Annotated in this window: 54 protein-coding genes (1 of these 54 running past the window's edge); 18 read left to right on the forward strand and 36 right to left on the reverse strand. The window is 62.4% G+C overall.

Going from position 1 to position 57113, the window contains the following annotated elements; genetic code table 11:
* Positions 1-861 (forward strand): YncE family protein (locus VGM61_RS19200; RefSeq protein WP_331524542.1); only part of this gene is annotated, 861 nt, incomplete at its 5' end.
* A 32-nt stretch (positions 862-893) separates the two neighbouring features.
* On the opposite strand, the gene VGM61_RS19205 is transcribed toward VGM61_RS19200, so the two are convergent.
* The 3 genes from VGM61_RS19205 to VGM61_RS19215 form a co-directional block, all read right to left on the reverse strand.
* On the reverse strand, positions 894-1553 hold the full coding sequence (locus VGM61_RS19205) for a phosphatase PAP2 family protein (RefSeq protein ID WP_331524543.1): 660 nt from the start codon (positions 1551-1553) through the stop codon (positions 894-896).
* Positions 1554-1614: 61 nt separating this feature from the next.
* Positions 1615-1980, reverse strand: coding sequence for a DoxX family protein (locus VGM61_RS19210; RefSeq protein WP_331524544.1), 366 nt, complete (start codon positions 1978-1980; stop codon positions 1615-1617).
* Complete coding sequence (locus tag VGM61_RS19215; RefSeq protein WP_331524546.1) at positions 1973-2845, reverse strand: NmrA family NAD(P)-binding protein; 873 nt, start codon at positions 2843-2845, stop codon at positions 1973-1975. Before VGM61_RS19215 ends, VGM61_RS19210 begins: the two co-directional genes overlap by 8 nt.
* 130 nt (positions 2846-2975) lie before the next feature.
* Between VGM61_RS19215 and VGM61_RS19220 the strand changes: the two genes are divergently transcribed.
* The 3 genes from VGM61_RS19220 (at position 2976) to VGM61_RS19230 (ending at position 7560) form a co-directional block, all read left to right on the forward strand.
* The gene (locus VGM61_RS19220; protein WP_331524548.1) at positions 2976-3908 is read left to right on the forward strand and encodes a LysR family transcriptional regulator; all 933 of its coding nucleotides are present in this window, start codon (positions 2976-2978) and stop codon (positions 3906-3908) included.
* 145 nt (positions 3909-4053) lie between these two features.
* The gene (locus VGM61_RS19225; protein ID WP_331524549.1) at positions 4054-5841 is read left to right on the forward strand and encodes an ABC transporter ATP-binding protein/permease; all 1788 of its coding nucleotides are present in this window, start codon (positions 4054-4056) and stop codon (positions 5839-5841) included.
* Positions 5842-6021: 180 nt separating this feature from the next.
* Positions 6022-7560 (forward strand): alpha-N-arabinofuranosidase, encoded by a 1539-nt coding sequence (locus VGM61_RS19230; protein ID WP_331524550.1) that lies wholly within the window; start codon positions 6022-6024, stop codon positions 7558-7560.
* Positions 7561-7614: 54 nt separating this feature from the next.
* Here VGM61_RS19230 and VGM61_RS19235 read toward each other — a convergent pair whose 3' ends face one another.
* The 6 genes from VGM61_RS19235 to VGM61_RS19260 form a co-directional block, all read right to left on the reverse strand.
* Positions 7615-8730: an endo-1,4-beta-xylanase gene (locus VGM61_RS19235; RefSeq protein ID WP_331524551.1), complete on the reverse strand. Its 1116-nt coding sequence runs from the start codon at positions 8728-8730 to the stop codon at positions 7615-7617.
* 954 nt (positions 8731-9684) lie between these two features.
* Complete coding sequence (locus tag VGM61_RS19240; RefSeq protein WP_331524552.1) at positions 9685-11046, reverse strand: aminotransferase class V-fold PLP-dependent enzyme; 1362 nt, start codon at positions 11044-11046, stop codon at positions 9685-9687.
* An 8-nt stretch (positions 11047-11054) separates the two neighbouring features.
* On the reverse strand, positions 11055-11639 hold the full coding sequence (locus VGM61_RS19245; RefSeq protein ID WP_331524553.1) for a rhodanese-like domain-containing protein: 585 nt from the start codon (positions 11637-11639) through the stop codon (positions 11055-11057).
* Positions 11636-12175: a YeeE/YedE thiosulfate transporter family protein gene (locus tag VGM61_RS19250; protein WP_331524554.1), complete on the reverse strand. Its 540-nt coding sequence runs from the start codon at positions 12173-12175 to the stop codon at positions 11636-11638. Before VGM61_RS19250 ends, VGM61_RS19245 begins: the two co-directional genes overlap by 4 nt.
* The gene (locus VGM61_RS19255; protein WP_331524555.1) at positions 12172-12681 is read right to left on the reverse strand and encodes a YeeE/YedE thiosulfate transporter family protein; all 510 of its coding nucleotides are present in this window, start codon (positions 12679-12681) and stop codon (positions 12172-12174) included. Before VGM61_RS19255 ends, VGM61_RS19250 begins: the two co-directional genes overlap by 4 nt.
* Before the next feature lie 2 nt (positions 12682-12683).
* Positions 12684-13607 (reverse strand): sulfurtransferase, encoded by a 924-nt coding sequence (locus tag VGM61_RS19260; protein ID WP_331524557.1) that lies wholly within the window; start codon positions 13605-13607, stop codon positions 12684-12686.
* A 153-nt stretch (positions 13608-13760) separates the two neighbouring features.
* Between VGM61_RS19260 and VGM61_RS19265 the strand changes: the two genes are divergently transcribed.
* From VGM61_RS19265 to VGM61_RS19275, 3 genes are all read left to right on the forward strand, one after another.
* Complete coding sequence (locus VGM61_RS19265) at positions 13761-14960, forward strand: sensor histidine kinase (protein WP_331524558.1); 1200 nt, start codon at positions 13761-13763, stop codon at positions 14958-14960.
* Positions 14957-15709: a LytTR family DNA-binding domain-containing protein gene (locus VGM61_RS19270; protein WP_331524559.1), complete on the forward strand. Its 753-nt coding sequence runs from the start codon at positions 14957-14959 to the stop codon at positions 15707-15709. The genes VGM61_RS19265 and VGM61_RS19270 overlap by 4 nt, the downstream gene beginning before the upstream one ends.
* 582 nt (positions 15710-16291) lie before the next feature.
* Positions 16292-16585, forward strand: a complete 294-nt coding sequence (locus VGM61_RS19275) for a hypothetical protein (protein ID WP_331524560.1) — start codon at positions 16292-16294, stop codon at positions 16583-16585.
* Between the two features lie 622 nt (positions 16586-17207).
* Here VGM61_RS19275 and VGM61_RS19280 read toward each other — a convergent pair.
* Together VGM61_RS19280 and VGM61_RS19285 are read right to left on the reverse strand one after the other, a co-directional pair.
* Positions 17208-17897, reverse strand: coding sequence for a carboxymuconolactone decarboxylase family protein (locus VGM61_RS19280; protein WP_331524561.1), 690 nt, complete (start codon positions 17895-17897; stop codon positions 17208-17210).
* A gap of 30 nt (positions 17898-17927) precedes the next feature.
* A complete protein-coding gene (locus VGM61_RS19285) occupies positions 17928-18338 on the reverse strand; it encodes a (R)-mandelonitrile lyase (protein WP_331524562.1) in 411 nt (136 codons plus the stop codon).
* Positions 18339-18592: 254 nt separating this feature from the next.
* On the opposite strand from VGM61_RS19285, the gene VGM61_RS19290 reads away from it, so the two are divergent.
* Positions 18593-19486, forward strand: a complete 894-nt coding sequence (locus VGM61_RS19290; RefSeq protein WP_331524563.1) for a LysR family transcriptional regulator — start codon at positions 18593-18595, stop codon at positions 19484-19486.
* Between the two features lie 219 nt (positions 19487-19705).
* On the opposite strand, the gene VGM61_RS19295 is transcribed toward VGM61_RS19290, so the two are convergent.
* On the reverse strand, positions 19706-20260 hold the full coding sequence (locus tag VGM61_RS19295) for a helix-turn-helix domain-containing protein (protein ID WP_331524564.1): 555 nt from the start codon (positions 20258-20260) through the stop codon (positions 19706-19708).
* A 156-nt stretch (positions 20261-20416) separates the two neighbouring features.
* Here VGM61_RS19295 and VGM61_RS19300 point away from each other — a divergent pair, with 156 nt between their 5' ends.
* From VGM61_RS19300 to VGM61_RS19315, 4 genes are all read left to right on the forward strand, one after another.
* Positions 20417-21169 carry a glucose 1-dehydrogenase gene (locus VGM61_RS19300; protein ID WP_331524565.1) on the forward strand — a complete coding sequence of 251 codons (753 nt, stop codon included), beginning with the start codon at positions 20417-20419 and terminating at the stop codon, positions 21167-21169.
* A gap of 97 nt (positions 21170-21266) precedes the next feature.
* Positions 21267-21683: a nuclear transport factor 2 family protein gene (locus tag VGM61_RS19305; RefSeq protein WP_331524566.1), complete on the forward strand. Its 417-nt coding sequence runs from the start codon at positions 21267-21269 to the stop codon at positions 21681-21683.
* Positions 21684-22012: 329 nt separating this feature from the next.
* Positions 22013-22408 carry a RidA family protein gene (locus VGM61_RS19310; protein ID WP_331524567.1) on the forward strand — a complete coding sequence of 132 codons (396 nt, stop codon included), beginning with the start codon at positions 22013-22015 and terminating at the stop codon, positions 22406-22408.
* A 128-nt stretch (positions 22409-22536) separates the two neighbouring features.
* Complete coding sequence (locus tag VGM61_RS19315) at positions 22537-23601, forward strand: alpha/beta hydrolase (RefSeq protein WP_331524568.1); 1065 nt, start codon at positions 22537-22539, stop codon at positions 23599-23601.
* On the opposite strand, the gene VGM61_RS19320 is transcribed toward VGM61_RS19315, so the two are convergent.
* The 18 genes from VGM61_RS19320 to VGM61_RS19405 all read right to left on the reverse strand — a co-directional run bounded on the left by VGM61_RS19320 (position 23598) and on the right by VGM61_RS19405 (position 43543).
* Positions 23598-24374, reverse strand: a complete 777-nt coding sequence (locus VGM61_RS19320) for an aspartyl protease family protein (protein WP_331524569.1) — start codon at positions 24372-24374, stop codon at positions 23598-23600. The two genes, VGM61_RS19315 and VGM61_RS19320, sit on opposite strands and share 4 nt — an antisense overlap.
* A gap of 192 nt (positions 24375-24566) precedes the next feature.
* Positions 24567-24890 (reverse strand): DUF5056 domain-containing protein, encoded by a 324-nt coding sequence (locus tag VGM61_RS19325; protein WP_331524570.1) that lies wholly within the window; start codon positions 24888-24890, stop codon positions 24567-24569.
* The gene (locus VGM61_RS19330) at positions 24887-25456 is read right to left on the reverse strand and encodes an RNA polymerase sigma factor (RefSeq protein ID WP_331524571.1); all 570 of its coding nucleotides are present in this window, start codon (positions 25454-25456) and stop codon (positions 24887-24889) included. The genes VGM61_RS19325 and VGM61_RS19330 overlap by 4 nt, the downstream gene beginning before the upstream one ends.
* A complete protein-coding gene (locus VGM61_RS19335) occupies positions 25449-25817 on the reverse strand; it encodes a DUF6249 domain-containing protein (RefSeq protein ID WP_331524572.1) in 369 nt (122 codons plus the stop codon). Before VGM61_RS19335 ends, VGM61_RS19330 begins: the two co-directional genes overlap by 8 nt.
* A gap of 73 nt (positions 25818-25890) precedes the next feature.
* Positions 25891-27414, reverse strand: a complete 1524-nt coding sequence (locus VGM61_RS19340) for a serine hydrolase domain-containing protein (RefSeq protein ID WP_331524573.1) — start codon at positions 27412-27414, stop codon at positions 25891-25893.
* A 215-nt stretch (positions 27415-27629) separates the two neighbouring features.
* A complete protein-coding gene (locus VGM61_RS19345) occupies positions 27630-28331 on the reverse strand; it encodes a response regulator (protein WP_331524574.1) in 702 nt (233 codons plus the stop codon).
* Complete coding sequence (locus VGM61_RS19350) at positions 28328-30985, reverse strand: sensor histidine kinase KdpD (RefSeq protein WP_331524601.1); 2658 nt, start codon at positions 30983-30985, stop codon at positions 28328-28330. The genes VGM61_RS19345 and VGM61_RS19350 overlap by 4 nt, the downstream gene beginning before the upstream one ends.
* 42 nt (positions 30986-31027) lie before the next feature.
* Positions 31028-31600: a potassium-transporting ATPase subunit KdpC gene (gene kdpC, locus VGM61_RS19355; protein WP_331524575.1), complete on the reverse strand. Its 573-nt coding sequence runs from the start codon at positions 31598-31600 to the stop codon at positions 31028-31030.
* Positions 31601-31663: 63 nt separating this feature from the next.
* Entirely contained in the window at positions 31664-33757 is a 2094-nt protein-coding gene (gene kdpB, locus VGM61_RS19360) for a potassium-transporting ATPase subunit KdpB (protein ID WP_331524576.1), read from the reverse strand.
* An 8-nt stretch (positions 33758-33765) separates the two neighbouring features.
* Positions 33766-35568 (reverse strand): potassium-transporting ATPase subunit KdpA, encoded by a 1803-nt coding sequence (kdpA, locus tag VGM61_RS19365; RefSeq protein WP_331524577.1) that lies wholly within the window; start codon positions 35566-35568, stop codon positions 33766-33768.
* Positions 35565-35657, reverse strand: a complete 93-nt coding sequence (gene kdpF / locus VGM61_RS19370) for a K(+)-transporting ATPase subunit F (RefSeq protein WP_331524578.1) — start codon at positions 35655-35657, stop codon at positions 35565-35567. The genes kdpA and kdpF overlap by 4 nt, the downstream gene beginning before the upstream one ends.
* 205 nt (positions 35658-35862) lie before the next feature.
* Positions 35863-36663 carry a transporter gene (locus VGM61_RS19375; RefSeq protein ID WP_331524579.1) on the reverse strand — a complete coding sequence of 267 codons (801 nt, stop codon included), beginning with the start codon at positions 36661-36663 and terminating at the stop codon, positions 35863-35865.
* Between the two features lie 45 nt (positions 36664-36708).
* Entirely contained in the window at positions 36709-37263 is a 555-nt protein-coding gene (locus VGM61_RS19380; protein WP_331524580.1) for a hypothetical protein, read from the reverse strand.
* A 169-nt stretch (positions 37264-37432) separates the two neighbouring features.
* Positions 37433-38188, reverse strand: a complete 756-nt coding sequence (gene mddA / locus VGM61_RS19385; RefSeq protein ID WP_331524581.1) for a methanethiol S-methyltransferase — start codon at positions 38186-38188, stop codon at positions 37433-37435.
* A gap of 102 nt (positions 38189-38290) precedes the next feature.
* Positions 38291-41290 (reverse strand): TonB-dependent receptor, encoded by a 3000-nt coding sequence (locus VGM61_RS19390; RefSeq protein WP_331524582.1) that lies wholly within the window; start codon positions 41288-41290, stop codon positions 38291-38293.
* Between the two features lie 232 nt (positions 41291-41522).
* A complete protein-coding gene (locus tag VGM61_RS19580) occupies positions 41523-41873 on the reverse strand; it encodes a hypothetical protein (RefSeq protein WP_414694920.1) in 351 nt (116 codons plus the stop codon).
* 26 nt (positions 41874-41899) lie between these two features.
* The gene (locus VGM61_RS19400) at positions 41900-42817 is read right to left on the reverse strand and encodes a hypothetical protein (protein ID WP_331524584.1); all 918 of its coding nucleotides are present in this window, start codon (positions 42815-42817) and stop codon (positions 41900-41902) included.
* A 267-nt stretch (positions 42818-43084) separates the two neighbouring features.
* A complete protein-coding gene (locus tag VGM61_RS19405) occupies positions 43085-43543 on the reverse strand; it encodes a helix-turn-helix domain-containing protein (protein WP_331524585.1) in 459 nt (152 codons plus the stop codon).
* 137 nt (positions 43544-43680) lie between these two features.
* On the opposite strand from VGM61_RS19405, the gene VGM61_RS19410 reads away from it, so the two are divergent.
* Positions 43681-44313 carry an FMN-dependent NADH-azoreductase gene (locus VGM61_RS19410; RefSeq protein WP_331524586.1) on the forward strand — a complete coding sequence of 211 codons (633 nt, stop codon included), beginning with the start codon at positions 43681-43683 and terminating at the stop codon, positions 44311-44313.
* A 121-nt stretch (positions 44314-44434) separates the two neighbouring features.
* On the opposite strand, the gene VGM61_RS19415 is transcribed toward VGM61_RS19410, so the two are convergent.
* Complete coding sequence (locus VGM61_RS19415) at positions 44435-46510, reverse strand: S46 family peptidase (RefSeq protein ID WP_331524587.1); 2076 nt, start codon at positions 46508-46510, stop codon at positions 44435-44437.
* A gap of 78 nt (positions 46511-46588) precedes the next feature.
* Here VGM61_RS19415 and VGM61_RS19420 point away from each other — a divergent pair, with 78 nt between their 5' ends.
* From VGM61_RS19420 to VGM61_RS19440, 5 genes are read left to right on the forward strand one after another with little or no spacing between them, the layout of a single operon-like run.
* Complete coding sequence (locus VGM61_RS19420; RefSeq protein WP_331524588.1) at positions 46589-47137, forward strand: DUF2796 domain-containing protein; 549 nt, start codon at positions 46589-46591, stop codon at positions 47135-47137.
* On the forward strand, positions 47134-47811 hold the full coding sequence (locus tag VGM61_RS19425) for an ATP-binding cassette domain-containing protein (protein ID WP_331524589.1): 678 nt from the start codon (positions 47134-47136) through the stop codon (positions 47809-47811). The genes VGM61_RS19420 and VGM61_RS19425 overlap by 4 nt, the downstream gene beginning before the upstream one ends.
* A complete protein-coding gene (locus tag VGM61_RS19430) occupies positions 47808-49076 on the forward strand; it encodes an ABC transporter permease (protein WP_331524590.1) in 1269 nt (422 codons plus the stop codon). Before VGM61_RS19425 ends, VGM61_RS19430 begins: the two co-directional genes overlap by 4 nt.
* Positions 49073-49705: a DUF3299 domain-containing protein gene (locus VGM61_RS19435; protein WP_331524591.1), complete on the forward strand. Its 633-nt coding sequence runs from the start codon at positions 49073-49075 to the stop codon at positions 49703-49705. Before VGM61_RS19430 ends, VGM61_RS19435 begins: the two co-directional genes overlap by 4 nt.
* Positions 49706-49724: 19 nt before the next feature.
* Positions 49725-50468: a hypothetical protein gene (locus tag VGM61_RS19440; protein ID WP_331524592.1), complete on the forward strand. Its 744-nt coding sequence runs from the start codon at positions 49725-49727 to the stop codon at positions 50466-50468.
* A gap of 144 nt (positions 50469-50612) precedes the next feature.
* On the opposite strand, the gene VGM61_RS19445 is transcribed toward VGM61_RS19440, so the two are convergent.
* The 5 genes in view from VGM61_RS19445 to VGM61_RS19465 are tightly spaced (each overlapping or abutting the next) and all read right to left on the reverse strand, a layout consistent with a single transcriptional unit that may run on beyond the window.
* Positions 50613-52514, reverse strand: coding sequence for a cation-translocating P-type ATPase (locus VGM61_RS19445; RefSeq protein WP_331524593.1), 1902 nt, complete (start codon positions 52512-52514; stop codon positions 50613-50615).
* Complete coding sequence (locus VGM61_RS19450; protein WP_331524594.1) at positions 52511-53548, reverse strand: SPFH domain-containing protein; 1038 nt, start codon at positions 53546-53548, stop codon at positions 52511-52513. Before VGM61_RS19450 ends, VGM61_RS19445 begins: the two co-directional genes overlap by 4 nt.
* Positions 53545-54549, reverse strand: a complete 1005-nt coding sequence (locus tag VGM61_RS19455; protein WP_331524595.1) for an SPFH domain-containing protein — start codon at positions 54547-54549, stop codon at positions 53545-53547. Before VGM61_RS19455 ends, VGM61_RS19450 begins: the two co-directional genes overlap by 4 nt.
* On the reverse strand, positions 54546-56423 hold the full coding sequence (locus tag VGM61_RS19460; protein ID WP_331524596.1) for an SPFH domain-containing protein: 1878 nt from the start codon (positions 56421-56423) through the stop codon (positions 54546-54548). The genes VGM61_RS19455 and VGM61_RS19460 overlap by 4 nt, the downstream gene beginning before the upstream one ends.
* Positions 56420-57113: the 3' portion of a ZIP family metal transporter gene (locus VGM61_RS19465; protein ID WP_331524597.1), read on the reverse strand. Its footprint extends 41 nt past the window's final position; the window shows 694 of its 735 coding nt (coding positions 42-735); its start codon lies beyond the right edge, outside the window; the stop codon is at positions 56420-56422. Before VGM61_RS19465 ends, VGM61_RS19460 begins: the two co-directional genes overlap by 4 nt.

Here is a 57113-nt window from a genome sequence, read left to right on the forward strand (position 1 = left end):
ACGGCTCACTGGGATTACCTGACCTTCGACGATGTCAGCCGGCGACTTTATGTGACCTCGGGCGATCACGTAGCCGTGATTGACGTCGACGGTGGTAAGCAGGTGGGCACCGTGCCGAACACGGCCGGCGTGCACGGTGTGGCACTTGTGCCCTCATTGCGTCGGGGATTCGTCTCGGATGGAAAATCCGACAGCGTTACGGTTTTTGATACCGCTTCGCTAGTCACGATCGGGACTATCCATCTGACTGGCAAGAAGCCCGACGCGATTCTATTCGATCCGGCCAGTAAGCACGTTATGACGTTCAATGGCGGAAGCAACACTATTAGCGTCATCGATCCGGCCACCAGCACGGAGGTATCCACCATCGATCTTCCCGGCTCACCGGAATTCGCCGCCACCGATGGCGATGGCCATGTTTTCGTCAACCTCGAAGATCGCAACGCGCTGGCGCGCATCGATACGCGTAGTAACCGCGTGGACGCCACCTTTCCGCTCGATGGCTGCGAGGCGCCCGGCGGACTGGCCATGGATACCCAGCGGCACCGGGTGTTCTCTGCCTGTCAGAACAATGTGATGGCGATCACCGATGCCGTCAGTGGCAAGCAGGTGGCGCGCGTGCCGATCGGCGATGGGCCCGATGCCGCCGGCTTTGATCCTGCCACGGCGCGGATTTATAGCTCAAACGGCAAGAGCGGCACAGTGACCGTGATCGAGCGCGGCAAAGAAGATGAGTACCATGTCGTGCGCACGGTGCCGACGATAAAAAGCGCCCGCACCATGGCGATTGACCACGCGCACGCCACCGTGATGGTCGGCGGCAGCGACAACGGCGTGTTCCGGATTCTCGCTGTGCAGTAGTGCCCTGCCCGCCTGATCGTTTTGTGCCGCTTTCAATCGAAGTGATGTACGAAGCCCACTTTAAAACCACCGGGCAAAAGGGAAATGATCCACGGTGAGTCGCGGTGCGCCGCCCACAGACCCACGCCGGCGCCAATGGCTGCACCGACCAGGACATCGCTTTGCCAGTGTGCATGGGTCTTGACTCGAGCCACTGCATCGTAAGCAGGCAACAGTGCAAGCAGATAGACCGCGGGATGATCACTGCCATAGGTGGCGATGAATGGGGTAACGGCAGCGGACATGGCGGCTACCTCGCCGCTTGGAAAGCTCTGTGCGTGACGGCCCTGGAACCACTTGTTGGGATTGTCCGTTTGTGTGGGGCGCTCACGCTGAAACGTCCATTTTAGCGCCTGCGTGCTGACGGCCGTGATGGCCATCGAGTCCACAGAGCGCCAAAAGGTATCGCCCAGTTGGCTGTCATCGCCCAACCATAAAGCACCCGCTCCAACCGTGAGGATGGATCCGTAGATCAGCGTTGTCTGGTTGCTACGTTTCCAGATGCCGCTGTTGTTGTAGGGGACTCTATGGTCAAGGCCTAACAGGCCGCTACCTGCCCAGGCGGGGCAACAGGCAAGAAGAAGTATCAGAGCTAGTGTTGACTTCGCTTGTGCGCGCATATCCACTTCGTGACCGGCGATGGGCTCGATCACGACGCGAAAATAACTACGCGCTCCTGCTTACGGTTAGCTTAAGGTCGTCGCTGGCTACCGGTCAGGTCCGCTCGGCTGACGCCACTTGCTTTCGCGAGCTTATCCAGCCGACCATAATTGACAACGTCGCCACGACCAGTGGTGGCACAGCGTGCCCGTATTCGCCATGGATGATGACGGTCGCGAGGGCGGCAAACATAACACTGCAGCCTAGCGCCGCGCCCAACAGACGACTCTTCGCGCGGCAAAGCAGAATGGCAGTAGTGAGTTCCAGCGAGCCGGTCACGAAATGGAACCAGCGCGGGTATCCCCATTTCAAATATTCCTCGTAGATAGGTCCCGGGGCGAAGATGTTGCTGAGTGAACCTACGACGAAGAAAGCGGCAAGGGCCAAGGGTAGGATTTGGCGCCAGGAGATTTTAGACATTTGTCTGACCATAGGCCGCCGCGAAGACATCGCGAGCGGACGTCGCGCCCGGGACGTGCTCGGTACCGGCGACCCCGAGGTCCATCCCTCCAGCGTTGACGGCCTCATACATGGCTTCAGCCGGGCCAGACTGGCCCTTTGGAATGCCGAACTGCTCGAATGTACCCGGCCAATCGGCGCGCGGAACGGCAAAGGCTTTAACGTCGAGCTTCATCGCCTCACCTAATTGCGCCGCCACTTCATCTGCGCTCACCATGGAACCGAGTTCGATGAACCGATGCGCCGACCAGGCCGCTCCGCTCAAAAGCGTCGCGATCTCGGCGCCGACGTCGTTGGCCGCGACCATGGTCGATTTCCGATTTGTCGGGTTGTAGAAGACGGGCAGCGTACCGCCCCCGGCGATATGCAAGCCGTAAAGGAAATTCTCAAAGAATCCACCCGCTCGCACGTAGGCAATGGGCAATGTCAGGTCGCGAAAACCCTGCTCCAGAAGCGACAGGGCCGTGATCAGCCCCATCCCGCTGGTTCTGTTCGCGCCCATCGACGAAAGTGCAACGACTCGCGGCACCGGCACGTTGGTGAGCGCCTGGACATAGTTCGCGATGACGCCCCTGGCTTCCTTGAAGTCCGCCGAGGGGGTCCAGATGGCAGGCAACATGACAAACGCGCCCTCGACGTCCTCGAGCGCTCGCTCGATGGAAGCCGCATCGTTCCAGTCGCCCGCAATCAGTTCAACCCCCTGGTCAACCCAGCTTGCCGCCTTGTCGAGGTCGCGGACCAGCGCGCGCACCTTCTTGCCCTGCTCCAGCAAGTGGGTTGCCGTCGCGCCGCCAACTCTTCCCGTTATTCCCATGACCAAGAACATGAGCATTCGCCTTCGTTAGTTCGAGGGCGCCAAAGTACTCCGTGAGGTATTATTCGAATACGGGGCACATTCGGAACGGGCTGTGTAGATGAACTTAACAATAAATCGAACCCATCTGGATGGACTCGTCATGTTTTTGACCGTGGCGGAGTACCGGGGTTTCCGTGCTGCGGCGCGGCACCTCGGAATCACACCATCTGCAGTCAGCCAATCCATACGCAACCTGGAGGAACGGGTTGGCGCGCCCCTTTTTTCGCGTACAACACGAAGCGTCAGGCTGACTGAAGCGGGCGAACGCCTGCTTGCCCACGCACGCCCGGCCGTGGACATGCTTACGGCAGGGTTGGACGCGGCGAGTGGTTTGGGCGGCGAGATTACGGGTCGACTGCGCATTAATGTGCCCAGGCCAACTTTGCCGCTGCTGGTGAATCGCCTACTGCCCGACTTCCTGGACGCTCACCCAAACGTCGAACTTGAACTGGTGGGCGAGAATCGTCCGATCGACATCGTCGAAGAAGGGTTCGATGCAGGGATACGTCTGGGAAACTTCGTGCAGATCGACATGGTGGCGGTGTGGCTGACGCCCCCCGAGCGCTTCGTTGTCGTTGGCGCCCCGGCCTTGTTTCAGAAGCATGGCCGACCGTCGTCTCCGTATGATCTGCAGAACTTCCCTTGCATCCTGCTCCGTCAGTCCGTGCGAGCCATCGATCATTGGCAGTTTGTCGTCGATGGGGAGCGCATCACCGTGGGGGTCGCCGGGCCTCTTGTGATCAACGACGTCGAGGCTTGCATTCGCTCCGCACTGAGAGGCGTTGGGCTCTTCCAATTGCCGCATTCGCTCGTGATGTCGCATCTCGAAAGGGGAGATCTGCAAACTGTCCTCGAACCTTATTGTGAAGAGGTTCCCGGTCTTTCCCTTTACTATCCAAGCCGAAGTCAGTCATTGCCGAAGCTTCGCGCCTTTGTCGATTTCGCCACCCAGCGAATGCGAAGGGAGTTCAAGCCGGACGACTACCTGCCGAAGCCCGCTTTTTTAGTCACCCCGTTCAGCGCACGTAGTTGATGGCAATAGCCGGGCGTCACCCAGCAGCGTTGTGTACGGCGCCTCGTGATCCCTTTGAGCGGTTTAATGCAACTTTATAGGCTCGTTGCAGTCATCCACTGGGTCCAAAGTACCCCCAGTCAACTCAACCACTGAAGATCAGCCCATGAGCCGTTTCGCCGCGAAGAAAGGCGCGAACATCAAGAATTTTTTGCTGAACGTCTATCGGCTGGCAAAGCCCTTCTTCGCCGACAAGGACGAACGGACGGTCGCGTGGGCGATGCTCGTGGCCATCCTGGGAATTAACGTGCTTACCGTCGGGATCGCGGTTCTCGTTTCCTACAGTTACAACCTGATTTTCACCGCGCTTAGCAATCATAACGGGCCTGCATTTTTTAGCGCGGTATTCCTGTATGGCCGGACCGCGTCGGGTCGACTGGTGCCGGGTTATTGCGAGCTTGTGGGACTGTTCGTGCCGGCGGCCATGTATGGGATATACCTCAAGGGGATGCTCGAGCTGCGGTGGCGCCGCTGGTTGACGCGCGACACCACGGCACGTTGGTTGGCGCATCGCAATTATCTGCGCCTGGTGCAATCACCCGACGGGAGCGCCAGCGACAATCCGGACCAGCGCATCCAGGAAGACATCCCAGCCGTCACGCACCATGCCGTGATCCTGACGGCAGGCTTCTTCTCCAACCTGCTTAGCCTTGTGAGCTTCGTTGGGGTGTTGTGGAGCCTTTCTGGCTCCATGGCCTTGTTCGGTATCGCGATACCCGGCTCCCTGGTCTGGATCGCGCTGGCTTACGCCATCACTGGCACATGGGTTACCCATCTTGTCGGACGGCCTCTGTCGCCGCTCAACTTCGAGCAACAGCGACGCGAGGCCGATTTCCGCTTTTCACTGGTGCGGGTTCGCGAACATGCAGAGGGCATCGCCTTTCATCAGGGCGAGTCGCAGGAGGCGCGCATCATCGACGATCGCTTTCACCTGGCCTTCCGCAACTATGAGCGGATCGTCAACCGGAAGAAGATCCTGACCGGCGTCACCGCCGGCTATTCTCAAATATCCGTTGTATTCGGCATGCTGATCGCGGCGCCCGCTTACTTTGCTGGCTCCATCACTCTCGGGGCATTCCAGCAAATCGGGGGCGCCTTTGGCGAAGTGCAGAGCGCGTTCTCGTGGCTGGTCACCAACTATGCCGACCTTGCGCAGTGGCATGCTGAGGTCGAGCGTCTGGTCCTGTTCCGCGACACCCTCAACGCGCCTCCCCAAAATTCGAGTCTCATTCTCCACACGGGTGGCGAGGATCGACTGATCGTCGACGCACTTCGATTGCGCCGTCCAGACGGCCAATCTCTCGCCGGCCCCATCTCTTTCGGCGCTGCACGCGGCGATCGGATCGACATCGTCGGACGCTCGGGCGCAGGCAAATCGACGATGCTCCGCGCCCTCGCCGGCCTCTGGCCCCAGGCATCAGGGGAGCTCACCGTTCCAAACGAACGCGTCGCCTTCCTGCCGCAGCGTCCCTATCTACCGCTTGGTTCGCTGCGCATGGTGCTGGCTTATCCGGCCGACGCAGATACCTACAGTAGCGATCAACTGGATGCCGTACTTCGCGATGTCGATCTCAGCACGCTGGTCGGGGCGCTTGACGATGCCTCGGACTGGTCCAAGCGCCTGTCCCCAGGCGAGCAACAACGCCTTGCAATCGCACGCGTATTGCTGGCGCGGCCTGATTGGCTATTTCTTGACGAAGCGACGGCCAGTCTTGATCGCAACGGCGAGGCGCTAGTCGACCGGCTTCTTAGCACGCACCTGGTAAATGCAGGCATTGTTTCCGTGAGCCATCGCGATTTCTTCGCAGCGCCGGCTTCGCAAACGATTGATATCGGTGAGGCCGGCCAGCCGCCCGATGAACGAACGCGGCTATCCGAAGGCACAAGGGTCTAGGCCGCTCCTAGAAAGTATTGCCGAACCCGACGGCCTGCCCCTGGCAACCGAATTGCGGCATGATGTTCGCGCTCGTCATTAGGGCGGAGCCGGGAGGAACGCGTGATCCGACGACAGCACGATGCAGGGCCCTTTTGGAAAAACACCATAAAACCAGGGTTCCAGCATCTCGTTGCCTGCATGACCCTGGCCCTCACCATTGCGGGCGGCCTGCCGACCGCCCTTGCTGCCGAATCACCGGTACACGTCTCGGGCAACCTGCAGGCGAACGCGCCCGGGCCGACCGTCAATGCGGACGTCTTCGGCCAGTTCGCCGAAGACCTCGGTCACAGCATCTACGGGGGCGTCTGGGTTGGCCCGACGTCGCCCATCCCCAATACCGATGGCTACCGGACCGACGTGCTCAATGCCCTGCGTGCATTGAAGGTGCCCGTGGTGCGCTGGCCCGGTGGCTGTTTTGCCGACCGCTACGACTGGCGCGACGGCGTCGGCCCGGCCAGCCAACGACCGATCACCGAGAACGTGTCCTGGGGCGGCGTGGATGACGACAACAGTTTCGGCACCCCCGAATACATGAAGTTCATGGACATGATCGGGGCCCGCACGTTCGTCGCCGGCAACCTCGGCAGCGAGCCGCCGAGCGAGCTGGCGCACTGGGTCGACTACATGACCTCGACCTCGCATTCGAAGTGGGCGCAGATGCGCCGGCGCGACGGACGCGAACAGCCCTGGCGCCTGAACTACCTCGGCGTGGGCAACGAGCTGTGGGGTTGCGGCGGCAACATGACGGCCGACTACGCGGCCGACCTGCTGCGCCGCTACGTGACCTTCGTGCATGTCGACGGCCCCCAGCACACCGACATCATCGGACCGGGTGCCAACGGCGACGATTCCGAGTGGATCGACACCCTGATGAAGAAGGCCGGACGTTTCATGGACGGCATCGGTCTTCACTACTACACCATCCCCGGTGGCTGGAAAGACATGCAGTCGGCCACCGACTTCGACGAGTCGGGCTGGATCCAGACCCTGTCCGAGTCGCTCTTCATGGACACCCTGGTCAGCAAGGACAGCGCGATCATGGACAAGTACGACCCGGACAAGCGCGTCTCGCTGGTGGTGGATGAGTGGGGCACCTGGTTCAAGCCCGAACCGGGCTCCAACCCGTCCTTCCTGTACCAGCAGAACACACTGCGTGATGGCATGGTGGCCGCGCTCACGCTGAATATCTTCGTCCACCACGCCGACCGCGTACGCATGGCCAACATCGCGCAGATGGTCAACGTGCTGCAGGCGATGATCCTGACCGAAGGCGACAAGATGGTGCTGACGCCCACCTACTACGTGTTCAAGATGTTCATCCCCTACCAGGGTGCGAAGGCCCTGCCCCTCAAGCTGGAGACGCCCCAGTACACGCTGGGCAAGTACAACGTGCCGTCAGTGCAAGGTTCCGCGGTGCGCGGCAAGGACGGCCACGTGCACATGGTGCTGGTCAACCTGGACCCGAATCGCCCCGCTCAGGTCTTGATGCACGTGGAAGGCCTCTCCGCCCATCAGGTGAGCGGAGAGGTCCTCACCGCACCGCACATGAATGCCCGCAACACCTTCGCGAACCCGGATGCGATCAAGCCCGCCGCGTTCGGTGGCGCCCAGGTGGACGGAAGTTCGCTGAAGGCGACGCTGCCCTCGAAGTCGATCGTGATTCTGAACGTGGATTGAGACAACGCGACCGGGGGTTCTTACAGGTGGCCAGCTCATGGTTCAAGAGAACCGCTATGTGCGAACCGGCGATTCTTTCAACGCCTGAGCAATCGATTTGCGAAGAAGCTTCGGACGGTATGTGTCGTCATATGGGTTCGGTCGAACCAGCGTTCCATCCGCGCGGGCTCTTGAATCGCGCAGGTAGCTGTATTTATCGCATAGCCCCCAAAGCATCAACGTTTTGACCGCTTTAAACGATAAAACCTGGTCAAGATACCGTTTGGCTGTTTGCGCAGCCAGACGGTCTCGCTGCTCCAGCGTACCAGGTGCTAGCTGGTCGTTTAAATCAAACTCCGTCACAGCCATGGACAAACCCGTAGCCGCCGCGCCTTCCAGGAACACCTGCCATCGATCTGGATCGAAAGGTGTCTGTGGCGTCTTGATATGACTTTCGATGCCAAGCGTATCGATGGGCACCCGCTGCTCCAGCAGCCACCTCAATAGCGCCAGGACCCCCTGCCTGTGTGCCTCTCGATCAGAACGCCAATCCATGTAGTCGTTGTAGACCAGGTGTGCATGGGGAGCGCCCTCACGTGCAGCTTCGAAGGCTATGCGCACCGCGTCCCGCCCCAGTATCCGAGTAAAGACGCAGCTTCGAAGCCCTCCCGTTCCGACGTCGATGGCCTCGTTGACGACATCCCACGACGTTACGGCAGGACCGAAATGACTGGTAACCTTATGAATATAATCGCGAATGAACGCTTCGGCGGTAACACGGGGATGAGCTCCGAAGTCCTTGTTCAATAGCCACGGAGGTGCGACCTCGTCGTTCATCCAGAGCAAGTTATGCCCGCGCAGAAGTTTGCCGTGCACCCTGGCAAACCGAGCGATCTGGTCACCCCCGGTGAAACTGAACTGCTTCTCGCCTTCCCCCAAGATCGAATAAAGTTTGAACTCGTTCCCGGCCACGAGGACGGCGCACTCGTGGTCGATCAAGCGCGTATTTCGCGGATCGTTTATTGCCTCCAATCCTATTTCCGAGCCAAATGAAATTCCCTTGGCGGCCGCTAGCTTGTGCAGCGACTCAGCGTCTGAGGAGGCTGAGATCAGACTTGAAGTAGGTAGTAGCGCAGCTCCAAGAAGGCCTCGAAGAACTGCACGCCTGGTAGGGTCAATGGACGATTGCATACTTTTTCATCATTGGCTGTCCCGATGTCATCTGCGTCATGTCCGCCTTGGGTCGGAATTGGTTCCCTAAGGGCCGCTTGTTTGCCGGGTCTCTGACTTCAGCGTCCTTAGCCTGTGCGCCGGAAAATCTGATACTCCGATTCCTTCCATAGAAATCCGTCTCTACTTTTACGACCGTTACTATGGAATCAAATCGCGCTGTCAGCCATCATCTCTCCGTTGTCGGCGAAACACCGGCAACCGGGTGTGACAACCCAGTAGTGTTCGGCCCCCGCAGGGCAATCCTGCGGGAGCTGGGTTCCCGCCTTATGGCGGGCAGCCAGGAGGGCGCAAGCCCGACCGTGAACACTACGGATTGTCACCCTGGCTCGCCCGCCACCCACGTCTCGAAAAGGTGGATGGCAGGCACTATCCCCCGGGCCAGGCCGGGCGGATGGACGCATGGAACGCGTGGAAGTGTTCACAGCTGGCTACCGGTCGCTCCCCTCCCCCACGTGCGACCGGGGTCCTCGGGCTTGAAGTGCCCGCATCGTTCATCCGCCCGATTCGTTACGCGACGAACTCCCAGTCCTCGATCGGATCGCACGGCACCGGTGGCAACTTCTCTCTTGTCATCGCAACGCTCCGCACGGTAGAAGTGCGGCGAGCCTGGATGGGCATGGGGAGGGGAAAAATGGAGAAACGGGACGAAACGGGTAATCCACCCCTTTTGGCCGTGGAGGCGTTCGCGCGCTGGCTGCAGGAAGAGCAGACCAACGTCAAACCCAGGAACGTGCTGGCGGTCCTGGCGAGGAAGGCTCCTGGTAGCGTTTCTCGGCACGGCCGTTCTTGGCACCGTTGTACCTATGTGGCTCCTCGTCATGACCATGGCTGTGGGCCACCCATTAGGCCGTGGCGGATTCCGCTCGTTGGCGCCGCTCTGGAAACTTCCCTGGCAGCGGCTCACCGTAGAACCTATTCGCCGCAAGCAACGATGAGTGCCATGGCACGCTCGATGTCGGTGTGCGTCGTGGGGGCACCAACGGACAAACGCAGCGCACCCACGGTGGCGGCACGCCCCGCGCAACTCCGAAACGCCTCGATGCTGAAGCTGCCTTCGAGTTTGTCAAAGCAACGCTCCACTCCAATGGCGTTGAATCCGAATGCCTTTTCGGCCGCCCCAGGATTGCAGAAGCAACCACCCCGAATGGCGACGCCATGCTCGCGCGCCAGCCGCTCGACCCGCTCGTAGGGCAGGACACAACCGTCGTTCTGCAGCACGTTGAAAGTGACGACACCGCCCCGCTGCTCCATATCCCGGGGGCCATACAGACGCACCAGTGGCGCTCCACTACGGTGTCGCAGCGTCGCTGCCAGTGTCAGAAAATGCTGCATATGGGACTGGATATGGACACGCAGGCTTGGGCGCGGCATGCGCGCGAGAAAGTCGAATCCGGATTCGATGGCGGCGAGGTCGAGAAAGTTGGGAGTCCCGTCCTCGAATCCCTCGTGGCCTGTCCTGAGGGCGTGCCGCCCATGCGCGACGGACACGAACTCCACGGTTCCGCCCGAAAACCACGGCCTCCGAAGGCGGGCCAAGGCCGACTTTTTCGCTATCAATGCTCCGACCCCGGTCGGCAAGCCGAATAGCTTGTAGAACGAACACACGACAAAGTCTGCGGAATGCTCCCTCAGGCTGAGCGCGCCGCATGGGCCGGCGGCTGCCGCATCGACCAGGACATCGCATCCGAGCGCCCGGGCCTCTTCGATGAGTGACAGGTCGTGACGCACTCCGGAAAAGTTGGACTGCTCTGGGAATGCGAACAAGCTCCCGCCCTGTCGCTCGACGCTCGCTCGCAGGTTCGCAGGTCCGCGATCGAGCCGGAGTTCCGTATCCAGCGGCAGCACGCTGACGGGCGCCTGCACGCGCCGGGCAAACTCCCGAATGCCGTTGACGGAATTGTGGTTGTCGGCCGAGAGAATGAGTCCGCGGCGCAACGAAAACGGGTAGCTCTCGGCGACGAGCTTGATGGCTGCCGTCGCGTTGGCGGTGAAGCAGACATCGTGGATGTCTGGATCGGCATCGAAGAAGGCGAGTGTCGCGGCACGGGCGGCCGCCTGCGCGGCAGCGCTATGACGCGCCCCCAGATGCTCCGAATGGGGATTGCCGAAAATCCCTTGCGCCAGCCGGTCACCATGCGCTCGTGCCTGCGAGGCGCCGTACAGCGCCGCCGCCGCGTAATCGAGATAAGCGATGCCGGCGGTATCCAGACGTGCGAATTCGCTGGCGCGAAGGGCAGCGAAGTCGAATGCATCGGTCGCATCGGTGGACTCCATTATACGCGCTAGCATCCGCGCCTCCGCAAACTGCGCCCGGTCTGCACCACACCCGCAACCTCCCCTTCCGGCTCTCCCCCGATCCGGGGGGAGCCGCCGAAGTAGTGGCTCAATTCCGCGATCCGTGTTCGTTCCGCGGGAGAACCGTTCACCGGTAGCAGCGGACTCAGGACCTCCTCGTGCCAGTCGGCAAGGCCGCCCGGTACGAACAATGCCTGGGTCACGCCGAGCGAGCGCAGCATGACCCAGGCCTGCCCGGCATGTGCTCCTTCCTGCGAATAAAGGACGATAGTCTGGTCAGGGGCAAAGCGTGACCTCGCCAACTGGTCGACCGGCACGTTCTCCGCTGTCGGGATGGCGTCATCGTGAAACTCGGCGGCCGATCGCACGTCGATGACGCGAAGTCCCGGTCGGCGATCGCGTATCCACTCTGCAAGCTGGCGTGCGCTGACATGGTCGGAGCCCTCGTCGATCGCACGAGCGATCGAATCCAGATCAAGCCCTCGCTGCTGCGTGCGAGAGGGGCTACCTGCGAAAGGCGCCACCAGGCCCAATGTGAGCGCACCGATGCCCAATCCTCGCACAAGTCTCATCGTGCTGCCTCCCGCTTCGCGATCCACGTCAACATCGAAACGGCGACTACCGTGACCAGCGCGACCACGACCCCGTAGGGCAGGCCCGTGAAGCGTTGGAGTGTCAGCGGGCCGTGTGGCGTCGAGCGGTAGAAAGGTTCGATCACGGGGAAGGCCAAGCCGACAAGCAGCACGCCGACAAACAGCCCGGACATCGTCGCGGCGCCTTCGATGCGGCCGCTGGCCAGCGCCACGCAGGACGTGCCGGGGCACAAGCCACTGAGCACGAAGCCGAGTCCGAAGACCAGGCCGCCGACGAGCTGCGGAAGCAGATACGTTTCGGGCACGTAGAACGCACCGGGATCAAGCAGGCCCAGTCGCCCGCCCCAGAAGACCCCGAGCATCGCGGTCAGCATGGCGCTCAGCATCACCTTGAGGACGGTGAAATCCCGCAGGTAGAACTGCCCCGCGAGCTTCGGTGGATCACCCAGGCCAGCGCACTCGAGTGCCCAGCCGAACGCTACGCCGATGCCTGCTGCGATCAGAAGGTCGTTCATGGCCAGAGCCTGCGAACCAGCGGCGCAGTGAGGAAGCCGGCGAGGAACAGCGCCACCATGAAGATCCAGGCTCCGACACTGAGCATCGCGCCGCCACTTAATGCGAGGCCACTGGTGCAGCCTCGCGCCAACGCCGCACCGACACCCATCAACACGCCGCCGCCGACGCCAGCGGACAGCCTGGCACCGGACGGACGGACGGCACGGACGAATGTGATGCGGATTCGTCCTGCCAGAGCAGCCGATGTGGCGGCACCGACCATCACGCCGATGATTTCCACGACAAGCCACGCCGTCCATGGCGAACCGTCCTGCAGATAACTCCGGAAGTAATCGCTGTGTACAGCAGTTTCCGGCGAGACTGCCACGACGACACCGCTCGCCACGCTTGCGAAAGCGCCAGACGCACCCAGCCCCTGACCGGTCAGCGCGAAGCAGGCGAGCAGCACCAGGCCCAGGCATACGCCGGTCGCATGGGGGTCGGCATAAGCACGGAGCGCGCGCATCCTCACAGCTCAACCGGCAGATCGCGCATCGTCCAGTCTTCGAAAGAGCCGTCGTACAGGACAGCATCAATCCCGATGGCGCGCGCCGCGAGCGCCACCACCGTCGCCTGCTGGCCGATGTGGCAATAGGCGATGACCCGATCGCCCGGCTTGACGCCAGCCTTGCGAAACAAGGCCAGCAGCTCGGCGGGGGTCTTGAGGGTTAGATCGTCATTGGTGATGCTGGTGAAAGGCACGTTGTGTGCACCGGGAATGTGGCCGCGCCTATGGTGGTCATCCGCGCCGCTCTCTTCGAGGCCGTCGTAATACATCGCGGCACGCGCGTCGATGAGCACGTAGCCCGGTTGCCGGGCGTGCGCGTGCACGAACGCAGCATCGACGATGGTTGGCTGAAGGTTGAAGGGCGCCAGCGTTCCGGGTCGTGCGGCCGCGGCAGACTGGTCGGTCAGAGTGCGGCCCTCGCTGCGCCACTTCGGCATGCCGCCATCGAGCAGGTCGGCATGCGCTCCCAGTCCGGCCGATCGCAGCGTGAACAATATCCGCGTCGACGCGGAGACCTGATTGTTTTCGAAGTACACCACGACGTGGGAGCCGTCGGAGATGCCCAGGCCCCGCAGTCGCTGGCGCAATTCCGGCGCCGGCGGCATTTCCAGCGAAAGCTCGCCCGACGTGGCAGCGAAGTCATCTAGCCGAACGAAGCGCGCACCGGGAATGTGCGCGGACTTGTACTGCGACTCTTCGCCGACCTGCAACAGCACGAGGTTAGGGTCGTGCAGGTGACTTTCCAGCCACGCTGTGGATACCCATGGCTCGGTTTGCGCGGTGGCCGGCGCAGGGGTTTGCGCGTACGCACGGTACGGCAGGGTCGCGGACCCGACGAGGATCACAAACGCAACGGCTGCCTTCGCCAGAATCTTGATCTGCATGGTTTTTCCCGATGTCGTGTGTGCGACAGATATACGGCACGCAGGAGTGCGACGGGATGGGCATGCGATGGAACCGGTCGGATATGCGATGAAACGGTCCATTCGCGGATGGTTCGTGTGCGCGATCGCGCACGCTTTGCTAACGTGTCACGCATGGACCTGCCCGACAACGACTTGCATGCCCGACTGCCGCGAAGCGTGCTGTCGGATCTCGGAAGCTGGACGCTCTACCAGAACTTCCGCACCTTCACCTGGCCCTGGTTGCTGCGCCGGGGAATCGTGTTGTGGCCGCTGGCCGTCCTCGCCGGTTGCACGTACGCCACCTGGCATGCGTCGGGCATGAGTGCATGGGGCGACTGGCCGGGGCTCGCGCTCCGGGCTTGCATCGCATCGCTGATCGCGGTCTCGGCCGGCCCATTGTTCGCCACGTTGATTCGGCATTGGCGTCTGCCGCTCGTCGTGGAGCGCGCGCTGGTGCTGCTGACGATCCTGTTCGGGCTCTGGATCGGGGTCATCGCCCTGGATTGGGCGGGCGCCTATCACGCCCATCTCATGCGGGCCTATTCCGGGCGCCCCATGGGACCCAACCTGCTCGGCCAAGCCCTTTCCAACTTTCTCGCCGCCACCATCAACGCATCCGTCTTTGTACTGATCATCGCGGGTGGAGGCTTCGCAGCAATCTACTATCTCGGCGAACAGCGGCGCATTGCCCAGTACGCAGCCGGCCGCCAGATTGAAGACCTGCGCGCGGAACGGAACGCGGCCGACATGCGACTGGCCATCCTACAGGCGCAGGTCGAACCGCATTTCCTCTTCAATACGCTTGCGTCGGTGCGGTCGCTGATCGCCAGCGAACCCGAACGCGCGGCGAGAACCATCGACACGCTCGCGGCGTATCTTCGCGTCGCATTGCCGCGTATCCGCACAACAGGCATCGAGGAAGCCACGCTCGGTCGCCAGATCGATCTCTGCCTGGGCTATCTTGAGATCATGAATGTCCGTACAGCCGACCGCATCGATGTTCACGTCGATGCAAGCGACGAGGTCCGGGCTCTGCCATTCCCCCCATTGATCCTGCTGACGCTGGTGGAGAACGCGATGACCCATGGCATCGAACCGAAACCTGGTCCTGGCATGATCGCGATCATCGCCGACACCGCGGATGGATTGCTGAGCGTGACCGTCGAGGACGATGGCCAGGGATTGCAGCCCGGCACCACGCCCGGCCTGGGTCTGGCAAATGTTCGCGCCCAGCTCCGCGATCGTTTTGGAACTTGCGCTAGCTTCGACATCGCATCACGTGCCGGAGGCGGAGTGAGTGCACGCATCCACATTCCACTCACCTTCCCATGACCGCACCCATCACGGCCCTCATCGCCGAAGACGAGGAACCGCAGCGAACGGAGCTGCGCGGCATGCTGGCAACCCTGTGGCCGGAACTAATCGTCGTTGCGGAATGCGAGGATGGCATCAGCGCGCTCGATGCGTGGACATCGAAGAAACCGGACGTAGCCTTCCTCGACATCCGCATGCCGGGACTTGGTGGTCTCGAGGTGGCGCAGCGGGCCGAAAGTCCAGCCCAGGTCGTCTTCATCACCGCTCATGACGAATTCGCGGTGAAGGCTTTCGACGCCGGCGCCATCGACTACCTGCTGAAACCGATCCGCACCGATCGCCTTACCGAGACGGTGGCACGTCTGCGCAGTCGCCAGCCTGCAACGCAGATCGACCTGACGGCATTGATCGACAGCCTCGCCGGCCGGTTGACGCGAGCAGAGACGATCACCTGGATTACCGCCAGCATCGGCGATACCGTCCGGATGATCCCCATCGAAGACGTCGTTCTTTTCCAGTCCGAGGAAAAGTACACCCGCGTTGCCACCGCCACCGATGCCTCATTCATCCGGACGCCGCTGAAGGATCTGATGCTCAAGCTCGATCCGGAAGTCTTCTGGAGGGTTCACCGCAACGCCATCGTTCGCGTCTCGGCGATCCGGCAAGTCAAGCCGGACGGGGATGGTCGCTTGCTGGTCTGGCTCCATGGCGTGGCCGAGCCGCTCCGCGTGAGCGACGCGTTCCGTCATCGTTTCCGCGCCATGTGATGTGGCGTGCAGGACTGAGGTCCGAAATATATTCGATCGCTATGCCTGCGTCGCTCCACTCCATGTGGCTAGGTGGACTTATCGCCCCATTGGCCGCGCCACTGGCTCTCTTTTGCGTCGTTTTGATCGTTAGCTTGGTTAAAGAAGGGCCGGCTGCTGGTATGCACGACTGGGCGCAAGGGTTGAGTTTAGTCACGCTGTTTACCCTTCCCGTGAGCTATCTAGCTACTTGGGTTTTGGGATTGCCTTATATCCTCTGGTTACGTTCCTCAGTGCGCCTTTCAAAATGGAACGTATGCCTAGGAGCAGTGGGTATTGGTGTGGTCAGCGCTTTCATATGGCAATTTTTCTTCAAGGTTGGCGCACTACTTGTAGAGCAAATGGCTTTTGGAGCTCTTCTCAGTGCAGGGCTAGCGCTTTGTGTGGCATGGACCTTTTGCTGGATTGTCGGAGTGCCCACAACCCCATCCTTGCCTGGCTGATACAGGCCGTCTTCGTTGCAGCTTATCCGCCGACGTCCCCCCGCTTTCAGTAGTGTTTAGATCTCGAATCCGGAATTACTTTGACCCGCCCCTTTTGGCGGTGGACGCGTTCACGCGCTGGCTGCAGGAAGAGCAGACCAACGTCAAACCCAGGAACGTGCTGGCCATCGTGGCCCGCGAGACAATCGAGGCTTTGCGCCGCGGGGGCGTACCGCCGGTGCTCGAGGCGGCTTCGCTGATGCGGCATTACCAGGACGACTTTGGCGGCAAGGCCAGCGAAGGCGTCATCGCCAGCAAGTGGCTTCGTCGTGCCGAAATTGTGCCTCTAAAGAAAACCTCCGCAGCTCACTTAGGAACTACCTCTACTACGGATACCGCACCCGGTCTAAACTGAGTGACCCAGTTACGAATGGCATCCCGGTACGGTTCCAGGCTACGAGTCGTATTGCAACTCCAAAATGAAAAATCGAATACTGACGATGGTTTCTTGTTGTCTGCCTGAATAGAAATTTTTGATGCCCTTTTCGCATCAAATATCTCCAAAAAGTCTATGCTCAGAGAGTCTGACGTCTCTGCCCTACCAACGTAGCTAGCACCGAGGGCGATGGGCTCCTTGTCAGATTGCAAGAACTTGATGAAACTCCGACGTCTCTCAGGCTGAACTGTCACCCGCAACTTGATTGGGCTTATCTGACCCGTTGCACAGTACGACGACATAGAGGCGGCGGACTGTACCCAACCAGCCAAGGCCAGAGCGAGCAGCATGTTGGAGAGTATTGAGCGGAACGTCGTTCTTGACCTGACGACGATCCAGACGAAGGTGAGCATGATCGCGAGCGCCGATACGCTTCCCGCATAGCCCCCCACACTGCCAAGCAAATGTGAGTCCATCTCAAATTCCCCTGTCGCGCCCCTTCTGCGGCTCGCAGCCTATTCCAGCAACAGGGTTAAGTCGAGAGACCTCGTCACCCTTAGTCTGCGCGTGGGCAAATCTGACAATGCAACCAATGCCACGTCTACTTCTTCAGGCCATCCACAGCTTCCAGCTGTCGTGCAAGTGCTCCCCTCGCCCGCTCCGCTGCGCCTGCATCCACACGTTCGGCCAGCACCTGGCATACCTCACGCAACTGTTCAGCGGTGAGGCCGATGTTCAAGCTGATGCGCATGTGCGCCTGCAACTGCGACTCTACGCCGGGCAGCGCGGCAAGCATGCTGACGGTCGCAAGCTCACGAGCCTGCCAGCTCAGGTTGTCGCGCTCAAAGATGTCACCGAACAGATGAGTGCGCAGATACTCGTTTGCTTGCGGTGCAAAATCGAACAAGGGGCCTGAAACGGCTCCACCTGACAACGCGGTCTGGTTGGCCGTTCCGACGGCAAGCAATGCCTCTCCCTTTGGAATCGGTTTGCTTGGCTCGCGACCCGGTGCGTCTGTGGTGCCGCGCTGCCTGCGTGCTTCGAGCACTTTCATGAGCTCACCCAGCGCATTGAGGCTGCGTGGGAAACCGGCATAGGCGTAGACCTGCACGAGGATTTCCCGTGCATCGCTCACGGTCAGACCTGCATCCAGGCCATGCTCCAGCGCGATGCCCAGCTTTCCCAATTCGCCTGTGGCAGCGAAGGCTGCAATGGGCACGATGGCCCGTTGCGGAGCGTCAAATGTCTGGATGGCGCCGGTGGCGCCGGTGGCGTGATATCGCGTCGTCATGTACTCGTCCTTTGGGCCGGTGGAGTCTTGTCAGGCCTGCGGCGGGCCAGCCAGATATTGCTCATCGGTGACATGCTCCTTCCATTGGACGTTCGTGCCGTCCAGTGCTTCCTGGACGGCGATATGCGTCATGGCGGTGGTCGGCGATGCGCCGTGCCAGTGTTTGTGTCCCGGTGGGCACCAGATCACGTCGCCGGGACGGATTTCGACGATGGGCTCGCCTTCGCATTGTGTCCACCCGCAACCGGCAGTGACGATCAGCGTCTGGCCCAGCGGATGGGTATGCCAGGCCGAGCGGGCGCCAGGTTCGAATGTAACCGCCGCACAGGAGACGCGTGCGGGTTCGTGAGCCGTGTTCAACGGGTCGATGCGAACCGTGCCGGTGAAATACTCGGCGGGGCCTTTCATCGAGGCTTGGGATCCAGCGCGTTTTAGTTCCATTGGGGTGCCTTGAAGTGGTGAGGGTGAATGGCCGGCGGAATGTCATTCTTTCGGATCGACTTCGATGCGGGCGGCGCTGGCGACGAACCCTTCGCTGAGCCGCTTGAGGCTCGAGGAGGAAGTCCCCGTGGGATCTTTTGAATCAGGGACGAGTCGAACGCTATTCTGCCTCGACACCATTCCAATGATTAGATGATGAATGCTTTTAGGGCCTATTAGTTTCGCTAATCAAAAGAAACTGACAGACTAGCCCCATGGCCCGACGCAATCTCAATGACCTACTGGCATTCGTCACGGTAGCCCGGGAAGGGAGCTTCACCCGTGCAGGTGCGGTGTTGGGGGTGTCACAATCTGCCCTCAGCCAGGCGATCAAGGCCCTGGAAGAACGGCTGCGGATCCGGCTGCTGACGCGCACGACGCGCAGTGTCTCCCCCACCCCGGCCGGTGAGCGGCTACTGCTGGCCATCGGCAACCGTTTCGACGAGATCGAGGCGGAGCTGGATGCGCTGACCGAGCTGCGCGACAAGCCTGCCGGCTCGGTGCGGATCACCTGCGGCGACTATGTCCTGAGCGCGGTGCTGTTGCCCCGGCTGCTGCCGCTGATGCATGCCTATCCGGACGTCAACATAGAGTTCGACGTCAGCTATGGGCTGCGCGATATCGTCGCCGACCGCTTCGATGCTGGGGTGCGGCTCGGCGAGAGCATCGACAAGGACATGATCGCGCTGCCGATCGGGCCGAAGCTGCGCATGGCGGCCGTCGCTTCACCCGCTTACTTAAGCATGCACCCTGCGCCGAAGATCCCCGAAGAGCTGACGCGACACAATTGCATCAACATCCGCTTTCCCACCGGAGGCGGCCTGTACGTCTGGGAGTTCGAGCGGCGCGGGCGGCAGGTGAACGTGCGGGTGGAAGGCCAGGCGACCTTCAACACCTCACCCCACATCGTGCTGGCTGCACTTGAGGGCCTGGGCATTGCGTTCCTGCCGGAAGAAGAGTTTGCACCGCACATCGAAGATGGTCGTCTTGTGCGTGTGCTGCAGGACTGGTGCCCGCCGTTCGCGGGCTACCACCTGTACTACCCCAGCAGGAAACAGCAGTCGCCGGCGTTTGCACTGGTTATCGATGCCTTGCGGGTGAGGGGCTGACACGTACCGTCACTGGGCGGTAGCAACGCCGCGCCGCGCGAGACGATGCAATGGGGGAGCGTCTATGGGCCCTGTCTGAGAAACTGGTGCTGACTCACGCAGGTAGTTAGTGTCGAGGCATAAAATCCAAAAGCCACTATTCTCAGGACGAAGTAGTATCCCAAGCTATGGGTGAGGAACCCTACCGTCAGGTCCATCATTCGTGGGGGTAACACCGGACTAATTTTCGCTCTGCGTCAGGATGGCGCTCGCGATGATGTGAAAGAGATGATCGGCCCGTGGCGCGAATGACGGCAGGTCGACGAGCCAGCCGAGCGCCGCCATCAGGCCGAACAGGTCGTCCCCATTCATATCGGTGCGCGCTTTACCTGCGGCCTGAGCGCGGAGCAGTATTCGCGCGCTTGCTGAGTGCACCGCTGCGCATGAAGCATAAAGAGCGGAGTCTGGGTTCGTGTGAGCGGCCGCCATCAGGGCGACGACGCCCCTGTAGCTTTGGGCGAATGCCATCCATTCGCGAAACCAGGAGACGAGCGCTTCGTCAGGTGAATTCGACAATTCGAGTTCGTCTGCCTTCTGCGTTAATTCGTCCAGGTTCGTGCACAACAAAGCCTCAAACAAGGCTTCTCGCGTCGGGAAATGACGCAGCAACGTAGCCAACCCAACGCCTGCCCGACGGGCGATATCTCGCATGGACACGTCGACACCGTGCTTGGCGACGACGTCGTGCGCGACTTCAAGCAGGTGGCTGTAGTTTTTTTTGGCGTCGGCTCGCACGGGGTTCCTTGACAAACGGATCACTGATCCGTATATTTGGATCAGTGGTTCAGATACAACGGGTTGAATCTGGATCGGTGATCCAAATCATACAGCGCCTGCGTACCAATGAGAACAGTGGCGCTGCCTTACACCACAAACGAAAGGTGAAAGATTATGAAAAAACTAGAAGGTAAGGTTGCTGTTATCACGGGCGGAAGCAGCGGGATTGGCTTGGCCACAGCCAAGCGCTTCGTGGAAGAAGGCGCACACGTCGTGATCACTGGGCGACGAGAAAAAGAGCTGAAGGAGGCCGCCGCCGCCATCAAGGGAAACGTTACGACGGTTGTGGGCGACGTGTCGCGCTTGGAAGACCTGGACCGCCTCTATGCCGTTGTGAAAGAGAAACATGGCCACATCGACCTTCTCTTCGCGAATGCTGGCGCCGGGACAATCGCACCGCTCGCCGTAGCTACAGAGGCCCATTTTGACCAGACCTTCGACGTGAACGTGAAAGGGCTTTTCTTCACGGTGCAGAAGGCGCTTCCCCTTTTCAAAAACGGCGGTTCGATCATTCTGAACTCTTCGGTCTCGAACGAGCTCGGACTCCCAGGATTCACCGCCTACGCGGCGAGTAAGGCGGCTGTTCGCAACTTCGCGCGCGGTTGGACTTTAGAGTTGAACGAGCGCCACATCCGCGTGAATTGTGTGAGCCCTGGAGCCATCGATACCCCGGCCTTGGCAACGACGACGGGCCTTACCGCTGAGCAGGCTGAGCAAGCGGTCGCGCAGTTCACCACGCAGATCCCCATGGGCCGTCGAGGCCTCCCCGAGGAAATTGCGGCTGCCGTCACGTTCCTCGCCTCCGATGAAAGTTCTTACATCACCGGTATAGATCTCGCCGTCGACGGAGGCATGGCGCAGGTCTGACCCCGGCGCGGGCCCGTGGCTGGCTTACAAGCCCCGCCAATCGTGGGACCACGCTTTCTCTCAAACTTTAGTTTGAACACAAGGTCGGAGAAACTCGATGAGCACACAAGAGAATGTCCAACTTGTGAAAGATTTCTTTGCAGCCATGGGAAGCGGCGATGAGCAGCGTCTGCTTTCGTTGGTCGCCGAAGATATTGAGTGGATCATTCCAGGCGAGGACTGGCCGCTGGCCGGCACGCACCGCGGACACGCGGGATTGTCGGATGTGCTTCAGAAGGCTTCCGAGAAGGTGGAAACTTCATTCCCAGAACCCCCTGAATTTGTGGCGCAGGGAGACCGGATTTTGGTTGTCGGCTTCGCTACGGGAAAAATCAAAGCCACGAATAAGACGTTCGAGGATCATTGGGTCTTCGCCGTCACCGTTCGAAACGGCAAGGTAACGAAAATCCGGGAGTACATCGACACGCAAGCTTTGGCTCGGGCTTCGGAGATGGACGCTTCCGGGCTAGGGTAGCGTTGGCCATCTGCGGCCATCGGGCCGGGGCAGTTTCCGCCGACAATCGTCATGAGGTCGTTGATTTTGAGGTCCGGAAACGGCACCTGGTAGCGCTTGATGCGGGCAACGAACGCGTCACGTCCCCGTAGTTCGGTGCCGTTGGAGTGAACATGGATATCTTGGGCGACAGGCGGACCGTACTTGTCAAAGTCATGCGAATTGAAATTTTTGCGGAATTTCTCGTAAAGGCCTCCGCGCGTTAGCCGGTTCACCCTATCGAGGATGGTTGGGCGGTGCGCAAGAGCGCGACAATCAACTGCAAGACCATTCACCTGCGGAGGAACACCATGACCCTGAAGGCCTACAACATCGGCGTTGCGAGCCAGATTGGTTCGTACAGTGACGCGGTCCTTGCAACGGGCGAGCTGTCCTGGTTCCTGACGTCGGGCACGCCTGGGCTTGCCGCCGACGGCGGTTTACCCGATGGCATCCAGGCGCAGTCGGAGCTTGCCTGGCAAAACGTGATTCGCTTGCTTGGTGATGCGGGCATGGGGATCAATGACATCGTCAAGGTGACCCAGTACCTGACGCGCGCAGACGACATCAAGGCGTACGCTGACGTACGCAAACGCTACCTGGGCGAGGTTCAACCCGCCTCGATGTTGCTCGTTGTCCCACAACTGGTCTGGCCAAACCTTCTGGTCGAGGTGGAAATCATCGCCGCGCGCAAGGGCATGCCCTGAAAGGTGCCCGGTCATTCGTCCCGGCTGCACTGGACTGGAAGCGATCCCCAGTTACTGTCATGCTCGGCCACGATCCAGCGCGGTCAAGACCGCCGCGAGTAGACAGCGGGAACACAGGGGAACGACGGATGACCAAGCGAAAAGTCGCCGCGCTGGCGGCGATCGGCTGCCTGATGATGGCAGCGACGGCATGGGCGGACGAAGCGCCCGCCAGGCCACTCGTCACCGACCCTGTGTACCTCGGCCCCGCCCGGCTTGTCGATATCGGAGGCAGGCGCCTCAACCTGTATTGCCGTGGCAGGGGCTCGCCCGCCGTCATCTTCGATGCCGGAGCGAACGATACGACGATCGCATGGGCGCTGGTGCAGCCGGCGATCAGCAAGACCCACATGACCTGCTCATACGACCGCGCCGGGCTCGGCTTCAGCGACGCGTCCAACCGTCCGGGCACCTCGGCGAATGATGTCGACGATATCCACAAGGCACTGCAGGTGGCGCATATCAAACCGCCCTATCTCCTCGTGGGGCATTCGGCGGGCGGCATGGCGGTTCGTGTCTTCGCCGATCGCTATCGCGATGAAGTGGTGGGCATGGTCATCGTCGATGGCTCGCATGAGGACCAGGTGAGCCGCGCGAAGGCACGCGAGGCGCTCGAGGCCGCGGAGATGCCTGCGCTGGCACATCGCGATGTCCCGCCTGATCCGCACTGCGTGGATGCCGCGAAAAGCGGCGCGATCCCAAAGGACTCGCCCGCCTACACGCCTTGCGTCGGCGAGATGTATCCCGGGGTGGATCAGGCGATTACCGATAAAACCTTTGCGGTCATGGCGGCGCTCAAATCCCAGAAAGCTCACGCTTCTGAGGACGCGAACTTCGCGACGGTAAGCGCGGACGAAACCCGCGCCACACGCCGCGATTTCGGGGACATGCCCATCATCATGCTCACGCATGCGCCCCGCCCCGCTCCCAAAGGCATACCGCAGGCGATGCAGGACCGGCGCACCATGGTGTGGGAACAACTCCACAACGAGGTCGCCGCCATGTCCACGCATGGCGTCAACTGGATCGTTCCGCGCAGCGGCCACACCATCAACTACGACCGGCCTGAGATCGTGATCGATGCGATCAACCTGGCCCTGGCGATTGCAACCGGGCAGGCAAGCCAACCTAAGGTGACTCACGATCAACCCTAAATCGGACAAACGGCGATAGTGTTCGAGCGCTGATCGATTGCCAGGATAGATGAAGCCATCAGGTGTGCTCCGATGAGGATCTCGGGGAAGCGGTCAGAAACCTTGGCGTCAACGTCTTTTAGAACGACCGCGCTCAGTTCCACGGACCCGGCGACAACGCCTTGCGATGTCTCAATCTTGGTGTTTGACAGCTGACCAGTACCAGACCTCTCCAGGGGTGCCGACGAGATACCGGACCACATATGGCTCGGAACTACCATGCTCACGTTTGCGCCAGTGTCGATATTGGCTTCAAACAGCTTTCCGTTTATTCGAACGGGGACGCGGAACGCGCGCTCATAGGAAAGAGCGTCGCTGTCGTCGCGCGATAGCCGGGAGGCTGTGCTGAACGTAATCTGCCGTCTGCCATAGTCGATGACTAGCAGGCCGTCAGAAAAGAACGCTCGACCGAGGATCCCGTCGAAAGCAGCATCCCCCGTCGCCTGCTTCTTGTAATCGCGAGTGATGACATCGAGGTCCTTGCGCTCGAGGGAGCCCAACGACAATGAGTCCAGATGGGTCGTCTCGACCTCGACGGTCTTCACTGCGTCGGACGTTGCCGCGCGGTCGGATGGATGAAGACCGAGCGTGGCAAGCATGCTTGCGTCGAGACGGCCCATGCCGCTGGCACCCGTGTCGACAGCGAAACGGTAAGGCCCGCGACCGTTGACGCGGGCCTCAACATAGACCCGCCCGTCGACCACAGAAAAAGGCAGCCGGATAACCGCGTCCATGGGCGCGCGAGCCACCGCGCACGCGTCCTTTCCCCAAGTGGGTCCGCTGCCGGAAGCCGCCAGCCACATTAAAGCGATAATCGTGTACGTGCGTCGCATCCATCATCCCCTCTTTTTTTGGAATAGTTCACGCTCCCGATTCGTTATCGGTCAATCGCCGTACTCCTTCGGAATCGCCAGACCCAGCGCTCTTTAGCGACTCCTGCTCTCCATCAGGCCCCACCCCATAGCCAGCAACGACACAACGGCCATCGCCAGCCACATGCCGATGGCAGATGTCGATAGCTCCCCGGCCAACCAATCCCGCCAGCCGATATGCAACAGCGGCACACTGGCCAGGCAGATCCAGCAGGCAACTGCGCCCATCAGCACGCCCAACCAAAGCGGCCACACGACACGGCGGCGACGCAGCGGCAATTGCTGCATTACCCGATCGCTGAAACCATCGTCGGCGACGGGCCCCTCGAACTGCCGGCGCAGCAGCGCGTCGATCGCGTCTTCGTGCGGTGCATTCATGATGCTTCCTCCGTCTTGTCATCGCGCCAGTCCACCAGCCACGTTTTCAGTTTTGCCTTGCCCCGCGCGGCATGGGTCTTCACCGTGCCGAGCGGCATTCCCAGCACATAGGCGGCCTCCTCGTGGCTCAGGCCCATCTGCGCGCAATGCAGCAGCACCACCTGCTCGGCTGGGGACAGGCGTTGCATGGCGCGTTCCAGGTCGAGCTGCAGGTCGATCGCACGCGCCGGCGCCTGCCATTGCTCCATCGCCTCGTCGCTGACACCCTCGAGCCGCGAGGGACTACGGCGTGCCTGCAAGAAACAGGTGTAGGCAATGCGGTACACCCAGCTGGAAAACCTTGCCTCACCGCGGAACTGGTCCAGCCTCCGCCAGGCCAGGATGAAGGTCTCCTGCGCCAGGTCGTCGGCCGCGGCATCGTCGCCGTGCAGCAGCCGGCGCAGTTGCGCACGCACCATGCCCTGGTTCCGGCGCACCAGTTGCTCGAATGCCCGACGATCACCGTTCAGCCGTATGCGTGCTACCAGGGCCTGATCGATGTGCGCCTCGGCGGCGCTGTCAGCCACGCACATCGCCTCGCCGGTTCAACCACCAGCTGGCGAGGTAACCCAGGCCGGTTATCAGCGGCAGCAGGCCGATGCCCCATAGGCGGTTGATGCCCAGGCCGTTGTCGAGCTGGCCCGGCAGGGCCAGGAACATCGCCACGATCCCCAGGCCGCCACCGATCAGCACCAGCGCCCGTCGCCGCTCGCAATAGGCCACCTGCGGTTCCAGCAGCAGCTGTGGCGGCAGATCCACACCCTTGTCGGCCAGCTGCATCAGGGCGTGGTAACGCGCCTTGGATTGCAGATACCGGTAGCGCAGCACGATCAGCACGATCAGTACGGGGGCCGACATCACTACAAATGGGATGAAAAGGTATTCCATGGTCTTGCTCCAGAGGGTGTATGAAGCCGGAAGGCTTTGGTAACAGAAAAGGGTGCAACGCGCCTGCCAGAGCTCAGGGTTTGGCGCCTTCAGCGGCAAGCAGGTCGGCAATCTGCTCGGCCAGCAACCAGTGTTGCGATGGCCCCTCGTTGCTGGTCAGGGCTACGGCTGCGCCGGTTTCCCAGATCATTTCCAGGTCGGCCGTGGTGCCCTCGATGCCGCCCTGGTGGCCGCGGACGTGGTGGCCGTGCGAGAGCCGATCGTCGATGCCGGCTCCAATGGCCGTGTGGGGGCCTAACGGCACTTCGTCATCGAACATCTTCGCCAGTGTCACGGGCTTGACCAGCTTGGCCCCGTGCAAGGCCGCGGCGAACCGCAGCAGGTCGGCATTCGTGGAGTAACCGCCACCTGCGGGGCTGCCCTTGTGGACGCTCTGCACCCAGTTTGCCTTCCAGGTTCGGGAGAACACCCCATCGTCGTGGTAATAGCCGACCGCAAGCCCGGGCACGATCTCGTCCTCGCTGTCGAAGCCGCTGGATGTCATTTGCGCGGGATCGAAGATGTGTTGCTGGATATAGTCGAAGTAGCTTTCGCCGGAAACGTTCTCAATGATGCGGCCGAGCAGGATGTAGCCGGCGTTGCTGTAGCTCGGCCTCTTGCCGGGCTCACCCACTTTGGGCTGGCGGGCGATCAGCCCCAGGTAGTCCGCCGGGTTGATGTAGCGCTGGGATTGCTCGAAATACTCCGGCACCATGAAATCGCCCAGGCCCGCGGTATGGTGCAGCAGTTCCCACACGGTGATCTTCTGCGCCATCGCATGGTCGGGATATTCCGGCACCAGCTTCGCCAGCGTGTCGTTCCACGACAGCTTGCCGGCTTCGACCAGCTGCCCGATGGCGACCGCGGTGAACATCTTGCCGACAGAGCCGATGTGGAACCTGGTTTGGCGGTTGATCGGCACGTTGAAAGTGCGATCGGCAAGGCCCCGGCATTCGTCGAACACGGTCCCGCCACTATCGGATACGGTCACGCAGCCAGAGAAATCGGATTCGCGCACCAGACGGTCCAATACGGCGTGTATCTGTTTTCCCAGCTCCGCATGCGACACCGGCCCCTTGGGCCAGTCGGCATACAGTGGATCGTCCATTCCTACCAGGTGCACCTGCATGAACTGGTCTGGATGCGCCGGGTCGGCGACCAGCCAGAACAGGCCGGTTTGCCCACGGCGCCGTCCCTTGACCGCCACTTCCAGCAGCCCCGGCTGGCGCGGGTCCGTACGCACGTCGAACACGTCCACCCCGCCTTCATCGCGTACGGCCGACACCAGGCCGGTGATGAAGTCCGCCTTGTCGTCGGCTGCGACGGACCCGGCCAGGATGCTGGGAGCCCACTGCCGGATCTGCGTAGGGTTGTCGGTATCGATATGCCGGACCAGCTCGCCAGCAAGCCGGCCCTCGAGCGTATCGGGCAGCTGCGGGTTCAGGGATGTCGCCGCCATGGATGGAGCTGCCACGCAGAACAGCCCAGCGCAGGCACACAAGGGTATAAGCCTGAGCGTACGGATCACGGCCCTGGCGAGGAAGGTGCGGTCGATCATGGGGGATGCTCTCTGGGTCTCACCGGCCGACATGGCGGTATTGATCCCTTAGATGCAGCAACCCCGCTGATTGGATTCAGCCGGTTTCGCTAGCCGCTTCACTCCAGTTCGGCAATCCGCCTCTGCAGGTCCTCCTTCTTGACGGGATCGGGCTCGGTGGAGAGACGTTTCGGTGCCCCGTTGCTGTCATGCCAGTGAGGTCGTGGCCGCCACGCTCAACCCAGCGTCCGCTCGCCATCGACAAGCCGGTAACCCACACCTGGCTCGGTCTTGAGCCAGCGCGGGGTCGTCGCGTCGTCGCCCAGCTTTTGGCGTAAGCGGGCTAATAAAATACGCAGGTAATGCGTATCTTCCACATGCGAAGGGCCCCATATGTCGCGCAACAGTTGCTGCTGGGTAACCACCCGCCCGCGGTGGCGGACCAGCATGCCCAATACCGCAAACTCCTTCCGGGAAAGTGAAATGGCTTGACGGTCCACCGTCACTTCGCGCAGGGCCATATCCACCCGAAGCCGACCATCATCGTAGATGGGCGGTTGCTCGTCCTGACCACGATGCCGTAGCAACGCACGTAGCCGGGCCATGAGTTCCTGAATGCTGAAAGGCTTGGTGACATAGTCGTTGGCGCCCGCATCGAGCGCGCGGACCTTGTCTCGCTCCCCGTCACGAACGCTGAGCACCAATACCGGGATCTCGCTCCAGGTGCGCAGTTGGACCAACACCTGCTGACCATCCTGGTCGGGCAATCCCAGGTCGAGGATCACCACATCCGGTGCAACAGTAGCGGTGAGCATCAGACCCTCCGCAGCGGTGGCCGCCAGCACGACCTCATAGCCTTCCGCGCGTAAACCAATATCGAGGAACCGGCGGATCTGCGGTTCGTCATCGATAATCAAGATTCGGAGGGCTTTGCTCACGGTGAAGCCGGCGGCGGCGGCGGGGTCATAGGAAGGGTCAGGCGGACCGTGGTGCCACCTCCTACGGCGGGCATGGCTTCGACCGTGCCACCGTGCGCGCCGATCATACCGCGGCAGATGGCCAAGCCCAGCCCCGTGCTCGGACCGGCCCGCTCGCCGCGGGCCACTGAGTAGAACATGTCAAAAATACGCGCACGCTCCTCCTCGGGGATGCCTGGCCCGTGGTCAGTCACCTCGACCCGCCATTGAGCGTCGATCACCGTGGCCACGACGCTTACCGCGTCGCCAGACGGGGAGAAGCGCGCCGCGTTCTCCAGCACATTAAACAGTGCCTGCTCCACCAACGCCGGATGGACATGGAGCAAGGCCTCGCCGGCATTGGCCTCCGTATGGATCAGCGTATCGGGCAGCAAGCGGTGCAATCGGCCCACGGCGGCGGCGACGATGTCCGCCCCATCGATCCAGTCCCGCGTAAGTTTCAGCGTCCCATGGCCCAGGCGGGTCATGTCCAGCAGGTTCTGGATGTAGCGGTCCAGCCGTTGCCCTTCGCCAAGGATACCCTCCAGCAGTTCCTTGCGTTCGTGCGCTGGCAAGCGACCCTCATAACCGAGCAAAGTGCCGGCCGAACCAATCATCGAGGCCAGTGGCGAGCGCAGGTCGTGGGATACCGACGACAACAACGCATTGCGCAAGCGCTCGGTTTCGCCCTGGACACGGCTGCTTTGAAGCTCCTCTACCAACCGCGCCCGCTCCAACGCCTGGCTCAAGTCCTGGGCCATGGACAGGGCCAGACCGCGCCGGTCCGGGTCAGGCTCGCCCACCGCCTCCGACCAGCGCAAGGCCAACGCGCCGGCCGCATGGCCTTCAGTGCTCAATGGAAGCACCCAACAGGAGGCAGCATGAAGGGTATCGGTGAACCGGCCCGCCGCCTCCCCGTGGCGTTCGGCCCAGTCTGCAGCGGCTGTGTCTTGCATCGATAGGACGACCCCGGCGGGTGCACTTGCAGCGACGGTCATCCCGCCCTCGCCATCGCGCACGAGGACCGCCGCTTCGCAATGCAAGGCCTGGGCGACGGCGATGACGGCCTCGCGTCGCATCGCGGGAGCGTCGGCGCTGCTGACCAGCGCTTGGCCCAGGCCCAACAACGCTCGCGCCTGAGCGTGAGCGGCGCGCAAGGATTGAACCTGAGCGGCCAGGCGGGTGGCCAGACGACTACAAACCAGCGCGGCCACGAGAAACAGCACTACCGCCAGGACATCGTCCACATTGGCGATCGCCAACGTATACCGCGGAGGTGCAAAGAAGAAGTTGTAGCCCAGAAAGCACGCCAGGGCAGTGTAGACAGCAACGGCCATGCGTGTGCGTACCGCCACCACCAGCACGGCCGTGAGGAAGATCAGGGCCAGGTTCGCCACTGACAGATACCGGTCGGCGACGAAGGCCAGCGCAAAGGCTACCAGCGTCGCCAGCGTGGCCTGGATATATTCCCTGCCCGCGCCCCAGCCGCCGGGCGGCAACCATCGTCGGCTGCCGGCCTTGCGCCGGTTAGGGGTGGCAACGATGGTCAGCTCCAGATGCGTGCCTTGGCGCAGCAGGCGTTGGGTGAGTGACCGGCCCAGCATCCGGGCCAACGGGCGCTCGCGGGTGCGACCCAACACGATCTGGCCCACACCTTCGCGGTCGGCATAGGCCAACAGTTCCTCGGCGATGGCGTGGCCGCGCAGGATGACCGGCTCACCTCCCAATCGCCGGGCCAGGCGCAGGGATTGCTCGACGCGTTCACGCCGTTGGAGGTCGGTCACCTCCCCGGTGTCGACATACACCACGCTCCATGGCGCACTACGCCGCTCGGCAATCCGCCGGGCGACGCGCACCAGATAATCGCCCTGCCCGGCTCCATCGATCGCTGCCAGCACGCGCCGGCGCACCGACATGACCTCCCCCCGGGCCAGCATGTCGGCGCGCAGGTCGCTATCGACGTGCCGGGCAACAGTATCGACGGCCAACTCGCGCAACGCGGCCAGGTGGGTCGGAGCGAAAAAAGAGTCCAGGGCCATGGCAGCCGTTTCAGGCACATAGACCTTGCCTTGCCGCAAGCGCGTGATCAGTTCCCGTGGCGGCAAGTCCACCAGCACGATGTCGCGCGCGCGGTCAAGAAAGCCATCAGGCACCGTCTCGCGGACGGTCACGCCGGTGATCCGTGCCACTTGGTCGTTCAGGCTCTCCAGGTGCTGGACATTGAGTGCCGTGTACACCTCGATGCCCGCGTCCAGCAACTCGTTGATGTCCTGCCAGCGACGCTCATGCCGCGCACCGGGGACATTGCGGTGGGCTAGCTCATCAACCACCAGGATCGCTGGACGTCGAGTGAGCGCCGCATCCAGATCGAACTCGGTGAACTCCCGTTCGCGATGAACCAGGGTGCGCCGGGGCAAGACAGGCAGTCCTTCCATCAGCGCCGCGGTCTCGGCCCGTCCGTGGGTTTCCACCAGTCCGATAACCACATCCACGCCCTGGCGATGTAGTTCGCGAGCGGCCGAGAGCATCGCGTAGGTTTTACCGACGCCGGGTGCGGCACCGAGGAATATCTTTAGCCGTCGTTCGCGCTCGCCGTCGACTGCATGAAGCAGTGCATCGGCGCGCGCGTCGCGCAAGGACGGGGTCATGCCAGCTGAGTCGGAGGCCATGTAACCATGCTACCGCGCGGCGTCCAGGGCCAGGTTCAAGGTCAACACATTGACCCGCGGCTCGCCGAGGATCCCCAGCTGACGGCCTTGGGTTGCATCGGCGATGAGACCTTGAACGCGGGCCAGGGGCAGGCCGCGGACGCGTGCCACCCGGGCGGCTTGATAAGCCGCTGCCGCCGGGCTGATCTGCGGATCCAGACCGCTACCCGAGGCGGTCACCAGGTCTACGGGGACCGGCGCCGTGTTGCCGGGGTCGGCTGCGCGCAAAGCGGCCACGCGATCGCTGACGGCCTGGGTCAGTGCGGGATTGGTCGGGCCCTGGTTGGATCCCGAGGACGATGCCCCGTTGTAGGCCTGTGGTGAGGTCGCGGACGGACGGCTCCAAAAATACCTGGGGCTGGCAAATGGCTGGCCGATGAGCGCTGAACCGACCGCGTGGTCAGCGGCGCCCAGAAGGCTCCCGGTCGCCTGGACCGGGAAGGCCACCTGGCCGATGCCCGTGACAGCCAGGGGGTAGATAACACCCGTAACCACGGTAAGAATCACGAGCAGTACAAGGGATTGGCGAAGTAGCTTAAACATGGATCACTCCGGCACCGGCAACATGAAATGCGCTGGCGCAGTGGATAGGAAGTCGCACAACGATCAGGCCAAACCCGTGGCCACGAGCAACAGGTCGATGAGCTTGATGCCGATGAAGGGCACCACGATGCCGCCCAGTCCATAGACCAGAAGGTTGCGCCGCAATAGTGCGCCTGCGCCGAGCGCGCGGTATTTGACACCCTTCAGTGCCAGGGGAATCAGGAACACGATGATCAGCGCATTGAAGATCACCGCCGAAAGAATCGCGCTTTGTGGCGTGGCCAGGTGCATGACATTGAGCGCGTTGAGCGCGGGGTATGTGGTGGCAAAGGCCGCCGGGATAATCGCGAAATACTTGGCGATGTCATTGGCGATGGAAAACGTGGTGAGCGCCCCCCGGGTAATCAGCATTTGTTTGCCGATCTCAACCACCTCGATAAGCTTGGTGGGGTTGGAGTCCAGATCCACCATGTTGCCGGCTTCCTTGGCCGCCTGGGTGCCACTGTTCATCGCGACGGCCACATCGGCCTGGGCCAGGGCGGGCGCATCATTGGTACCGTCGCCACACATGGCCACCATGCGGCTCTCCGCCTGCATGTCGCGGATGAGTTTGAGCTTCGCCTCCGGCGTGGCCTCGGCAAGGAAGTCATCCACACCGGCTTCAGCGGCAATGGTCGCCGCCGTGAGTGGATTGTCGCCGGTGATCATCACCGTGCGAATGCCCATCTTGCGCATCTCGGCAAATCGCTCCTTGATGCCTGCCTTGACGATGTCCTTCAGTTCGATCACGCCCAGCGCGCGGTCACCCTCGACCACCACGAGCGGGGTGGCGCCGCGCCGGGCCACCTCTTCGGCCATTTGACGCAGCCGCGGCGGCATGTGCCCATGAACCTCGCCCAGATACCGCTCGACGGCATCGAGCGCACCCTTGCGGATTACCCGCTCGCCGATGTCCACGCCGCTCATGCGGGTCTGTGCGGTGAAGGGCTGGAAGACGGCCTCGGCAGGCAAGCGTTGGGTGGCCACCTTGTAGTGCTGCTCGGTCAGGACAACCACGCTGCGGCCTTCGGGGGTGTCGTCGGCCAGTGAGGCCAGCTGGGCCACCTGGGCCAGCTCTTGCTCGGCGACACCGGGCGCCACATGCAAAGCGACGGCCTGGCGATTACCCAGGGTGATCGTGCCGGTCTTGTCGAGCAGCAGTACGTCGACATCGCCCGCCGCCTCGACCGCCCGGCCGGAGGTGGCGATCACATTGGCCTGGATCATCCGGTCCATGCCGGCAATGCCGATGGCGGACAACAGCGCACCGATGGTGGTGGGGATCAGGCAGACCAGTAGCGCGACCAACACCGTCAGCGTGATCGGGCTGCCGCTACCGGCCGCCTGGACGCTGTAGATCGAATACGGCAGCAGCGTGGCGCAGGCGAGCAGGAAGATCAGGCTGAACTTGGCCAGGAGAATGGTCAGGGCAATCTCGTTCGGGGTTTTGCGCCGATTGGCCCCCTCGACCATGGCAATCATACGATCAAGAAAGGTCTCACCTGGATTGGCGCTGATGCGCACCACCAGCCAGTCCGAAAGCAGGCGCGTGCCGCCGGTCACCGCATTGCGATCCCCACCAGACTCACGGATCACCGGCGCTGATTCACCGGTGATGGCGCTTTCATCCACGCTCGCCGTGCCGGCCACTACCTCGCCGTCGCCAGGCAGAAGGTCGCCAGGCTCCACCAGGACGAGATGGCCCGCACGCAGCTCATTGGACGGAACAAAGGTGACGGCCCCACGACGGTCTTCTGAAACCAGCTTTTTGGCAATCACATCTCTGCGTGAACTGCGCAGTGCCGCGGCCTGGGCTTTGCCGCGCCCCTCCGCCAACGACTCGGCAAAGTTGGCGAACAGTAAGGTGAACCACAGCCACAGGCTGACCCAGAAGATGAAGGCGATGGGCGCCTCTCCCTTCCCGGCCAGGGCCTGCACCCATAGCGCGGTGGTGAGCACCGAGCAGATGAAGACCACGAACATGACCGGGTTGCGGAACTGCTGGCGCGGGTTCAGCTTGGCAAAGGCATCCACGATGGCCTTGCGTATCAGATCGCCGTTGAAGGTTCCTGCCGGGCGCGTGCGCGGGGCAATGGGTTGTTGGGTGATGGTATCCATGAGTGAACTCAGTGAGTCGCCATCAGCGCTTCGACGATGGGTCCGAGCGCGAGGGCAGGCAGGAAGGTCAGTGCGCCCACGACAACGACCACGCAGGCGAGCAAGGTAATGAACAGGGGCGTATGGGTCGGCAGGGTCCCGGCCGACGCCGGCACATGCTTCTTGGCAGCCAGGGCGCCAGCCATGGCCAGCATGGCAATCATCAGCGGGAAGCGGGCCAGGAACATGCAGATGCCCAGCAGAGCGTTCCAGAACGGCGTATTCGCCGAAAGTCCGCCAAAGGCGCTGCCGTTGTTATTGGATGCGGAACTGACGGCGTAGAGAATTTCCGAGAAACCGTGCGCACCCGGGTTTGCGGTACCCGCCGTGCCCGCGGGCACCATCACGGCCACGGCGGCGCCAATCACCACCAGCGCGCAGGGCAGCAACACGGCCAGGCTGGCCATCTTCATCTCGTGGGCTTCGATCTTCTTGCCCAGGTATTCGGGGGTGCGTCCGACCATGAGCCCTGCGAAGAACACAGCGACCACCGCAAAAGCCAGCATGCCGTAAAGCCCCGATCCCACCCCGCCAAAGATCACCTCGCCCAACTGGATCAGCCACATGGGCACCAGCCCCCCGATCGGGGTGAATGAGTCATGCATGGCGTTGACCGACCCGTTGGATGCGGCGGTGGTTGCCGTTGCCCACAGTGTGGAGTTGACGATACCGAAGCGGGTTTCCTTGCCCTCCATGTTGCCGCCGGCCTGGAGCGCCGAGGCGGTCTGGTCCACCGCCAGTCCATGCAAAGCGGGATTACCCCCCTGCTCTGCCCCGGTGCAGATCAACAGGAGCGGAACGAAGATCAACAGCATCGCCCCCAGCAGTGCCCAGCCCTGCCGGCGATCCCCCACCATCTTGCCGAACGTATAGCAAAGCGCGGCCGGGATCAGCAGGATGGACAGCAGCTCGAGAAAGTTCGCCAACGGCGTGGGGTTCTCGAACGGATGAGCGGAGTTGACATTGAAGAACCCGCCGCCGTTGGTGCCCAATTGCTTGATCGCAATCTGCGAGGCTGCCGCACCCATGGGCAGGATCTGGGTCTTCACCGGGACCTCTTCGGTGACCGGCTTACCGGCGGCATCGAGCTTGGGTTGGCCGTTGCCATCGAGCACGGGCTGGGTGGCCGTTGTTGCCTCGACCAGCGGTACTTCCACATAGGGTTTGAAGCTTTGCACCACGCCCTGGCTCATGAGCACCGTGGCCAGGACCAGGGCCAGGGGCAGCAGCACATATAGCGTGCTGCGGGTCATATCGACCCAGAAGTTACCGAGCGCCCGGGCCGAGCGACGGGTGAAACCACGGATCACAGCAATAAGCACGGCGATGCCGGTGGCAGCGGAAAGGAAGTTCTGGACCGAAAGGCCCAGCATCTGGGTCAGGTAGCTCATCGTCGACTCGCCGCCGTAGCCTTGCCAATTGGTATTCGTTGCAAAGCTGATGGCGGTATTCATCGCCGAGTCGGCCGACACGGCCGGCAGGTGCTGAGGGTTCAGCGGCAAGACTCCCTGGAAGCGCTGTAGTAGATAAACCGCTAGCAGGCCAATGAGGTTGAACATCAGCATCGCAAGCGCATAGCGCTTCCAACTCATGTCTTCGTCGGCGCGGATGCCACTGATCTTGTAGACGAAGCGCTCGATGGGCGCACCCACCCGGTTGATTCGGTTAGGCGCGTCCTCGAACACGGCAGCCATGTAGGCGCCGAGCGGCTTAACGAGGATAAGCAGCACGGCCATGAACACGGCCATCTGCAGCCAATCGTTGGCAGTCATTCGAACCACTCCGGTTTAAGTAGAGCCGTGGCCAGGTAGCCCACCAGGGCCAGCGCGATAACGGCGGCAATCACATACATGGCGGTCATCGCGCGCGCTCCAGGTGCTCGCAGAGCGCCAGAAAGCCGCCAGTCAAGGCGGTCAGGCCCACTAGCAACAACAAGAACAGGACGTCCATCGGGAATCTCGGTAATTGGATCGAGAAAAATGGTAAGTGCAAACCCCGTAACTTCGCCGTAGCGCGTTCGGGGTTTGCCGTAAAAAGTGTGTATATTTTAAGGCTTGGCAGCCGCCCTAGAAGCGCGTAGAGAACCCCAGGTAAATCTGGCGATCGGGCGTGGCGTCATTGAGCCCGAAGTTGGCACCCACATCGAACTGCAGCGTCGAGGTGGCGGCCACGGTCAACGCGACATCCGCCGAGCGCTGGCGGATGGTGCCTGCGGGATCGTGGTTGTCCTGGGTCCAATATTCGACGGCGATGCCGAGCCGATCCGAGATTGGTCGCGACAGGTTGACCAGGTTGGTGTAGGCGGCGTGGCGACCGGTGCCCGAGCTATCGGCGAGCGCATCCACTTCAGGCCCAAGCACCAACGTGAACTTGTTGGGCAGCGTGATGCTGATGGGCACAATCACCCCGCCTTCCCAACGGCGGTTGCCGATATCGTGGTTGGCAGTGGGTGCCTTGATGTAGGGTAGCAAGGCGATCGCTACCGTGTCGTTGCTGAAAAAACGAACTTTGTAGCGCACAAATACATCCCCTGCGCCATCGATCGTATGCCGCGCAGTGCCGTCATCGGTACGTACGCGGACTTGCGGCGCCCAATTGACTTCGATGTCCTGATGATCATCGATGCCATATTTAAGATAAGGATTGATGGCGTAGGTGGTAGTGGTCCTGACTCCGCCATCATCGTTGCGTGTGACATTGGGCAAGTCCGACTCCACTTGCCAGCTGCCTTCGGGCACCGTGCAGGTCGCATTGGACTTGGTGGGTCGATCCGTGCACAAGGGGGCCGTAGCCGAATCCTGGGCAAAGACGGGGGACGCGCCGCTGGACAAGGCCAGGAGCGCCAGAAAGGCGTGCTGTGATTTCATGATGATCTCAAAAAAAAGGAGCCACGAAATGAGTGGCTCGATAAGTTAGATGCCCGCGTAGCCACCCAACTCGTACTCGTCGAGCCAACTCTGATTGGCTAGGGGGCCACGCCGGTCCGTCTCGACCCGGATATGCTGGCCACCCTCAGGATCATTCGCCGCCCCGGCGCCCCCGAGACGCAGACGGCCTCGACCTTTCAAGTAGTTTCGCGCGATGGCCAGGCCCATGCGCAACCCACCACTTCGCTCGCCAATCCACAGCACGCTGGCCAGTGGGGCAATTTGGTGATCGCTCAGGACCTCAAGATCAGGACCATCGTCACCCGCGACTTCGATGAACGGCACGCCCACCTCATGCAAGGCTTGAACGAGGGCCTGAGGTGCCGATAAGGCGAACTCTGCAGAAAGGTTGCCAAGTTCGAGGATGACCACCTCCACCCCATGTTCCCGACCTGCGGTCAGCGCTCGAACCACTCCAGAAACATCCGGGCAGGTCAGCACCTCCACGGGAACACGGGCGGTCGACTCACCTGCCTGAAAGTAGCTAGCCACCGCCGAACGGTTCGACTTGTTGGGGCCCTGAAGAATGAGAATGCTCATGCCACGTCCACCTCGGAAAATGTGGAGTGATCTTAATCAGGAGAGGCGCAAAGTTGCCGCAAAGCGCAGGCGGATTGGCGCAAAAATTTCGTATGTTTTACAGGTTTTGCTGTGCGGTTCGTAGGCGCCTACTTCCATTGCCTCTAATGCACGAGGTTCATGCCGGGGGTCAGTCGTTGGGCCGACCCTGTCGCCGCCCCATGCCAGGCACGATCATTCCGACGCGTTTTCGATAGTCGTCGTAGGCAGGGCCGAAATGGGCAAGCAGGTCGCGCTCTTCATGCGCGATCCCGATGAAGATGTAGAAGGTCATGCCCGCCGCGAACAATAGATGACTCATGGTCAGGTGCGGCGTTGCCCAGAAGGCAATGATAAAGCCCAGGTATAGCGGGTGTCGGACCCAGCGGTAGAGGAGCGGTTCGCGCAATTGTGGGGGGCGATCTTCCCGCGCTCGACCGTGGTGCCACGCCTGACTCAGTCCGAACAGTTCGAAGTGATTAATAAGAAAAGTACTTAGCAACACGACGGCCCAGCCCGTAGCGAACACCGCCCAGATCAACGGCGCTGCCGCGCCTTCACGCACGTCCCAGATCGCCCCGCCAAGCGTATGCCAATAGCCGAGCATGATCGCCAGGGCGGCAGCGGCTGCCAGCACGTAGATCGATCTTTCGACCGAAGCCGGTACGATTCGGGTCAAGCGCGCTTTGAACCCGGGTCGCGCCATGACGCTGTGCTGTATGCCGAATAAGGCGATAAGGAGCAGGTCGACACCGATGGCCTGGGCCACGGGCGTGCCGTTGACGGCGTCGTTGATCCTCGTTGGAAATATCTTGACGTCGCCCAGGAAGGCGATGAGCCACAGGAAACTCGCGAAAAAAAGAATATACGCAACAAGGGCAAAGCCCACCGCCACCATGCGTTGCATAAGCTGCCCCCATCGGAGAGGCGATCACGCTATCACGGTAGGGTCGGCAAGGGCCCTACCCCATTTGGTCGACGACATACCGACTGCTCAGGCACTGCACGATCAGAACGTCGCGCGCAGCGTCAGCGCATAACGGGTATCGTTCACGTACCAGGAAGTGATGTGCTTGCCCGATCCATTCTGATACATGATCGTGCGCTGTTCGGCGTTATTGAGGTTGTTCATCTCCACGCCGAGCTTCACATGCTCGTTGAACGAGTAGAAGATCGAACCGTCCAGCTGTCCGTAGGCATCGGCGAAGACCGGCAGCTTCCACGGAATGTTGTTATCGGTACCGTTGTAGCCGTTCGGACCGATCGACAGCAGATACTGGCTGCGCCAGTTGTAGGCCAGCCGGATTTGCCACGGGCCGTGCTCGTAGAAGCCGGCGACATTGAGGGAATCCCTCGACAGGCCATCCGCCGGGAGGCTGCCGAATGTGGAGCCATCGGTATCCACCGGCACCGCGGTAGTCTCGTTCGGCACATGGGTCCTGCTCCGGATGTAGGTGTAGTTCACCGACATGCCGAAGCCCTTGACCGGCAGGAAATCGAAGAACTGATTCCAGCCGAATTCCGCGCCATCGATGGTCGCCTTGCCGACGTTTACGGGGTGGGTGATCAGATACTGATAGTTGTTGCCATCGATACCGGGATACGCCACGAATTGCGACTCGTTGCGGAAATAGTCGCTTATCCCCTTGTGGAACAGACTGACCCAGGCCATGCCGCCGTGGTCCTGATCGAAGTACCACTCCAGCGACAGATCGAACTGGTTAGCCTTCATCGGCGTCAGGTACGGATTGCTGGTGGTCGAAGTGCCCGTCAGGGTCAGCTTGTCGGTCGGCAGGGTGGTGGTGCCGGGCGGCGGCGTATAGCCTGAAAGCACGGCGGCATTGAGAATCTGATAGGCCTGCATCTGGCTGAAGTCCGGCCGCGCAATCGCCTTGGAAAAGGCAAAACGCGTGATCAGGTTCGGAGCGAACTCCCACTTCACGTTCAAGCTGGGCAGGATGTCCGTGTACTCGTTGCGGGCGCTGATGGGCGTAGATTGGCCCGCGCCCAGATAGGGCGCAAACGCCTGGTCGGGATACGTCAGGAAGCCTTGGGCGGCATTCCTTGTCTTCACCGCACGCACGCCGATGTTGCCGCTCAGATTGGCATCGTCCACCCCGAAGTCGAGCATGGCGTACGCCGCGTAGGTTTTTTCGTGCTGAAGGTTGGTGTGCGAAGCATCGAGCAACGTGGGCTTGTATGGGACGTCATAACCGCTGCCGGCGATGTAATACGGGACGGCGGCGTTGTGGATATCCGCGTAGCTGCCCGGGTAGCCAAGCGCGGTGGACGGGACCGGTGCATAGAACGCTCCTGGTATGCCGGCGTCGCCCCGGTAGAAATTCTTGAACGTGTCCAGGTGCACCAGGCTGGTATTGACCGTGCCGTTCAAATCCAGGCCGGGCATGGCACCGCCGGGTATTGCCCAGCCTTGCATCCAGGTCTGGAACACGGGCACCCAGTTATAGCCGGTATCGATGTTGTCGGCATCACGGTTGGTCAGGCGCACGCCTGCCCTCACCCCCTGCACGAACCCGTCAGCGAAGCTGTGCGAAATGTCGGCGCGCCAGGCCAGTTCTTTCGCATAGTTCTGATCCTGGTGATCCATGGTGAACCCCCAGTAGTAATTGGCGGGATTCCCGGTGAAGTTGGGATCGACGCCGATGTGCGGCGGGTTGTTACCGTTCAGGGCGACGTCGATGTAGGGCACGTTGGTGCCCAGCGCCACCGTGGAATCCAGACTGTTGGTGGTGGCCTTGACGAACTGCACGGAGCTTGTGAGTTCAGTGCCCGTGCCCAGCCGCCACTTCATCCCGGTGGTGAAGTCCGTGGTCTTGGAGTGGCTGTCGGATGCGCGGATGTCGGTGCCCATCGGCATGCCGCCATTCTGCGTGAGGCGACCGGACTGGAACACCCCGCCATTGACCTGGCTCGGCTGGCTGGCGTCCACCGTCACCTGGGTTGGGTCGTTGCTCACGAAGATCGCATCCTCGTTCCAGACTTCGTGGTATTTGCTCTGGAACGCGGTGGCGTAAAGGTCAAGATCGTCGCTGGGACGCCACTGGAAGGCCAGGTAGGCACCATCGCGCTTGCGATCGTAGAGCAAGGTGCGCCAGTCGGCGCCGCGCGGCACCCAGATGCCGTCTGCGTTCTTGAAGAACGGACGCACGAACAGGCCGTCCGTGCGCGTGGACAGTTGGGAATCGGCGACGTCGAGGAGGAAACCCATTTCCCCGAGGCTGGTGTTCCAGCGATTGCTGTAGAGCACCGAGCCGGAGGGCTTGTACTTCTTGGCGAAGTCGCCGTAGTTCTCGCTGGCTGAAGCGGCGATCTTCTGGCCCGGGAAGTCGAAGGGCATGAAGGTGCGCAGGTTCACCGTACCGCCCAGGCCGCCCTCGATCATCTGGGCCGTCTGGTTCTTGTAGACGTCGACGCCGGACATCAATTCCGAGGGCACGTCCTGGAAGCTGAGGGCCCGCCCGCCATTGGCGGAGAAACTGTCGCCACCATTCAATTCGGAACGCACCTGCGTGAGGCCGCGCACCTGCACACCATTGCCTTCGGCAGAGAAGTGCTCCGGATCGCCTTGGGAGAGGAAATGGTCGATGGTGACGCCGGGAATGCGCGACAGGGTCTCAGTGACGCTGCGATCCGGCAGCGCGCCGATGTCCGTGGCGGATAACGAATCGACGAAGGTGTCGGCGTCGCGTTTGACGTCCTGCGCCTTCTCCACCGATGCGCGGATACCTGTCACGGTGACGGCTTCGAGGTCCTTGGCGTCCTTGGCACTGGAGGCTTCCGGTTTTTTCCTGGTTTTAGCATCGGCGGGCTTGGCTTGGTCCCTGGCCTGGCTTTGCGCCTGTTCCTGGGGCGTCGCCGCCTGCTGGGCGTGGGCGCCGAGCGGCGCATAGAGCAGCGTCATGCCTATGGCCACGGCCGCCGAAAGACGCGCCCGTGGCAAGCAATGCTGGACCGCATAGGCGGTCTTCCCGCGCACAGCCTCAATCATGGTCAGAACTCTCCCGTCTTGTCGTTGGCCATCGGCCGAAACTGCAAGCTTCGTATCCCCGGGCCCCCGCGACCCGGTGGCTGCGTCAGGCCGGATGACTGGCCCTGGCAACGTCACGTCCTGCTTGGTGGTGGCGCATGCTGTATTGCGCTGTCGTGACACACAATTGCGAAATTGATGGGCGCGAGTAATGTTTCTTCGTTTGCGGTTGCCACATCGAACGGTGAAACCCCTACTCCCTGGCTAAAGCCCGGTAGGTGAAATCCCGCATCACCACGCTGCCCTCGCCTGCGCTGTAAACGCCAGTCCTCAGGCTCAGGAATCCACCAAACACGTTGTGGTGGATGCCCGATACCTCCATGCGAAGGCCATGCAATTGCCAGGTTTTTCCGTTGTCGAGCGAATAGTGGTACGTCACAACGTGATCCTGATGGGTCACGCGTATGCGCAAGCTCGATGCCTGCATCGATACGCGCATCCAGGTTTGTTCCTCCGCGCACGTAAAGGTCTTCAGAACACGATCGCGTCGCGAAAGGCCGGTGACCGGCGTCCAGTTCACCAGGTCGGTGGAGTGCCAGATCACCAGGCCCGGGCACGCCGCGGCGGGGACTACTCGGCGGCTGCGCGCTCGGGCGTGTCGGCTGGGCAGTCGGGCTTCAGGCGCCTGCCCGCACGGAACAGATCGATGCATACGCGCATCTGGGCCTTGAAGGCCAGGTCAGGCGTGTTTACCGGGCAGCCATGCGACAGTGGCTTGCCGTCGTTGTACTGGGCGATACAAGTCGGCAGTGGCACGGTGACCGGAGGCGGGTCGCCGACCAGCGACGCGGCCGGTAGATTGAGGCGCTCGTCGGTATTCTTTCGCGAGGCCGGCGGCGGAGGTGCGCCGCACAGCATGGTGGAAGCCGTACTGCTCTTGTCCGGATCGCACAGACTTTTGGCGATCTCATGGATCGCATCGCCTATATGGCGACCCACTGCACCACCGGCTGTCTCGTCCGGCGGCGGGAAATACTTCTCGAAACGCGTGGCCTTGTAGTGCATGCGGTTGCTGTCGTGCTGCATGATCTGACGATCGTCCGCGGGCTTGGCCGGTTTGGCTTCGGCCGTGGGTGCGGCCGGGATCGGCGCGGGCGATAACCGTATCGAGCCATCCTTGGCGAACAAACTGCTGGTGGCCGGTGTGGCCACGGAGGCCGCCGGAGCAGGTGCTGCCTCATGATCTTGCACAACCATCGCATCACGAGGTGGTTTTTCGTGCGACTCAGGGCGAACACGTGCTGCCGCCGCCCGGCGCGGCGACACCAACTCGGGCAGTTCGGGTGGTGCTGGCGGCGGCGCGGTACGCGACGTGCGGGTGTCATCGAGAAGACGCACGATCAGCTTCTGCTCGCTATCGACAGGTGCTGGCTGCCTTGGAGACCACAGCGTCAGCGCGAACAACATATGCAGCGCCAATACCAAAGCCAGCACGAGCACGTTCGCCCGAGGCTTAAGCGCCGGCTGTCGCCAGCGCCTGCGACCCAAGGTCTCACACGTTTCGCTGTCGAGTAATGCCGGACTGCGCGCGGATGCGCCCTCCCGGTGATCTTGGCCCTGCCCCGTACGTTCGATGATACCGCCCCATTCAAGCCAACTATCCGCGCAAGAACGTGCGCATGTCTTCAACGCGTGTTTCGCGCCAACGTCGGTAGACAGGCTATTTCATTAAGGGTTCCCCAGATGGAGCAGGGTCCTGCGCGAACTGGTTCGGTATCGATATGCCTTGGCGAAGGCCAGTCATCGGCTGACTCTTCATGCCTCCGACGCTTCTGCTTGTGCATCGAAACGCACCCTCGCTTCCTCGATCGCCGGGCGATTCTTTCTTCCCCAGGATGAAAGTGTCCTTAAAGGCCCTATCAGCGAGCGCCCCATGTCGGTGAGTTCGTATTCAACCTTGGGCGGAATCGTGGGATAGATCGTCCGGGTGACCAGACCATCACGTTCGAGGCCTCTCAAGGTCAACGTGAGCATGCGATGCGACACCGCGCCGATCGTGCGCAGGACGGTGCTGAAGCGCTGAGGTCCGTCTGAGAGCACGCCGACCACCATCACGGTCCATTTGTCCCCGATGCGATCGAGCACCTGTGCGAGCGCCTTGCACTCAGCCTGGATGTCTTCGTCGGGTTCAAGGACTTTGACCGGCGACGGTCTCGCGTTAGCCACGGCGTTCTCCAAATTTTTCAGCAAGGAACATGGGTGTTCGTACAGCACTTATTAGTGCGTTCTTGTGGGTGCACGCGATATCAAAGATAGTATCACGAACAAATTTATCGTTACGAACCGATAGGCGATCCCGCCTCGCTGAGGAAGCCGACGGCTCGGATCACTATCCAATCGAGGGTCTTTCCATGAGCAAGCTGCTGCATCTGGACACCAGTATTCAAACGAGCAACTCGGTGAGTCGGCGCCTGTCTGCCGCCATTGTGGACAAGCTCAAGCAAACCGACGAAACCCTTGAGATCACCTATCGGGATCTCGCGGCCTATCCGTTGCCGCACTTGTCCGAGCCGGTGTTTGCAGCCGTTGTCGAAGCGGTAGACGCGTCAGGGCTCAGTCCAGCGCTACAGGCCGACGCGGTCGAAAGTGCGAACGTCCTCGCGGAGTTCCTGGCCGCCGACACCCTCGTGATCGGCGTGGCGTTCTACAACTATTCGATCCCGAGCTCGTTGAAAGCCTGGATCGATCGCGTGATCGTCGCCGGCAAGACCTTCACCTACGGCGGTGGCGCGGGACCGGTCGGCTTGGCCAGAGGAAAGCGGGTAATCGTTGCTATCGCCCGTGGCGGTGTGTTTGCCGACGGCACGCCGTTCGCGCACCGCGAGCACGCCGAGCGCTATCTGCGGGACATCTTCGCGCTCGTCGGGATCGACGATATCGAGGTGGTCGTGGCGGAAGGCCTGGCCTACGGTCCGGAGGCCAACGCAGCCTCCCTGGAAAGCGCAATGAACCACATCGGCGTGATCTCTGCGACGACGATCTAACGCCTCCGGCAGGAAATCATTTCCCTTGGAGGGGACATGCCTACGAGGTTGCGCCTTGGGAGGGCAGCGCCTTCCGGGGAACGCGAGCGGGACGGGTTCCTCTCGCCCCAAGATGTGGTGGCTACTTCTTCCCCGCCAGTTCATCAGCCAGGCGGGGCAACTTGTAGACCTTGCGAATGGCTTCGACCAGCGCCGCCGTATCGACCGCCACGGCGCGGTTCGAGGTCTCGTCGAAGGTGAAGTCGCCGCCCAGCGAGTGGATGTTGCCGTCGAAGATCAGGCCCACGGCATGGCCTTCGCGATTGATGACCGGGCTTCCCGAGTTGCCGCCGATGATGTCGTTGTCGGTCACGAAGTCGAAGTGCGTATTGAGTGCGAGGCTGGCTTTGGCCTTCAACCAGCTGTCGGGCAGCTTGAACGGGTCGGCGCCCGTGGCACGGTTGTATGCGCCGGCGAAGTCCGTGAATGGCGGCACGTCCTTGCCCTTCTCTTTCCAGCCCACCACCTTGCCGAACGACAGGCGCGGGGTGAAGGTGGCATCGGGATAGCTGCTGTCGCCATCCCGTGCGAAGCGGGCCTGGGCGATATTTTCTTCGGCGCGTGAAATGGGTGCCGAGACCTCGTCTTCATACGTCTTGCGAAGACGACGGGCTTCCGGATCGATGCTCCGCACCAAAGCGATCATGGGATCCTTTGACGCCTTGATGGCCGCCTCCCCTCCTTCCCACAGTTGCTTGCGCACGGCGGGATCGGCGAGTCTGGTGCCATCGACCAATCCATCGGCCACCTGCGCAGGCGACTGCTTGCCCAGTACCTCGTGCACGAAGGCATCATCGGCGCCCAGGCTCTGGCGCATTTTTTCGATCGACCAGGTAATCATGGTCTTCTCGAAACGCGGATAGACCGGCGCACTGGACGAGACTTCCTGTTCCAGCGCGGGCAGGTTGGCATCGCGGAACGCCGGTAAGCGTTCGCCATCGGGTTTGCTGCGTTCGGCGGCCGCACGAACCAAGGTGCGTGCCTGGCTGAACAAGGTGCCGCCCACGCCGAAGCCGCGGCCGCCCTCGATGAGCGTGTAGCGCTCCTGCAGTTCTGCCGAACGCGCCTGGGCGCGCTCAAGGTCTGCCCAGGGATCGCCGTATCTGGCCTTTCGGCTGGCGTCTGCGGCAATCCACTGGCGCAATCCGTCATCGTCCTTGATCTTCCGCGCGGCAAACGTCGCATCGCTCAGGGTTTCCAACCAGCCCTTATAGACCTTCAACGAATTGTCGACGCCGAACAGCACGTCCTGGGCTTCTTTCGCCTGCGAGGCGTCGGCTCGGCTGTATTGCCAGAGCACGCCGCGCAATTCCGACAGGAAGCCGAAAAATGGCGTGAGCTTGTGGTCGCGCATGTTTTGCAGTTGCACCCACGGCGTGTCGCGTTGGGTTGAACCGGGGTTGCCGACCACGAAAGTCATGTCGCCGGCCTTGGGCCCGGCTACGTCGAAGGGAAGATAGTCGGGCGTATGGGCCGGCTTGCCATCGACGTAGGCGCGGAAGAAAGTCACATCCAGGTCGTAGCGCGGGAAGTTGAAATTGTCCGGATCGCCGCCGAAGAAGGCGATCGACTGCTCGGGGGCAAACACAAGGCGCACGTCCTGGTAACGACGGTACTTGTACATCGCGTAGCGGCCACCGTGATACAGCGTGACCACATCGCAGCGCCAGGTTTTCGCATCCCCACCCACGCATTTCTGCTCAAGCGAACTGTTGATGGCGCGCTCGGCCTTGATGCGGTCCCCGCCCGTCTTCCCGCGAGTGGCACCCATCACCTGGTCGGTGACGTCGGTGATGGTGTCCAGCTGGTTAAGTTCCACTTCCGGGCACTTCGGTTCGTCCTCCCGGCGTGCAGCCGAGAAGCCGTTCTCCATGTAGTTGGCGGTCTTGGAAAGCTGCGACAGGCAGGCATTGGCGCAGTGGTGGTTGGTCATGACCAGCCCGCTCGACGACACGAACGATCCAGAGCAACCCTCGGCCAGGCGCACCGACGCCTTTTGCACATGGGCAATCCATTGCGCGGTCGGTGTGAATCCGTAGCGCTCCTGCATCTGCTTGATGGGCAGATGGTCGAGGGTCCACATGCCTTCGTCGGCCAAGGCGGCCGTCGTGGCCATGGCGAGAGCGGTCGCTGTAAGTGTCTGGAACAGTCGCTTCATCGTTTTTTCCCCTGGGCAGGCATTGCAAGTTGATCTAGTGATGTTATGTTATAACATCCCGAATGGTAGGAGCATCGTATGCCTTGTCCCAGCGTTCGTCCTGTGCCGTTGGTACTGGCGTGGATATTCCTGGCGGCGGGAATCACGCCGGCCACGGCCTTCGAGCTTCGCCACCATGGCGCACACGTGCACGGCGTGTCCGACCTGGACATCGCCATCGACAAGGGCGTGGTGGAGGTCGACATCCATGGCCCGGGCATCAATTTCGTCGGGTTCGAGCACGCGCCGCGCAGCGACCAGGAAAAGCAGGCGCTCGCTGATGCCACACGTACCCTTCAACAGCCGGCGTCCTGGCTCGTGTTTCCCGATGCTGCCCGATGCACGCTGACATCGGCCAAAGTCGCCGATGCCGGTAAGCCCGACGAGGATGGCCATATGGATGTCAGTGCGCACTACCGGTTTACCTGCGCCAGGCCAGACGCAATTTCAGGTTTCGATGTCGGTTTGCTCCATGCGTTCCCGCGCACGGTCAAAGTGAATGTTGATCTTGTCACGCCGTCGGGCCAGGGGCAGGCCACCGTCGATGCCAACCAGTCCCATGTCACGGTGCCCGGTACGTCCCCTTGAGCCGCGCAAGCACCATCCTGGAAACCACGAACGTGTCCTTTGCGTGGAAAGGACAGCCGGATCTTCGTTTTCCTGATATCCGGCTCCTGCGCGGGCAAAGCCTCTTCGTCCACGGGCCCAGCGGATGCGGCAAGAGCACGGCGCTTGGCCTGCTTGCCGGCGTGCTGTTGCCGAAAGCTGGGACGATACGCATCGCTGAAAAGCTGTTGCCGGCCAGCCAGCCGGGTCGCGACCGCATGCGTGCCGATGGCGTGGGCTACATCTTCCAGCAGTTCAACCTTCTTCCCTATCTTTCCGTAGCCGACAACGTGAAACTACCCTGTCGTCTTTCCCGGCGTCGGCGCGACGCTGCCATGCAAGCGGGAAGCCTCAATGACGAGGTCGACCGGTTGCTCGCTGCTTTGGGGCTTGAACCGGACACGATGCGGGGACGCGTGGTGTCGCAACTAAGCGTAGGGCAGCAGCAGCGTGTAGCGGCGGCCCGTGCCTTGATCGGATCGCCGACGCTGCTACTGGCGGACGAGCCGACATCCGCCCTCGATGCGGACGCCAGGGATGCCTTCATCCAGTTGCTGCAGGGCGAGTGCGCCATGCGCGGGATCTCCACCGTGTTCGTCAGCCACGACCTTTCGCTGGCCAGGCACTTCGATGATGCGGTAAGGCTCGGCTCATGAATCCACGCGCCCTGGTGTCGCTCGCCCTTCGCAGCCTTTGGCATCGTCGTACCAGCGCCCTGCTCACTGTGCTGACCCTGGGTTTGTCGGTGGGGTTGGTGCTTTCTGTCCATCGGCTCGGACGCGACGCGCGTTCGAGTTTCGCAAGCACGGTCAGCGGCACCGATCTGCTGGTGGGAGCGCGCTCAGGACCGGTCAACCTGCTGCTCTATGCCGTGTTCCATGTCGGGGACGCCACCAACAACGTGTCCTGGAAGAGTTACCAGGACGTGGCCAGCAGTCCCGAAGTGGCATGGACCGTGCCGATATCCCTGGGCGACTCCCACCGCGGTTTCCGTGTGGTAGGCACCACCGCCGGCTTCTTCGACCACTTGCGCTTTGGTGACCACGAGGCCATGCGCTTGGCCTCCGGGCACGCCTTTACCGACGTCTATGACGCGGTGCTCGGTGCACGCGTGGCGCGCGCACTGGGTTACAAAGTCGGGACCAGCCTGGTGCTCACGCATGGCACGGGGGTGATGGCCACCCAACAGCATGCCGACAAGCCCTTTGTGGTGACCGGCATCCTGGCACCCACGGGTACGCCGTTCGACGACAGCGTGTTCGTCGGCCTGGATGGCATCGAAGCCATCCACGTCGATTGGCAGTCGGGCATGCGACTGCCGGGGCAGTCGGTTTCCGCCGAAGAGGCTCGTCATGCGGACCTGACGCCCAAGACCATCACCGCGTTCTTCGTCGGGCTCAATTCCCGCCTTTCGGCATTTTCATTCCAGCGGGCCATCAACGAATATCCTGACGAAGCGCTCCTGGCCGTGTTGCCGGGCGTGGCGCTGCAGCAGCTGTGGTCCATTGTCGGCGTCGCCGAACAGGCTATCCGTGCCATTGGTTACCTGGTGGTGGCCATCGGCCTGTGTGGTTTGGTGACCACGTTGCTGAGCATGCTCAACGAGCGGCGTCGGGAAATGGCGGTGCTCCGTGCGGTGGGCGCAAGCCCCGCCACTGTGTTTGCGCTGATGGTGGCCGAGGCGCTGCTGGTGGGAATGGCCAGCTGCGTCCTGGGGCTGGTCTTGCTTTATGGCGCCATTGCGCTGGCCGGTCCCTGGCTTGCGCAGGCCGCGGGATTGCGCCTGGCACTCGCGCCACCGGATGCGGCGGAATGGGCACTGCTTGGCCTCGTCCTGGCCAGTGCGTTCGTCGCTGGCTGCGTTCCCGCGCTTGTCGCGTACCGCCGTACGCTCGCTGATGGCTTGCAGGCCCGACTATGACTCAGCTTCGCTCCACTTTCCTGCTTATCCTTGTTGGCCTGGTCGCCTGCTCACCCACCCCTCCCCCGGCGCCCTTGTCGGACGTGCAGAAAGCCGAGCAGGCAGCCGATGTCGCGCGGCGTTCGGGGAAGCCACCCGCGGTCACGCCGGCAGGTTTGCTTGGCCTACCGGATGCGGACGGCTTCGCCGAACTGGACTGGACGCATATGGTGCCTCCGGAAGACTTGCGGCTGCTCAAGGATGCGCCCCCCGTCGTCCATGTAGGCAACAAGCAGGGCAAGCAATTCGGCACGCTGCATACGGTGGATGCGTTGTCGGGAAAGAAGGTCCGCCTGACAGGCTACGTCGTACCGCTCGATACCAATGCCCAGGGACAGATGACGGAGTTCTTCTTTGTTCCCTTTTACGGGGCATGCATCCATGTGCCGCCGCCGCCACCGAACATGCTTGTCGACGTCAAATTGAAGGCTCCGATCGATACCCCCCAAATCTGGGACCCGTTCTGGCTTCGCGGCACGCTCGTCAGCCAGCCCCAGCACAACGCGATAGCGGCCAGTGCCTATGCCATGACGGACGCACAGCTGCTGCCGTATTCCAATGCCGCCGCACCTGATACGCACTTCGAATAAGCTGCGCCCGCTTGTCGGCGTGATGCTCGTTGCCGGCATCATGCTCATGGCAGGCATGGCGGCTATCTGGTGGGTCCTTGCCGGACCGCGCGCATCCACGGCGCACCAGACAGCCAACGCTTCACTTCATCCGATTTCGCCGCCGGTCGCCACAGCGGTCGTGCATGCGGCGCCAGGTACGGCCGGCCCACTGGCCAAAGCCCTGGATGCCGATCCCGCGCTTGAGCGTGATGCCATTTTCCTGCTTGCCGCCGCCCACACCCATCGATGCAATGCTGCCGATGGCACCGCACTCGCCCACCTGGCGACGCGCGCCCACTTGCCTGTTCTCAAGGCCTCCACCGTGCTGCTGAACACAGCCCCGGCAATCGCCCACGCCTTGTACGACGGCGTGCGCGACGCCGCCCGTGCCATCCCGTGCGGAGCCGATCAGGTGGTCTGGCAGGTCGGTACCCACGCACTGGCCGTGTCGTTGCAGGCTTATACCACCGGCTTTCCTGAAACGTACTTTCATCCGGAAGTGACGCAGAGCCAGGGGCCATCCCTGCTTGCCCACGCCGATAGTCCATGTGTCGAGGTGGCCTTTGCCACCTTTCCGGCAGCGCCCGACGATTCATGGCAGTGCGCTGCGGCCCGGCACGCGGCACGCAGTCATGTCATTACCGATCTTTGCCCCGCCAGCCTCGCCGACGACGGCGCGCAACAACGCCTGGCGCTGGCAGTGCACCAACTCAAATCCAACCTGCCGGGCGTTTGCCAATGAGATCGAATGTGATGAAAACACCGGCGTCGTCGGAGTTTCCAGGGCAGCGGCGCAGTTTCCTCAAGGCGCTCCTACTTGCCTCAGTAGTCTCCGCCGCGCCCCGTTCTCGTGGAGCAGGTGCCGGTTCGGTGGGAGGTAGTCGCGTCAGTCTTCGTGGAATTTAAGCAGGCGGCCGGCGCTGGCCAGCACGACAAACGCTCCAAGATTCTGCAAGACTGCCGCCGTCAGTGCACCGCCAGAGCGCCATCCACCGGCCAGGGCGAAGAGCACCAGCATCAACGTCCATACCGCGCTGATGGCCAGGTTCACCTGCAACGTCCGTCGCGCCCGCCGTCCCAACCGCACGCATGTCGCCAGGCGCGCAAAGTCATTGCCGGTGAGCACGACATCGGCCGAGGCCATGGCGATATCACTCCCCTGCGCGCCCATGGCGATGCCTACAGCGCCCGCGCGCAGCGCGAGTGCGTCGTTGATGCCGTCGCCCACCACGATGGGCCGGAGGCCGGCCGCCACCTGACTCTGCACAAAGGCCATCTTTTCATGTGGCAAGACCCCTGCGACGACCTCGTCCAGACCCACGACCGAAGCCACCCGGCGCGCTTCCTCGATGCGATCGCCGGTTAAAAGACTCTGTCGGCTCAGGCCAAGCGTCGCAAGCGCATGCAAGGTGGCGTGCACGCGGGGGCGGATCTCATCGGAGAGAAGAATCCAGCCCAGGAATTTGCCATCTTGGGCGATGCCGACGACCGGACCCTGGTGAGCCGGCGGTACTGATACGTCCATACCGTGGTTTTCGAACAACTCGCGGCGGCCAAAAAGCACGATGCCCTGCCCGCTTCGCGCCGTCATGCCAAAGCCTGCCAGTTCCCGGACGTCGTCCAGCACCATCGGATTTTCGAGCGCGGTTGCCCGGGCCAGCGCACGGCCCACCGGGTGGCTGCTGGCACGTCCCATGGCGCCGGCGACACGCAGAAGGTGATCGATGTCCGCGTCCCCTTCCGGATGTATGTACGCAAGCGTGAGGACCCCGGTCGTGACCGTGCCGGTCTTGTCGACAATGAGCGCGTCGGCATCGGCCAGGCGTTCAAGGAACATGCTGCTCTTGAGCAAGATGCCGTGGCGCGCGGCCACGCTGACCGCCGCCAGTGCCGTGGACGGGGCCGCCAGGACCATGGCCGACGGACAGGCAGCAACGAGCAATGCCAACACCGCCGCCACGTTCAGCGTGGAAAACCACACCAGGCATGCGGTGAGCAACACCAGCAACAGGTAACGTCCGGCGTAGCGCTCAAGCAGACGCGTCACCGCAGGTTTGCTCCGTTCCGCCTCTTGCATCAGCGACACCACACGTCCCAGCGCAGTCTGCGCACCCACCCGGTTAACCTGCACGGTCAACAGGCCATTGAGGCTGACCGAACTGCCCAGTACCAGCATGCCCGGCGCTGCCTCGACGGGTAAGGATTCTCCCGTCAGGGAAGCGGTGTCGAGGCTGGCTTGGCCTTCGAGCACCGTGCCATCGGCCGGCACCTTGTCGCCGGCGCGTACTTCCACCAGATCACCCACTTGCAGGCGACTTGCTGGCACGACCGTCACCGTACCGTCGAGCCCGAGCCGTCTTGCCGTCGCGGTGGTAAGCCGGGAGAGTGCCTCGACGGCCTCCCGTGAACCGAGCAGCGAACGCTCCTCGAGCACCCGGCCGACCATCATCACGGCGGGCAACAGGGTCGCGGTAACGAAATCGTTGGAGACCCAGCACGCAAGCACGGCGAGGGCAACGAGCTGGTCGACCACTCCGTGCAGGTCCGGCTTGCGCAAGCTGCGAAAGGCCGCGCGCATCACGGGACCGGCGACCAGCAAGGCGGCTGCCGCCTGCAACAGGAGCACGCCCGGGAGGTTGTCCGGCGAAAGCCATGCACCCAGCCAGGAAAGGGCCAATAGCCCCAGGGCGAAGAGCACGATCACCACGCGCACCCGCCAGCCCTGGCGCTCACGGCGCGTCAGCAAGGCGGCTCCGGCGGATGATGCAGGGATCGATGAAGCGCTCATGGCGAAGTGCTCGAATAAAGGATGGATGTCGCGTGGACCGGGACCACATCGACCTTGTCCACCAGGCCAAGCACGGATCCCGCGCGCTCGCGGTAAAGCTGGTTCAGTACCGTCTGCCGGCTCATGCCGGGCTGATTGCCCAGGGCGCGGACGAACGCCGACTTGGCCTCGGCGGTATTGACGGTTTCCTGGGCAAGCGCATGCGCCTGGTCGATCGCATTCTCCCTGGACTGGACCGCCCCCTGGCGACGGATTTCGGCCGCGGTACGAGCCTGGGCAACCACGCGCTCGACCTGCTGGGAGACGCTGAGCACGTTGTCGAACGCTGCCTTGGCGCCCGAAGGTATGCTGGCCACCACATCGGCGCGAGCCACCCGGATACCCAGGCCCGCCTCGCCGTTCGTGGCAAGACGAGCGTTGACCAACGACACCAGGTCGGTGCGGAACGATTCGCGCTTGGCGACGAACGACGCCTCACCGGCGCGCTCGGGACGGGCGACGAGGATGCCGTCGAGATCGCGGCTGGCACACGTATGTACCGCCGCGGCAATCACGGCACGGCGCAGCGCCGGCTCGATATGGTCGGCGGCGATGAGCCATGCGGCAGGGTCGGTGATCTGATAGAAGACCATCACCTTCAGGTGCACCACGCCGCCGTCACCGGTCATGAAAAACCACGTGTTCTGTCGCGCGTCATCGCTGACATCGAAGCCATAGGTCGTGGCATCGGCCTCCGAGCGGACCTGCGAGCGATCTTGTTCGAGCGATTCGGGTGAGAACTGTACCTGGCGACTGCCCGATGGCAGCAAGGTTACGTGCTCCACCGGCGCGGGCCATGTCAGGAGCAGACCCGGACCCCGCACGCGGGCGATCTGGCCAAAGCGTGTAACGACCGCCTGGTTGCCGGGATTGACGCGCGATAATCCGGTCGCGCCCCAGGCAAGCATGAGAAGCGCCACCAGCGCGAAGAGCAGGCGGAACGACCAGGTGAGCACATCTCCCAACAGACCGCTTCGAAGCTCGTCCTGTTTCATGGCTTGCCCTTCTTCACCGCTCCCTCGTTGCCGGGGCCATCAACGAGGATCCGGAATGGCGCCGCGTCTGTGCGCAGGATCAACCGGGTGTTGGGATTGACCACCGCATCAAGCGTGTCGAACGACCGGAGCGTGGTGTAGAGCGCAGGATTGATGTTGTATGCCTCCTGGTAGATCGCCGCCGACTTGACCTGGGCCTCAGCCTCGATGCCTGCCGCGTCGGCCTTCGCCTGGGCAAGCTGGATGCGCGCATCGCGATCGGCTTCGGAGGTAATCTGCGCGGCTTCCCGCTGGCCTTCCGCCGAGCGCTGGGCGGCCGCCGTATCGCGCTCGGCCTTCATGCGCTCGATGGTCGCCTGCAACGCCTCGCTCGACAATGTCAGCCGTTCAATGCCCGCTTGCTCGATCTGCACGCCGTAGACGCGTCGCGCCTGCGCGTCGATGCGGTCGCGAAGAAGTGTTTCAAATTCATCCAGGCGCACCTTCTTCGGATCGGTATTGACCAGGTTCGCCAGGTCGAAACTGCTCGCGGTGATTTCCAGCGATGAAGCCATCAGGCTTCGCAGTTGGCCCGCGGTCACGTCCGGCTGGTTCTGCACTGCACGCAAATACAGCTGCACTCCTTCCGGGGTCGCACGAACCCGCCAGACGACGAACGCCTGCACCAGCACGCGCAGTCCGTCCTTCGTGCCCACGTCCTGCAAACCGCTGGACGTCGTGCGAAGACGCAAGTCCACATCGACGGTGTTTTCCACCGGCGAGGGCCACTTCAACGCGCCGCCCGGCGTAAGCAGGACGCGCACCGGGCGTCCCAACCGCGTGACCACCACGCCGGTACCGGGGCTCACCACCACCAACGAAGCGGCCAGCGCGGCCAGCAACAGCACCAGGGTCGCCACGCTCCAGCGGATCCATCCGGTCCGGCGGTCATGGCCCTGGCTTGATGGCAGCGGCGCCTCTTCCGGGGTCCCGGCTTCCAAGGCTTCAGTGGCAACACTCATGGATATCCTCCGGAACTGCCTGGCGCGACGGCGCGTAAATCAAGGGTGCTCGTTGCCCCCTCGAGGCGGTGATCGACAATGGTCACTCGCGCCTTGGACAGATCGTCCCGAAGGTGTGAAAGCCAGCTTTCAAACAGGAATACGTTGGGGCCCGCCACCTGGCTCCGCGCTTCGGCGCCGAACGTGATGCGTGTGGCATTGGCCGCGGCCAATGCCTCCGCTGCCGTGGCGCGGGACTGGTTGACGTTCTGGATGGCCTCTTCGGTGGCCGCGCTATTCACTGCCACGGCGTGCGCACGGCTTTGGAAGCGCATCGTATCGGCCTGGATCTCGGTGGCCTGCACGTTGTGATAGGCGCGCGCCGCGCCGGCAGGGGGATGAATCGCCTCGACCACCACGGCGAGCACGGCTATGCCTGCGTGATAGGCGTCCATGTCGTGTTGCAGGTCACGGCGGAAACGATCGACGAATGCCGACCGGCTTTCGCCGAGAATTCCATCCAGGGTAGAGATGGCGAAATGCGACACCAGCAGGCGCCCGGCCGAGGCCCGGATGAGGCTGGCCGGTTCGAACGCGCCATAGGCCGAGGCCAGGGCCGCCTGATCCGTGCTATCCACGCGATAGACCACGCGCAGGTCCACGTTGACGATCTGGAATCCTTCCCGCCCTCCCGAACTGCTGGCAATAAGGTAGCTGGCTTCGCCCGGATGACTACCGTCCCACAGGCGATCAGCCGGCGGGTCGGGGATGGCTTCGGCCGAAGTAGCACCGGCAGCGTCCGCCTGGCCCGCCGTGGCCAGTTCCGCCAGGAGCTGGCCATCGGCACTTTGCGAAAAGACAATGGGTAATTCATGCACCACGCCAAGTTCCACCCGGCGGATGGTGGCCAATGGCCAGGGCGCATGCACATGCATGCCTGGCCCGACGACCTCGCCCGGCGCACCCAAGTGCTCAACAATGGCTCGCTCATCGACTCGCACGATCGAGACACCGCTGGCCAGCCATGCCACGATGCCCAGGGCACCCACGACCGGCAGTGTGGCGCGCACGGCAAACGCGGCCACCCAACTGCGCGAAAGATCAATACCGTAAGCAGAGGTGAGCCAGGCGCTGGCCCGGTCAAGCCGTGGACGTTGCAGTCGCAAAAGACTGGCCGTCCAGGTCAGTGCAGAGGCACGGCGCTGGGTAAATGCGACGGGGGGACTGAACCACGCCGCGCATGTGCGTGCCATCACTTCCACGGCCACCACGCCGGCGACGATCAGCACCGGCAGGGCGAACCACTGGGTCCAGGTATACCCGAGTGCCCCGAACAGACTGGCCGCGCCCATGACGAGCGATGCAAGCAAGGCCAATCGGGCCGTTGCATCAAGGCTGGGCCCCCGGGCCTCGTCCGCCACGAACAAACGCTGCACGATAAGTAGCGGGATGGTAGCCCCTAGCAACACCGCCGCGGTGGGCACGGAGGCGGAGCCGTCATCGCCGACAAGCTTGTGAACGAGCCCCGTCGTCAGCCACAGGGCGAGCGCCGACCCGATCAACGCCAGGAAACCCGGCAGCCAGTCGGCGATCCAGTCAATCGCGTCGAAGCGACGGCGCAGCTCTCTCGCGTGGGTTAGAGCGCGCGCAATCATCGGATGGGCAGGAAGCCGCGGATAGACCATCGCCCGGAACGGTCTCACCCAGGTCGAGGGGCGGTGGCGTACTTGACGCACCACAAGCTCGTTGCAAAGTCCGGTCGCACCCAGGAGCAGGGTTACGGCTACGACCTGCACGGCGAAATCGCCCAGGCCGAATCCCAGTCCCGCAGCAAGGACAAACAGGCCAGCGACCAGTTGCACGAGCCATACCGGCTTTTCAGCGACGTTCTTCATCGGGCCTCCCATCCGGCCGCCAACCACATGAAGGCCAACCCAGCCACTACGCCGACGAACGGCGCGATGCGGTGGGTGGTTCCCATCCGGCTCCAGGCCGCCGGCAATACATCGGCGAGCGCCACGTAAAGCACCGTGCCGGCAGCCAATGCCAGGGCCACACCCAGGGCGCCGCCGTGAAGTGGAGCGGCGAGCATCAACAACGCGCCAAGGGGAACAGACGAGGCCATCGCCAATGACAACCAGAATGCCTTGCGCGGCGGATAGCCGCCTGCCACCAACACACCCGCACTCCCCACTTCCCTCGGAATTTCGTGCGCGATGATGGCGAGCATCACGGCAAAGCCTGATGCGCTCCCGGCCAGGAAGCTCGCCGCCACCACTACGCCATCCACAAGGTGATGGAGGAAGTCGCCTGTGAGGTTCATGCGGGCGAACGCCGCTGGCCCTGCAGCGGGGACGAGGCTGGCGCGCGGACGCACGAAACATTCGACGGCAACGAGCATCGCCGCGCCGATCGCCACGTACTTGAAGGCCGCGTCCGGGGAAAGACCCGTCTCCAGTGATTCGGGCAACACATGCAGCAAGGCATCGCCTATCAGCAACCCCACTGCCACCGGTTGCAGCCAGGGCAGCACACGTGCCAGCGAGCTGTTCGGTAGCCAAACCAGTAAACGCGAAGCGACGGAG

The sequence above is a fragment of the Pinirhizobacter sp. genome (assembly GCF_036499745.1).
In the GTDB taxonomy this organism is placed as follows: domain Bacteria; phylum Pseudomonadota; class Gammaproteobacteria; order Xanthomonadales; family Rhodanobacteraceae; genus Pinirhizobacter.

Coding starts and splice junctions, on each gene's coding strand:
- VGM61_RS19260 (WP_331524557.1), bottom strand. CDS start 13,607: ATGCAGATCAAGATTCTGGCGAAGGCAGCCGTTGCGTTTGTGATCCTC.
- VGM61_RS19255 (WP_331524555.1), bottom strand. CDS start 12,681: ATGCGCGCGCTCCGTGCTTATGCCGACCCCCATGCGACCGGCGTATGC.
- VGM61_RS19210 (WP_331524544.1), bottom strand. CDS start 1,980: ATGTCTAAAATCTCCTGGCGCCAAATCCTACCCTTGGCCCTTGCCGCT.
- kdpC (WP_331524575.1), bottom strand. CDS start 31,600: ATGTTTAAGCTACTTCGCCAATCCCTTGTACTGCTCGTGATTCTTACC.
- VGM61_RS19280 (WP_331524561.1), bottom strand. CDS start 17,897: ATGACGACGCGATATCACGCCACCGGCGCCACCGGCGCCATCCAGACA.
- kdpA (WP_331524577.1), bottom strand. CDS start 35,568: ATGACTGCCAACGATTGGCTGCAGATGGCCGTGTTCATGGCCGTGCTG.
- VGM61_RS19460 (WP_331524596.1), bottom strand. CDS start 56,423: ATGAAGAACGTCGCTGAAAAGCCGGTATGGCTCGTGCAACTGGTCGCT.
- VGM61_RS19215 (WP_331524546.1), bottom strand. CDS start 2,845: ATGTTCTTGGTCATGGGAATAACGGGAAGAGTTGGCGGCGCGACGGCA.
- VGM61_RS19325 (WP_331524570.1), bottom strand. CDS start 24,890: ATGAATGCACCGCACGAAGACGCGATCGACGCGCTGCTGCGCCGGCAG.
- VGM61_RS19445 (WP_331524593.1), bottom strand. CDS start 52,514: ATGAGCGCTTCATCGATCCCTGCATCATCCGCCGGAGCCGCCTTGCTG.
- VGM61_RS19300 (WP_331524565.1), top strand. CDS start 20,417: ATGAAAAAACTAGAAGGTAAGGTTGCTGTTATCACGGGCGGAAGCAGC.
- VGM61_RS19305 (WP_331524566.1), top strand. CDS start 21,267: ATGAGCACACAAGAGAATGTCCAACTTGTGAAAGATTTCTTTGCAGCC.
- VGM61_RS19415 (WP_331524587.1), bottom strand. CDS start 46,510: ATGAAGCGACTGTTCCAGACACTTACAGCGACCGCTCTCGCCATGGCC.
- VGM61_RS19340 (WP_331524573.1), bottom strand. CDS start 27,414: ATGATCGACCGCACCTTCCTCGCCAGGGCCGTGATCCGTACGCTCAGG.
- kdpB (WP_331524576.1), bottom strand. CDS start 33,757: ATGGATACCATCACCCAACAACCCATTGCCCCGCGCACGCGCCCGGCA.
- VGM61_RS19315 (WP_331524568.1), top strand. CDS start 22,537: ATGACCAAGCGAAAAGTCGCCGCGCTGGCGGCGATCGGCTGCCTGATG.
- VGM61_RS19450 (WP_331524594.1), bottom strand. CDS start 53,548: ATGAAACAGGACGAGCTTCGAAGCGGTCTGTTGGGAGATGTGCTCACC.
- VGM61_RS19250 (WP_331524554.1), bottom strand. CDS start 12,175: ATGAACGACCTTCTGATCGCAGCAGGCATCGGCGTAGCGTTCGGCTGG.
- VGM61_RS19420 (WP_331524588.1), top strand. CDS start 46,589: ATGCCTTGTCCCAGCGTTCGTCCTGTGCCGTTGGTACTGGCGTGGATA.
- VGM61_RS19285 (WP_331524562.1), bottom strand. CDS start 18,338: ATGGAACTAAAACGCGCTGGATCCCAAGCCTCGATGAAAGGCCCCGCC.
- VGM61_RS19390 (WP_331524582.1), bottom strand. CDS start 41,290: ATGATTGAGGCTGTGCGCGGGAAGACCGCCTATGCGGTCCAGCATTGC.
- VGM61_RS19375 (WP_331524579.1), bottom strand. CDS start 36,663: ATGAAATCACAGCACGCCTTTCTGGCGCTCCTGGCCTTGTCCAGCGGC.
- VGM61_RS19380 (WP_331524580.1), bottom strand. CDS start 37,263: ATGAGCATTCTCATTCTTCAGGGCCCCAACAAGTCGAACCGTTCGGCG.
- mddA (WP_331524581.1), bottom strand. CDS start 38,188: ATGCAACGCATGGTGGCGGTGGGCTTTGCCCTTGTTGCGTATATTCTT.
- VGM61_RS19240 (WP_331524552.1), bottom strand. CDS start 11,046: ATGGAGTCCACCGATGCGACCGATGCATTCGACTTCGCTGCCCTTCGC.
- VGM61_RS19265 (WP_331524558.1), top strand. CDS start 13,761: ATGGACCTGCCCGACAACGACTTGCATGCCCGACTGCCGCGAAGCGTG.
- VGM61_RS19335 (WP_331524572.1), bottom strand. CDS start 25,817: ATGGAATACCTTTTCATCCCATTTGTAGTGATGTCGGCCCCCGTACTG.
- kdpF (WP_331524578.1), bottom strand. CDS start 35,657: ATGACCGCCATGTATGTGATTGCCGCCGTTATCGCGCTGGCCCTGGTG.
- VGM61_RS19310 (WP_331524567.1), top strand. CDS start 22,013: ATGACCCTGAAGGCCTACAACATCGGCGTTGCGAGCCAGATTGGTTCG.
- VGM61_RS19220 (WP_331524548.1), top strand. CDS start 2,976: ATGTTTTTGACCGTGGCGGAGTACCGGGGTTTCCGTGCTGCGGCGCGG.
- VGM61_RS19320 (WP_331524569.1), bottom strand. CDS start 24,374: ATGGACGCGGTTATCCGGCTGCCTTTTTCTGTGGTCGACGGGCGGGTC.
- VGM61_RS19290 (WP_331524563.1), top strand. CDS start 18,593: ATGGCCCGACGCAATCTCAATGACCTACTGGCATTCGTCACGGTAGCC.
- VGM61_RS19225 (WP_331524549.1), top strand. CDS start 4,054: ATGAGCCGTTTCGCCGCGAAGAAAGGCGCGAACATCAAGAATTTTTTG.
- VGM61_RS19230 (WP_331524550.1), top strand. CDS start 6,022: ATGACCCTGGCCCTCACCATTGCGGGCGGCCTGCCGACCGCCCTTGCT.
- VGM61_RS19435 (WP_331524591.1), top strand. CDS start 49,073: ATGACTCAGCTTCGCTCCACTTTCCTGCTTATCCTTGTTGGCCTGGTC.
- VGM61_RS19455 (WP_331524595.1), bottom strand. CDS start 54,549: ATGAGTGTTGCCACTGAAGCCTTGGAAGCCGGGACCCCGGAAGAGGCG.
- VGM61_RS19430 (WP_331524590.1), top strand. CDS start 47,808: ATGAATCCACGCGCCCTGGTGTCGCTCGCCCTTCGCAGCCTTTGGCAT.
- VGM61_RS19245 (WP_331524553.1), bottom strand. CDS start 11,639: ATGAGACTTGTGCGAGGATTGGGCATCGGTGCGCTCACATTGGGCCTG.
- VGM61_RS19235 (WP_331524551.1), bottom strand. CDS start 8,730: ATGCAATCGTCCATTGACCCTACCAGGCGTGCAGTTCTTCGAGGCCTT.
- VGM61_RS19410 (WP_331524586.1), top strand. CDS start 43,681: ATGAGCAAGCTGCTGCATCTGGACACCAGTATTCAAACGAGCAACTCG.
- VGM61_RS19270 (WP_331524559.1), top strand. CDS start 14,957: ATGACCGCACCCATCACGGCCCTCATCGCCGAAGACGAGGAACCGCAG.